57 protein-coding genes and 1 pseudogene (1 of these 58 cut by a window edge) are annotated in these 54,244 nt (G+C 70.6%); 19 read left to right on the forward strand and 39 right to left on the reverse strand.

What is annotated here, in order from left to right; genetic code table 11:
* Nucleotides 1-112 (reverse strand): annotated as a pseudogene (locus tag BMZ92_RS21165) (acetyl-coenzyme A synthetase N-terminal domain-containing protein); the annotation flags it as partial.
* Nucleotides 113-240: 128 nt separating this feature from the next.
* On the opposite strand from BMZ92_RS21165, the gene BMZ92_RS21170 reads away from it, so the two are divergent.
* The 7 genes from BMZ92_RS21170 (at nt 241) to mftM (ending at nt 8,369) form a co-directional block, all read left to right on the forward strand.
* The gene (locus BMZ92_RS21170) at nt 241-1,446 is read left to right on the forward strand and encodes a sigma-54-dependent transcriptional regulator family protein (protein ID WP_177228803.1); all 1,206 of its coding nucleotides are present in this window, start codon (nt 241-243) and stop codon (nt 1,444-1,446) included.
* A gap of 78 nt (nt 1,447-1,524) precedes the next feature.
* The gene (gene adh / locus BMZ92_RS21175; RefSeq protein WP_091510394.1) at nt 1,525-3,042 is read left to right on the forward strand and encodes an aldehyde dehydrogenase; all 1,518 of its coding nucleotides are present in this window, start codon (nt 1,525-1,527) and stop codon (nt 3,040-3,042) included.
* On the forward strand, nt 3,042-3,401 hold the full coding sequence (locus BMZ92_RS21180) for a DUF779 domain-containing protein (RefSeq protein ID WP_091510396.1): 360 nt from the start codon (nt 3,042-3,044) through the stop codon (nt 3,399-3,401). Before adh ends, BMZ92_RS21180 begins: the two co-directional genes overlap by 1 nt.
* 205 nt (nt 3,402-3,606) lie before the next feature.
* Nucleotides 3,607-4,899 carry an NDMA-dependent methanol dehydrogenase gene (mdo, locus tag BMZ92_RS21185; protein WP_091510399.1) on the forward strand — a complete coding sequence of 431 codons (1,293 nt, stop codon included), beginning with the start codon at nt 3,607-3,609 and terminating at the stop codon, nt 4,897-4,899.
* Between the two features lie 59 nt (nt 4,900-4,958).
* The gene (locus BMZ92_RS21190) at nt 4,959-5,972 is read left to right on the forward strand and encodes an AAA family ATPase (protein WP_091510401.1); all 1,014 of its coding nucleotides are present in this window, start codon (nt 4,959-4,961) and stop codon (nt 5,970-5,972) included.
* A 10-nt stretch (nt 5,973-5,982) separates the two neighbouring features.
* Nucleotides 5,983-7,473, forward strand: a complete 1,491-nt coding sequence (locus BMZ92_RS21195; protein WP_091510403.1) for a VWA domain-containing protein — start codon at nt 5,983-5,985, stop codon at nt 7,471-7,473.
* On the forward strand, nt 7,470-8,369 hold the full coding sequence (gene mftM / locus BMZ92_RS21200) for a mycofactocin oligosaccharide methyltransferase MftM (protein ID WP_091510406.1): 900 nt from the start codon (nt 7,470-7,472) through the stop codon (nt 8,367-8,369). The genes BMZ92_RS21195 and mftM overlap by 4 nt, the downstream gene beginning before the upstream one ends.
* Here the strand turns inward: mftM and BMZ92_RS21205 are convergent.
* From BMZ92_RS21205 to BMZ92_RS21215, 3 genes are read right to left on the reverse strand one after another with little or no spacing between them, the layout of a single operon-like run.
* On the reverse strand, nt 8,339-8,986 hold the full coding sequence (locus BMZ92_RS21205; RefSeq protein WP_091510407.1) for a MadR family response regulator transcription factor: 648 nt from the start codon (nt 8,984-8,986) through the stop codon (nt 8,339-8,341). The genes mftM and BMZ92_RS21205 overlap by 31 nt on opposite strands.
* Entirely contained in the window at nt 8,983-10,314 is a 1,332-nt protein-coding gene (locus BMZ92_RS21210; protein ID WP_091510410.1) for a MadS family sensor histidine kinase, read from the reverse strand. Before BMZ92_RS21210 ends, BMZ92_RS21205 begins: the two co-directional genes overlap by 4 nt.
* A gap of 4 nt (nt 10,315-10,318) precedes the next feature.
* A complete protein-coding gene (locus BMZ92_RS21215) occupies nt 10,319-11,668 on the reverse strand; it encodes an iron-containing alcohol dehydrogenase (RefSeq protein WP_091510413.1) in 1,350 nt (449 codons plus the stop codon).
* A 162-nt stretch (nt 11,669-11,830) separates the two neighbouring features.
* Here BMZ92_RS21215 and mftD point away from each other — a divergent pair, with 162 nt between their 5' ends.
* The gene (gene mftD, locus BMZ92_RS21220) at nt 11,831-13,003 is read left to right on the forward strand and encodes a pre-mycofactocin synthase MftD (protein WP_091510415.1); all 1,173 of its coding nucleotides are present in this window, start codon (nt 11,831-11,833) and stop codon (nt 13,001-13,003) included.
* Here mftD and BMZ92_RS38240 read toward each other — a convergent pair.
* From BMZ92_RS38240 to BMZ92_RS38250, 3 genes are read right to left on the reverse strand one after another with little or no spacing between them, the layout of a single operon-like run.
* Nucleotides 12,994-13,227 carry a zinc-binding dehydrogenase gene (locus tag BMZ92_RS38240; RefSeq protein WP_245783177.1) on the reverse strand — a complete coding sequence of 78 codons (234 nt, stop codon included), beginning with the start codon at nt 13,225-13,227 and terminating at the stop codon, nt 12,994-12,996. The genes mftD and BMZ92_RS38240 overlap by 10 nt on opposite strands.
* Entirely contained in the window at nt 13,218-13,517 is a 300-nt protein-coding gene (locus BMZ92_RS38245) for an MDR/zinc-dependent alcohol dehydrogenase-like family protein (RefSeq protein WP_245783178.1), read from the reverse strand. Before BMZ92_RS38245 ends, BMZ92_RS38240 begins: the two co-directional genes overlap by 10 nt.
* Nucleotides 13,517-13,759 (reverse strand): alcohol dehydrogenase catalytic domain-containing protein, encoded by a 243-nt coding sequence (locus BMZ92_RS38250; protein ID WP_245783179.1) that lies wholly within the window; start codon nt 13,757-13,759, stop codon nt 13,517-13,519. The genes BMZ92_RS38245 and BMZ92_RS38250 overlap by 1 nt, the downstream gene beginning before the upstream one ends.
* Before the next feature lie 199 nt (nt 13,760-13,958).
* On the opposite strand from BMZ92_RS38250, the gene BMZ92_RS21230 reads away from it, so the two are divergent.
* Both BMZ92_RS21230 and BMZ92_RS21235 read left to right on the forward strand, forming a co-directional pair.
* Nucleotides 13,959-14,390 (forward strand): helix-turn-helix domain-containing protein, encoded by a 432-nt coding sequence (locus BMZ92_RS21230; protein WP_091510418.1) that lies wholly within the window; start codon nt 13,959-13,961, stop codon nt 14,388-14,390.
* Nucleotides 14,391-14,469: 79 nt separating this feature from the next.
* Nucleotides 14,470-15,000 (forward strand): DUF4188 domain-containing protein, encoded by a 531-nt coding sequence (locus tag BMZ92_RS21235; RefSeq protein WP_091510419.1) that lies wholly within the window; start codon nt 14,470-14,472, stop codon nt 14,998-15,000.
* Between the two features lie 11 nt (nt 15,001-15,011).
* Here BMZ92_RS21235 and BMZ92_RS21240 read toward each other — a convergent pair whose 3' ends face one another.
* From BMZ92_RS21240 to BMZ92_RS21255, 4 genes are all read right to left on the reverse strand, one after another.
* The gene (locus BMZ92_RS21240; protein ID WP_091510422.1) at nt 15,012-15,560 is read right to left on the reverse strand and encodes an RNA 2'-phosphotransferase; all 549 of its coding nucleotides are present in this window, start codon (nt 15,558-15,560) and stop codon (nt 15,012-15,014) included.
* A 65-nt stretch (nt 15,561-15,625) separates the two neighbouring features.
* Nucleotides 15,626-16,615 (reverse strand): MerR family transcriptional regulator, encoded by a 990-nt coding sequence (locus tag BMZ92_RS21245; protein ID WP_091510797.1) that lies wholly within the window; start codon nt 16,613-16,615, stop codon nt 15,626-15,628.
* Between the two features lie 8 nt (nt 16,616-16,623).
* On the reverse strand, nt 16,624-16,833 hold the full coding sequence (locus tag BMZ92_RS21250; protein ID WP_091510423.1) for a hypothetical protein: 210 nt from the start codon (nt 16,831-16,833) through the stop codon (nt 16,624-16,626).
* Between the two features lie 25 nt (nt 16,834-16,858).
* On the reverse strand, nt 16,859-17,491 hold the full coding sequence (locus BMZ92_RS21255) for a TetR/AcrR family transcriptional regulator (protein WP_245783180.1): 633 nt from the start codon (nt 17,489-17,491) through the stop codon (nt 16,859-16,861).
* 90 nt (nt 17,492-17,581) lie between these two features.
* Between BMZ92_RS21255 and BMZ92_RS21260 the strand changes: the two genes are divergently transcribed.
* On the forward strand, nt 17,582-18,811 hold the full coding sequence (locus BMZ92_RS21260) for an alpha/beta hydrolase family protein (RefSeq protein WP_091510427.1): 1,230 nt from the start codon (nt 17,582-17,584) through the stop codon (nt 18,809-18,811).
* Here the strand turns inward: BMZ92_RS21260 and BMZ92_RS21265 are convergent.
* The gene (locus BMZ92_RS21265; RefSeq protein WP_091510430.1) at nt 18,795-19,880 is read right to left on the reverse strand and encodes a glycosyltransferase; all 1,086 of its coding nucleotides are present in this window, start codon (nt 19,878-19,880) and stop codon (nt 18,795-18,797) included. The genes BMZ92_RS21260 and BMZ92_RS21265 overlap by 17 nt on opposite strands.
* Before the next feature lie 64 nt (nt 19,881-19,944).
* On the opposite strand from BMZ92_RS21265, the gene BMZ92_RS21270 reads away from it, so the two are divergent.
* The gene (locus BMZ92_RS21270) at nt 19,945-20,379 is read left to right on the forward strand and encodes a MarR family winged helix-turn-helix transcriptional regulator (RefSeq protein ID WP_218153514.1); all 435 of its coding nucleotides are present in this window, start codon (nt 19,945-19,947) and stop codon (nt 20,377-20,379) included.
* Here BMZ92_RS21270 and BMZ92_RS21275 read toward each other — a convergent pair.
* From BMZ92_RS21275 to BMZ92_RS21290, 4 genes are all read right to left on the reverse strand, one after another.
* Nucleotides 20,376-21,944, reverse strand: a complete 1,569-nt coding sequence (locus BMZ92_RS21275) for a carboxylesterase/lipase family protein (protein ID WP_091510434.1) — start codon at nt 21,942-21,944, stop codon at nt 20,376-20,378. The two genes, BMZ92_RS21270 and BMZ92_RS21275, sit on opposite strands and share 4 nt — an antisense overlap.
* 16 nt (nt 21,945-21,960) lie before the next feature.
* Nucleotides 21,961-22,518, reverse strand: a complete 558-nt coding sequence (locus BMZ92_RS21280; RefSeq protein WP_091510437.1) for a TetR/AcrR family transcriptional regulator — start codon at nt 22,516-22,518, stop codon at nt 21,961-21,963.
* Nucleotides 22,519-22,668: 150 nt separating this feature from the next.
* Nucleotides 22,669-23,463 (reverse strand): IclR family transcriptional regulator domain-containing protein, encoded by a 795-nt coding sequence (locus tag BMZ92_RS21285; protein ID WP_218153515.1) that lies wholly within the window; start codon nt 23,461-23,463, stop codon nt 22,669-22,671.
* 45 nt (nt 23,464-23,508) lie between these two features.
* Complete coding sequence (locus BMZ92_RS21290) at nt 23,509-24,471, reverse strand: amidohydrolase family protein (RefSeq protein WP_091510443.1); 963 nt, start codon at nt 24,469-24,471, stop codon at nt 23,509-23,511.
* A 212-nt stretch (nt 24,472-24,683) separates the two neighbouring features.
* Between BMZ92_RS21290 and BMZ92_RS21295 the strand changes: the two genes are divergently transcribed.
* A complete protein-coding gene (locus BMZ92_RS21295; protein WP_091510445.1) occupies nt 24,684-25,892 on the forward strand; it encodes a bile acid:sodium symporter family protein in 1,209 nt (402 codons plus the stop codon).
* 10 nt (nt 25,893-25,902) lie between these two features.
* Here the strand turns inward: BMZ92_RS21295 and BMZ92_RS21300 are convergent, their stop codons facing one another.
* Nucleotides 25,903-26,829 (reverse strand): SDR family oxidoreductase, encoded by a 927-nt coding sequence (locus BMZ92_RS21300; protein ID WP_091510448.1) that lies wholly within the window; start codon nt 26,827-26,829, stop codon nt 25,903-25,905.
* Nucleotides 26,830-26,912: 83 nt separating this feature from the next.
* On the opposite strand from BMZ92_RS21300, the gene BMZ92_RS21305 reads away from it, so the two are divergent.
* Nucleotides 26,913-27,515 carry a TetR/AcrR family transcriptional regulator gene (locus BMZ92_RS21305; protein ID WP_245783181.1) on the forward strand — a complete coding sequence of 201 codons (603 nt, stop codon included), beginning with the start codon at nt 26,913-26,915 and terminating at the stop codon, nt 27,513-27,515.
* Between the two features lie 4 nt (nt 27,516-27,519).
* On the opposite strand, the gene BMZ92_RS21310 is transcribed toward BMZ92_RS21305, so the two are convergent.
* The 5 genes from BMZ92_RS21310 to BMZ92_RS21330 are packed head-to-tail and all read right to left on the reverse strand — an operon-like array spanning nt 27,520 to nt 31,887.
* Nucleotides 27,520-29,010: a carboxylesterase/lipase family protein gene (locus BMZ92_RS21310; RefSeq protein ID WP_091510450.1), complete on the reverse strand. Its 1,491-nt coding sequence runs from the start codon at nt 29,008-29,010 to the stop codon at nt 27,520-27,522.
* A gap of 9 nt (nt 29,011-29,019) precedes the next feature.
* Nucleotides 29,020-29,850: an SDR family NAD(P)-dependent oxidoreductase gene (locus BMZ92_RS21315; protein WP_091510452.1), complete on the reverse strand. Its 831-nt coding sequence runs from the start codon at nt 29,848-29,850 to the stop codon at nt 29,020-29,022.
* A gap of 20 nt (nt 29,851-29,870) precedes the next feature.
* Nucleotides 29,871-30,257 (reverse strand): MaoC/PaaZ C-terminal domain-containing protein, encoded by a 387-nt coding sequence (locus tag BMZ92_RS21320; RefSeq protein ID WP_218153516.1) that lies wholly within the window; start codon nt 30,255-30,257, stop codon nt 29,871-29,873.
* Nucleotides 30,254-30,712 carry a MaoC family dehydratase N-terminal domain-containing protein gene (locus BMZ92_RS21325; RefSeq protein ID WP_091510455.1) on the reverse strand — a complete coding sequence of 153 codons (459 nt, stop codon included), beginning with the start codon at nt 30,710-30,712 and terminating at the stop codon, nt 30,254-30,256. Before BMZ92_RS21325 ends, BMZ92_RS21320 begins: the two co-directional genes overlap by 4 nt.
* Nucleotides 30,712-31,887, reverse strand: coding sequence for a lipid-transfer protein (locus BMZ92_RS21330; RefSeq protein WP_091510456.1), 1,176 nt, complete (start codon nt 31,885-31,887; stop codon nt 30,712-30,714). Before BMZ92_RS21330 ends, BMZ92_RS21325 begins: the two co-directional genes overlap by 1 nt.
* 119 nt (nt 31,888-32,006) lie before the next feature.
* On the opposite strand from BMZ92_RS21330, the gene BMZ92_RS21335 reads away from it, so the two are divergent.
* Together BMZ92_RS21335 and BMZ92_RS21340 are read left to right on the forward strand one after the other, a co-directional pair.
* Nucleotides 32,007-33,554: a long-chain-fatty-acid--CoA ligase gene (locus BMZ92_RS21335; protein ID WP_091510459.1), complete on the forward strand. Its 1,548-nt coding sequence runs from the start codon at nt 32,007-32,009 to the stop codon at nt 33,552-33,554.
* Between the two features lie 44 nt (nt 33,555-33,598).
* Nucleotides 33,599-34,780: a TetR/AcrR family transcriptional regulator gene (locus BMZ92_RS21340; protein ID WP_177228804.1), complete on the forward strand. Its 1,182-nt coding sequence runs from the start codon at nt 33,599-33,601 to the stop codon at nt 34,778-34,780.
* On the opposite strand, the gene BMZ92_RS21345 is transcribed toward BMZ92_RS21340, so the two are convergent.
* Both BMZ92_RS21345 and BMZ92_RS21350 read right to left on the reverse strand, forming a co-directional pair.
* Nucleotides 34,777-35,628 carry a helix-turn-helix transcriptional regulator gene (locus tag BMZ92_RS21345; RefSeq protein ID WP_091510464.1) on the reverse strand — a complete coding sequence of 284 codons (852 nt, stop codon included), beginning with the start codon at nt 35,626-35,628 and terminating at the stop codon, nt 34,777-34,779. The two genes, BMZ92_RS21340 and BMZ92_RS21345, sit on opposite strands and share 4 nt — an antisense overlap.
* 7 nt (nt 35,629-35,635) lie before the next feature.
* A complete protein-coding gene (locus BMZ92_RS21350) occupies nt 35,636-36,583 on the reverse strand; it encodes an SDR family oxidoreductase (protein ID WP_091510466.1) in 948 nt (315 codons plus the stop codon).
* A 361-nt stretch (nt 36,584-36,944) separates the two neighbouring features.
* Here BMZ92_RS21350 and BMZ92_RS21355 point away from each other — a divergent pair, with 361 nt between their 5' ends.
* Nucleotides 36,945-38,354, forward strand: a complete 1,410-nt coding sequence (locus tag BMZ92_RS21355; protein ID WP_177228805.1) for a carboxylesterase/lipase family protein — start codon at nt 36,945-36,947, stop codon at nt 38,352-38,354.
* A gap of 180 nt (nt 38,355-38,534) precedes the next feature.
* Complete coding sequence (locus tag BMZ92_RS36935; protein ID WP_177228806.1) at nt 38,535-38,675, forward strand: hypothetical protein; 141 nt, start codon at nt 38,535-38,537, stop codon at nt 38,673-38,675.
* Nucleotides 38,676-38,687: 12 nt separating this feature from the next.
* On the opposite strand, the gene BMZ92_RS21360 is transcribed toward BMZ92_RS36935, so the two are convergent.
* The 3 genes from BMZ92_RS21360 to BMZ92_RS21370 all read right to left on the reverse strand — a co-directional run bounded on the left by BMZ92_RS21360 (nt 38,688) and on the right by BMZ92_RS21370 (nt 41,939).
* Nucleotides 38,688-39,734, reverse strand: a complete 1,047-nt coding sequence (locus BMZ92_RS21360; protein ID WP_091510469.1) for a phosphotransferase family protein — start codon at nt 39,732-39,734, stop codon at nt 38,688-38,690.
* 4 nt (nt 39,735-39,738) lie between these two features.
* Nucleotides 39,739-40,974: an acyl-CoA dehydrogenase family protein gene (locus tag BMZ92_RS21365; protein WP_091510472.1), complete on the reverse strand. Its 1,236-nt coding sequence runs from the start codon at nt 40,972-40,974 to the stop codon at nt 39,739-39,741.
* A gap of 155 nt (nt 40,975-41,129) precedes the next feature.
* Complete coding sequence (locus BMZ92_RS21370) at nt 41,130-41,939, reverse strand: SDR family oxidoreductase (protein WP_091510474.1); 810 nt, start codon at nt 41,937-41,939, stop codon at nt 41,130-41,132.
* A gap of 79 nt (nt 41,940-42,018) precedes the next feature.
* Between BMZ92_RS21370 and BMZ92_RS21375 the strand changes: the two genes are divergently transcribed.
* Entirely contained in the window at nt 42,019-43,005 is a 987-nt protein-coding gene (locus BMZ92_RS21375; RefSeq protein WP_245783182.1) for an NADPH:quinone oxidoreductase family protein, read from the forward strand.
* A 6-nt stretch (nt 43,006-43,011) separates the two neighbouring features.
* On the opposite strand, the gene BMZ92_RS21380 is transcribed toward BMZ92_RS21375, so the two are convergent.
* From BMZ92_RS21380 to BMZ92_RS21430, 12 genes are all read right to left on the reverse strand, one after another.
* Nucleotides 43,012-43,848: an enoyl-CoA hydratase/isomerase family protein gene (locus tag BMZ92_RS21380; protein WP_091510479.1), complete on the reverse strand. Its 837-nt coding sequence runs from the start codon at nt 43,846-43,848 to the stop codon at nt 43,012-43,014.
* Nucleotides 43,848-44,300: a MaoC family dehydratase gene (locus BMZ92_RS21385; RefSeq protein WP_091510481.1), complete on the reverse strand. Its 453-nt coding sequence runs from the start codon at nt 44,298-44,300 to the stop codon at nt 43,848-43,850. Before BMZ92_RS21385 ends, BMZ92_RS21380 begins: the two co-directional genes overlap by 1 nt.
* A gap of 15 nt (nt 44,301-44,315) precedes the next feature.
* Nucleotides 44,316-45,332, reverse strand: a complete 1,017-nt coding sequence (locus BMZ92_RS21390) for an alpha/beta hydrolase fold domain-containing protein (RefSeq protein ID WP_177228807.1) — start codon at nt 45,330-45,332, stop codon at nt 44,316-44,318.
* Between the two features lie 161 nt (nt 45,333-45,493).
* The gene (locus tag BMZ92_RS37470) at nt 45,494-46,069 is read right to left on the reverse strand and encodes a QsdR family transcriptional regulator (protein WP_177228808.1); all 576 of its coding nucleotides are present in this window, start codon (nt 46,067-46,069) and stop codon (nt 45,494-45,496) included.
* 9 nt (nt 46,070-46,078) lie between these two features.
* Nucleotides 46,079-46,825 (reverse strand): TetR/AcrR family transcriptional regulator, encoded by a 747-nt coding sequence (locus BMZ92_RS21395; RefSeq protein WP_091510486.1) that lies wholly within the window; start codon nt 46,823-46,825, stop codon nt 46,079-46,081.
* 64 nt (nt 46,826-46,889) lie between these two features.
* Complete coding sequence (locus tag BMZ92_RS21400) at nt 46,890-48,389, reverse strand: long-chain-fatty-acid--CoA ligase (protein WP_091510488.1); 1,500 nt, start codon at nt 48,387-48,389, stop codon at nt 46,890-46,892.
* A gap of 68 nt (nt 48,390-48,457) precedes the next feature.
* A complete protein-coding gene (locus BMZ92_RS21405) occupies nt 48,458-49,465 on the reverse strand; it encodes an ABC transporter permease (protein ID WP_091510489.1) in 1,008 nt (335 codons plus the stop codon).
* Nucleotides 49,462-50,976 carry a sugar ABC transporter ATP-binding protein gene (locus tag BMZ92_RS21410; RefSeq protein WP_425425843.1) on the reverse strand — a complete coding sequence of 505 codons (1,515 nt, stop codon included), beginning with the start codon at nt 50,974-50,976 and terminating at the stop codon, nt 49,462-49,464. Before BMZ92_RS21410 ends, BMZ92_RS21405 begins: the two co-directional genes overlap by 4 nt.
* 107 nt (nt 50,977-51,083) lie before the next feature.
* Nucleotides 51,084-52,082 (reverse strand): sugar ABC transporter substrate-binding protein, encoded by a 999-nt coding sequence (locus BMZ92_RS21415; RefSeq protein ID WP_177228809.1) that lies wholly within the window; start codon nt 52,080-52,082, stop codon nt 51,084-51,086.
* Nucleotides 52,083-52,390: 308 nt separating this feature from the next.
* Complete coding sequence (locus BMZ92_RS21420; RefSeq protein ID WP_091510493.1) at nt 52,391-53,161, reverse strand: SDR family oxidoreductase; 771 nt, start codon at nt 53,159-53,161, stop codon at nt 52,391-52,393.
* Nucleotides 53,162-53,254: 93 nt separating this feature from the next.
* The gene (locus BMZ92_RS38255) at nt 53,255-53,782 is read right to left on the reverse strand and encodes an amidase family protein (RefSeq protein WP_091510495.1); all 528 of its coding nucleotides are present in this window, start codon (nt 53,780-53,782) and stop codon (nt 53,255-53,257) included.
* Nucleotides 53,783-54,126: 344 nt separating this feature from the next.
* On the reverse strand, nt 54,127-54,244 hold the end of the coding sequence (locus BMZ92_RS21430; protein WP_091510808.1) for an aldo/keto reductase family oxidoreductase. The gene runs 752 nt beyond the window's last position; only the last 118 of its 870 coding nucleotides appear in the window; its start codon lies off the right edge, out of view; it ends in the stop codon at nt 54,127-54,129.

The raw sequence follows: 54,244 nt of genomic DNA on the forward strand, positions 1-54,244 counted from the left end.
CCACGAACCACTTCGCGAACGGGGCACCGGACCAGTCCAGCACCCGGGACCACTTCGTGTCCCACGTCAACCGCTCCGCCTGCTCCGCCCAGAACACTTCCCGGTCCGCCATGCCCGGCAGCTTCGCCCGCCGACGTTGGCGGCACGTTGGTACCCGTCCGGCCGGGTAGGTGCGCCGGGCCCGATCGTCCGGCACCATGAGGACGGTTGTGCGGGTGAACGAGACAACGGAGTCGGGACATGGCAGAGCGGAGTGCGCTCCACGAGCGCCGGGCGGTGCTGGAACGCGAATGGGCCCGCTGGGTGCCGGCCAGGGCACGCCCGGAGACCCGGGAGCTGCCCAGCGAGGTGGCCGCGTCCTGGGCCCGCTCACTGTCCCTTGTGGACCCGGCGCGGGACAGCGCGCCCGCGTCGGGTGACGAGGTGCGGGCCCGCTGGCGTGAGTCGCCGCTGCGCGGGCCGGTCACCGAACTGGCCGACGAGCTGCGCAGCATCGCCGACGACGCCGGGTTCGTCGCGGCCGTGACCGACGAGTCCGGCACGATCCTGTGGACCTGCGGCGGCCGGGTCATGCGGCGCCGCGCCGAGCAGGTGAACTTCGCGCCGGGCGGCCGCTGGGACGAACCTGACATGGGCACGAACGCGTTGTCGCTGGCCTTGCGCACCGGGCGGCCCAGCAAGGTGTTCTCCGCGGAACACCTGGTGGCCGCGCTGCACGGCTGGGTCTGCTACTGCGCGCCGATCCGGGACGCCAGCGGCCGTCAGCTGGGGGTGCTGGACCTCTCGACCACCTGGGACCGCTCGCACCCGCTGGCCATGTCCACGGTGCGTACGCTGGTGACCGCGATCGAGTCACGACTGCACTCCGCCCCGGCCGCCGCGCCGGGGCTGCGGCTGTCCTGCCTCGGCCCCGGCCACGCCACGCTCGACGGCTCCGCGTTGCGGCTTTCGCCGCGCCAGCTGGAGGTGCTCACCCTGCTGGCGCTGGAGCCCGCCGGGTTCTCACCGGAGGCGCTGCGCGAGGCTCTCTACGGCGATCTCCCCGTCACGATCACCACGATGCGGGCCGAGGCCTCGCACCTGCGGCGCCTGCTCAACGGGGCGCTCACCAGCCGCCGTTACACGCTCACGACACCGATCGACTGCGACGCCGCCGATGTGCTGACCGCGCTGAAATCCGGCGACACCGCGACGGCCGTGCACCGCTACACCGCACCCCTGCTGCCCGCCTCCGACGCACCGGGGATCACCCGGTGGCGTGACCATCTGGAGGTCGCCGTGCGGGAGGCGGTGCTGGCTTCGGGCAGCGCGGACCTCGCGCTGCGGTACGGCGAACGGCACCCGTTCGACCTGCAGGTCCACGAGTACGCCCACAACCTGCTCGCCCCCGGCGACGGGCGCCGGGGCATCGTCGCGGCGCGGGTGCGGGACGCGTTGCGGGACTGACGCCAACGTTCCGCCAACCTCCGCCGGGCACGGTGGCACCCATCACACCGACGTGATCGAGTGAAATGGAGTGCTTCCATGGCCTACGCCAAGCCCGGTGCCGACGGCAGTGTCGTCAGCTTCGCCGCGCGGTACGACAACTTCATCGGCGGTGACTGGGTCGCCCCGGCCGAGGGACGCTACTTCGGGAACCCGTCGCCGGTGGACGGCAAGGTGTTCTGCGAGGTGGCCCGTTCCTCGGCGGCCGACATCGACCGCGCGCTGGACGCCGCGCACGCGGCCGCCGCCAAGTGGGGTGCCACGTCGACGACCGAGCGCGCCAACATCCTCAACAAGATCGCCGACCGCATGGAGGAGCACCTCGAAGAGCTGGCGGTCGCCGAAACCTGGGAGAACGGCAAGCCGGTGCGGGAGACGCTGGCCGCCGACCTGCCGCTGGCGATCGACCACTTCCGCTACTTCGCCGGCGCGATCCGCGCGCAGGAAGGCAGCATCGCCGAGATCGACGCGGACACCGTCGCCTACCACTTCCACGAGCCGCTCGGCGTGGTCGGGCAGATCATCCCGTGGAACTTCCCGATCCTGATGGCGACGTGGAAGCTCGCACCCGCGCTGGCCGCGGGCAACTGCGTGGTGCTCAAGCCCGCCGAGCAGACCCCGGCGTCGATCCTCAAGGTCGTCGAGCTGATCGCCGACCTGCTGCCGCCGGGCGTGCTCAACGTGGTCAACGGGTTCGGCGTCGAGGCGGGCAAGCCGCTCGCGTCCAGCCCCCGGGTGGCGAAGGTCGCGTTCACCGGCGAGACCACCACCGGCAGGCTGATCATGCAGTACGCCAGCGAGAACATCATCCCGGTCACCCTGGAGCTGGGCGGCAAGAGCCCCAACATCTTCCTGCCCGACGTGACCGACGCCGACGACGACTACCTCGACAAGGCCGTCGAGGGGTTCGTGATGTTCGCGCTCAACCAGGGCGAGGTGTGCACGTGCCCGTCGCGGGCGCTGATCCACTCGGCGATCTACGACGAGTTCATCAGCCGGTGCCTCGAGCGCACCAAGGCGATCAGCGGCGGCAGCCCGCTCGACCCGGCGACCATGATCGGCGCGCAGGCGAGCAACGACCAGTACGAGAAGATCCTGTCCTACATCGACATCGGCAAGAAGGAGGGCGCCGAGGTCCTCACCGGCGGGGGTGCGCGCGAGGTGGCCGAGCACCCCGGCGGCTACTACATCGAGCCGACGATCTTCCGCGGCACCAACGACATGCGCATCTTCCAGGAGGAGATCTTCGGCCCCGTCGTGTCGGTGACGACGTTCGACTCGGTGGACGAGGCGCTCAAGATCGCCAACGACACGCTGTACGGGCTGGGCGCCGGGGTGTGGACGCGGGATGTCAACACCGCCTACCGGCTGGGCCGCGGCATCAAGGCCGGTCGCGTGTGGACGAACTGCTACCACGCCTACCCGGCGCACGCGGCCTTCGGTGGCTACAAGAAGTCCGGGATCGGGCGGGAGACCCACAAGATGATGCTGGAGCACTACCAGCAGACGAAGAACCTGCTCGTCAGCTACTCGGCCACCAAGCTCGGCTTCTTCTGATGGTGCGGCGGGTCTCGATGACCGGGGCCGCCGCGGCGCTGCTGCGCCGGCTCGTCGAGCAGCACGGGCCGGTGATGTTCCACCAGTCCGGCGGCTGCTGCGACGGCAGCGCGCCCATGTGCTACCCGGAGGGGGAGTTCCGGGTGGGCGACTCCGACGTGCTGCTCGGCCACGTCGGCGACGGCACGCCGTTCTGGATGAGCGCGGACCAGTACGCCTACTGGCGGCACACGCATCTGACGGTGGACGTCGTCGAGGGAAGGGGCAGCGGGTTTTCCCTGGAAGCGCCCGAAGGCGTGCGTTTCCTGATCCGTTCCCGCCTGCTCACCGACGAAGAGCTGGCACTGCTGGAAAAGTGAACACAACCGCGAAAAGGGCCCGGACGCTCGTCCGGGCCCTTTTTCTTTTCGTGCCACCACATCCCTGTCCGAAAGGACGGGCTTTCCCCCGCCACCAAGGCGTTCCTGCCCTCCCGTCGAACAGTTCCCGCCGTACCGGCCCCTGGTTAGCGTCGGGAGTGCGCGTCATCACAGTCGCTCTCGCGCAGGAAAGGACGGACCGGTCATGCAGGTCGACGAACTACTGAAACCGTTTCCCATCAAGGAGTTCCACCCGTTCCCGCGCGCGCTGCTCGGGCCGGGCGCACACGAGATGATCGGCCCGGAGGCGCTGAAACTGGGCTTCCGCAGGACGCTGGTGATGACGAGCGGGCTGCGGGGCTCGGACATCGTGCACAAGATCACCGAGTCGCTGAAGTACCACGGGCTGGAGGTCGTGGTCTACGACAAGGTGGAGTCCAACCCCAAGGACTACAACGTGATGGACGCGGTGAAGCTGTACCAGGAGCACAAGTGCGACAGCTTCGTGTCCATCGGCGGCGGCTCGTCGCACGACGCGTGCAAGGGTGCGCGGATCTCGCTGGCCCACGACGGGCGCAACATCAACGACTTCGAGGGGTTCAACAAGTCGGAGAACCAGAAGAACCCGCCGCACATCGCGGTCTCCACGACGGCGGGCACGGGTTCGGAGACCTCCTGGGCCTACGTCATCACCGACACCACCACCGACCCGGACAACCCGCACAAGTACGTGGCCTTCGACGACGCCTCGGTCGCCACCCTCGCGGTGGACGACCCGGTGCTGTACTACGACTGCCCGGTGGACTACACCGCGCAGTGCGGGTTCGACGTGCTCGCCCACGCCTCGGAGCCCTATGTGGCACGCCTGAACTTCGAGCCGTCGATGGGCAACGCGCTGTACGCCACCAAGCTGGTGGCCGAGCACCTGCGGACGGCGGCGTGGAACCCGCAGGACCTGTCCGGGCGGCAGGGCATGATGTACGCGCAGTACATCGCCGCGCAGGCGTTCAACTCCGGCGGCCTGGGCATCATCCACTCGATCTCGCACGCCGTCAGCGCGTTCTACGACACCCACCACGGGCTGAACAACGCGATCGCCCTGCCGCGGGTGTGGGCGTTCAACCTGCCCGTCGCCTACCGCCGCTACGCCGACCTCGCCGAGATGATGGGTGTGGACACCAGCGGCATGACGGTGGTCCAGGCCGCGGACGCGGCGGTGGCCGCCGCCATCCGGCTGCTGCGTGACGTCGGCATCCCCGAGCGGTTCACCGACATCCGCCAGGACACCTACTCGAAGAACCGGCTCGGGCAGGGCCCGACGAAGTTCTACCAGCGCGCGTCGGTCATCAAGGGCGACGACGGGGACATCGACCGCGTCACGCACCACGTCCTCGGCGACGCCTGCACCCCGGGCAACGCCAAGGAGTGCACCTTCGAAACGGTGCGCCCGGTCGTCGACCACTGCTTCAACGGCGACCTGGACGACCTGATCAGCTGAGGATCCGCCGGGGGCGGGCGCGGGCCCGCCCCCGGCACCGCGACGAAGGAGGGCGTGACGTGGGCGCACCGGCGTTCGATTCGGTCGATGAGGCCGCGAAAGCACTGGCGGCACAGGGTTATCTCACCGACCGGCGGCTGGCGACGATGGTCTTCCTGCTCACCCGGCTGGAACGGCCGGTGCTGCTGGAGGGGCCGGCCGGGGTGGGCAAGACCGAACTGGCGAAGACGCTGGCCGCCGCGACCGGTCGCCGGCTGCTGCGCCTGCAGTGCTACGAGGGGCAGGACGAGGCCAGCGCGCTCTACGAGTGGGACTACGGCAAGCAGCTGCTGTACACGCAGCTCCTGCGGGAGAAGATCGGCCAGCTCGTCGCCGACGCGCCGGACCTGCACGAGGCGGTGGACCGCATCGGCGCGCAGGAAAGCGTTTTCTTCTCCGAACGCTTCCTCGCCGCGCGCCCGTTGCTGGAGGCCGTGCGCTCGGAGGAACCCGTGGTGCTGCTGATCGACGAGATCGACCGCGCCGACGAGGCGCTCGAAGCCGTGCTGCTGGAAATGCTGGGGGAGTACCAGATCTCCGTACCGGAACTCGGCACGTTCACCGCTCGCAACCGCCCGTACGTCATCCTCACGTCGAACAACACGCGCGATCTGGCAGCGGCGTTGAAACGGCGCTGCCTGCACCTGTTCCTCGACTACCCCTCGGCCGAACGTGAACTGGAGATCGTCCGCAGCAAGGACACCGGGCTGCCCGACGCGCTGGCGCGTGAGCTCGTGGCCGTCGTGCGCGGGTTGCGGGAGCTGGAGCTGCGCAAGTCGCCCAGCATCTCCGAGACGATCGACTGGGCGCGCACGCTCGCCGTGCTGGGCGTCGGCGAGCTGACCGCGCCGGTGCTGGCGGACACGGTGTCGGTGGTGGTCAAGTACGACAAGGACCTGCGCAAGGCGCTGGAGGCGCTGCCACGTCTGCTCGGCGCGGAACTCGAAACTCCGGACGTGCCAACGGAACCCGCGTCGCCAAAGGTCAGCGCGGACCGGGGGAGCCGGTCGTTCGCGCGCCCGAAGTCGCGTTAGGAGCGGTGGGGTGGAAGCCAGTCTGCACCGGTTCGCGCGGTTGCTGCGCCTGCGGGACGTCCGGGTCTCGGTGTCGGAAGTGCTCGACGCGCTCCGCTGCGCGGCCGCGCCCGGGGTGCTGGCCGACCGGGGCGTGCTGAAGGAGGCGTTGCGGGGCGCGCTCGTCAAGGACCAGCGGGACGATCCGGTGTTCGAGGAGCTGTTCGACGCGTTCTTCGGGCTCATCCGCCTCGGCTCCGCCGAGCAGCGGCCGGGTGCGGAGCCGGGGGAGGGGCAGCCGGGCGACGGTGAGGTGACGTTGTCCGAGGGGGCGAGCCGGACGACGCAGCGGGGGCTGACGCCGGGCAAACCCGCGGACCTGCGGGACTTCTTCGACCCGGCGGACCTCGCCGAGCGGTACAACCTGCACGAGGAGGAGAACAAGATCGAGCTGGCGTCCGTCACCGACGAGATCGTGTTCGACAAGGACAACGTGGTGACCGGAGGGGACGGCTACCACGTGCAGGTCGACGCCGAGCGGCTGCACACCGCGGCTCCACCCGGGCAGCTGACGACGCAGCCGGGCGCACCGATGGACTCGACGCTGTCGCTGGCCGAGCACGACGCGCTGCTCGCGTGGCTCGACCGGGTGGAGGACGCGGGTGGCGACGAGGAGGACGCGGCGGCACTGCGCCGACGGCTGGCGGGGGTGCTTGCGAATCTGCCGGAGGCGCTGAAACAGCACGCCGAAGCGTTGCTGGAGCTGGAAAGGGAGAGCGCGGAGCCCAGCCGGGCGGCGGACGTGGCGCGGGCGGGGGAGAGCGAACGCGCCGAGCTGGAGGAAGCGTTGCGCAGGCTCGCCGCCAGGCTGGGCGGGGCGCTCACCTCCCGCAGACGGGTTTCCCGGGCCGGGCGGGTGGACGCGGGGCGGACGATGCGACGCAACATGCGGTTCGACGGCATCCCGTTCAGCCCGGTCACGGTCCGGCGGGCCGAGGACCGGCCGCGCCTGGTGGTGCTCGCCGACGTCAGCCTCTCGGTGCGGGCGACCGCGCGGTTCACGTTGCAGGTGGTGTACGGGCTGCAGGACCTGTTCGCGCAGGTGCGGTCGTTCGCGTTCGTCGACGGCATCGCCGAGACCACGGAGCTGTTCGCGGAGCACCCGCTGGAGCGCGCGCTCGGCCTGGTCTTCGGCGGGGACGTGCTGGACGTGGACGCCGGCTCCGACTACGGCAGGGCCTTCGGGGAGTTCCTCGCCGAGCACTCCTCCGCGGTCACCCGCCGCACCACGGTGCTCGTGCTGGGGGACGGCCGCGGCAACGGCAACGACCCCAACCTCACCGCGTTCGCCGAGATCACGCGCCGGGCGAAGGAGACCATCTGGCTCACCCCGGAGCCCCGCTACTCGTGGGGGCTCGGCGGCTGCGACCTGCCCGCCTACGCCGAGTACTGCCGCCGCGTGCGCGTGGTCCGTGATCTGTCCGGTTTGGACCGGGTGGCACTCGACCTGGTGGCGCGGTGACGGCCGTGCTGGACCCGCTCGGGTCGTACCCGGCGGGTCAGTACCTCGACGACGTCGTGCGAGTGGTGCGCGCCGAGGACGACGGCGGGCCGGCGGTGGTGCGGACCGAGCACTTCCGGCTGTCCCGCGCGGGACGCCGGATCGAGGTCGCGCACCGGCTTCGCCCGGAACAGCTCGACAACGGGCTGACCGGGCTGCTGATCGACGAGCTGTTCGCCCCGGGCTGGCTGTGCGGCCAGGACGTCTTCGAGCGGGTGTTCACCGGCGTCGTGCGCAGCACCCTGCCCGACCCGCGGCAGGCGTGGTGCACCTTCTACGCCAACACGCTCGCCCACCTGCGCGAACCACGCCACGCGCCACCGCTGATCGCCGGGATCGCGCCCGTCTACTCGCGTGTGCTGAGGCTGGTGCGGCCCGGCAGCGTCCTGGACCTCGGTTCCTGCTTCGGGTTCCTGCCGCTGCTGCTCGCGCAACGGCCGCGCACCACCGTGACCGCCTCGGACGTCGTGCCGGGGACGATGCGGGTGCTGGACACCGTGGCCGCTGACCGCGGTGTGCCGCTGCGCACCCTGGTGTGCGACGCCGCCCGCGTCCCGCTGCCGGATTCCACTGTGGACACCGTGACGATCGTGCACCTGCTGGAACACCTGCCACCTGTCGAGGGCGAGGCGGTGCTGGCCGAAGCGCTGCGGCTGGCCCGGTCCACCGTGGTCGTCGCGGTGCCGTTCGAGGACGTGCCGAACGCCGACTACGGGCACGTCCGCCGGTTCGACCTGGCGACGCTGACCGAACTCGGCGCGGGAACCGGCTGGCGCGCGCGGGTGTCAGCGTTCCACGGCGGCTGGCTGGTGCTGGACCGGCCGCGTCAGAGCAGTCCGCGCTTGCCCGCCTCGTAGACGGCCTCCGCGCGGCTGGACGCGCCGATCTTGCGCAGGACGTTGCGGACGTGGAACTTGACCGTGGTCTCCGAGATGTACAGGCGGGCCCCGATGTCGCGGTTGCTCAGCCCGCGGGCCAGCAGTTCCAGCACGTTCTGCTCGCGGGCGGTCAGCACAGGCTCCTCGCGCGGCGTGCGGATCGAGCGGACCATCGCCGAGGCGGAGCGGGAGTCGAAAGCGCTTTCCCCGCGTGCCACCGCGCGGATCGCCGACACCAGGCCCGTGGTCTCCACGTCCTTGATCACGTAGCCGCGCGCGCCGCGGTGGATCGCCTCCACCACGAGCGCGTCGTCGAGGAACGTGGTCAGCACCAGCACCCCGGTCTCCGGGTGCCCGGCGGCCAGCTCCGCACACAGGTCGAGGCCCTCGGTGTCGGAGCCGGTGGACAGCTTGAGGTCCAGCAGCACGATGTCCGGCCGCGTGCGGTCCACCACCGCCCGCGCCTCGGCCGCGCTCGCCGCCTCGCCGATCACGGTGAGGTCGTCCTCGCGGTCCAGTATCGTCCGCAGCCCCTGCCGCACGATGGCGTGGTCGTCCACCAGCACGATGCCCAGCGTCCGCTGCCCGGTGATCATCCGGCCTCCAGTGGCAGCGGGATCTCCAGCAGCACCTGGATCCCGCCGATCCGGGAACGCCGGATGGCCAGCGTTCCGCCCAGTTCCTCGGTCCGCGCGCGCATGTTCGCCAGCCCGCGGTGCGTGCCGGCCAGGTTCGTCGCCGACGCCAGGCGCAGTGTCCGGCGCAGCTGCCCGGGGTCGCCGTCCCCGTCGTCGGAGATCGACAGCCGGATCCGGTCGGGCAGGTACCGCAGGCGGATGCGCGCGCGGGTGGCGTTGGTGTGCATCACGGTGTTGAACAGCGCCTCGCCGGTGATCCGCAGCAGCGAGTGCTCGGCCTCGCCCGGCAGCGGCACCGGCTCGCCGAGCACGGTGACGCCCACCTCGAGGTCGGTCGGAAGGTGCACTGTGGACAGTCGTTCGAGGAGCACGGGCAGCGAGCCGGGCGGCTCGGATTCGTTGTGGTGCAACGCGTAGATCGCGGCCCGCAGCCGTTCCACCGCGTGCCGGGTCAGCGCCTTGGCCTCGGTGAGTTTCTCGCGCACGGCGGCGAGGTCGGCGTCTGGTTCCGTCAGGTCGCTGCGGCAGATCTCGATCATCATCCCGGCGGAGAGCACGTCCTGGGTGACGCTGTCGTGCAGCTCCCGCGCGATCCGGTGCCGCTCGTCGTCCAGCGCCTGCCGTTGCATCACCCCGATGAGGCGGCGCTGGGTCTCCTGGAGTTCGGCGTTGCGCGCCGCCAGGTCGCGCGCCTGCTGCTCGGCCGCCTCGGACAGCTGCTCGGTGCGGCCCCGCAGCCGCATCGTGGCGTGCACGAGGAACGAGTTGTGCAGCGCGACCGCCGCCTGGTTGGCCAGCACGCGCAGCACCGCGAGATCGGTGTCGGCCACCTCCATCCCGGCGGCGGGCCGGGCGGCGATCCCGCCCACCGGCTCGCAGTCGAGCGTCATCGGCACGCGCACTCCGCTTCCGGTGGGTTCACCGGCCTCCCACGGTCTCGTCCGCAGGATCCGCAGGTGCGCCAGCGCGTCCGGCGGGAACAGCCGCTCGTCCTCCACGAGGTTTTCCCCAGCCAGCAACAGGAACCGCGGCCGGGCCGCGCGCAAGGCGCCATCGGCGAGGGCGAACAGCAGCCAGTCGGCCTGCACGTGGTCCGCCGCCGCGCGCACGACCGCTTCGACGAGCGCCCGCGGTCCTTCCCCGGTGCGCACGAGGGCCCGCGAGATGCGGTCGAGGGCGCCCACGGCGCGCTCCAGCCGCTCCGCGGTTCGGACGTACTCGGGGTAGTAGGACCGTTTGCCGGATCGCACGCCGGTCAGCGCGCCGAGGTAGTCGTTGGCCGTCATCGGTCTACAGCGCCTGCCGGAACAGCGCGGCGATGTCGGCGGCGTTCGCCGTGCGCGGGTTGGTCGCCAGGCACGCGTCCTGCAGCGTGGTGCGGGTCAGGGTGCCGATGTCGGCTTCGGTGACGCCCAGCGCGGCGAGCCCGCGCGGCACCCCCACCGCGTCGGCCAGCTCACGCACCCGGCACGCGAACGACTCGGCGACCTCGGCCGCCGACCTGCCCGCGACGTCCACCCCGGTCGCCGCGGCCAGCGGCACGAACCGCTCCGGGTCCGTGGCCGCGTTGAACCGGATCGTGTGCGGCAGCAGCACCCCGTTGAGCACGCCGTGCGGCGCGTCGAGCAGGCCGCCGACCTGGTGGCTCATCGCGTGCGTGATACCGAGGATCGCGTTGGTGAAGGCCATCCCGGCCTCCAGCGCGCCCTGCGCCATCGCGATCCGCGGTTCGGCGGCGGCGGGGTGGACCATCGTGTGCAGCAGGTTGCGCGTGATCAGGGTGGCCGCGTGCAGGGCGTGCTGGTCGGTCAGCGGGTTGTGCGCCCGCGACACGAACGACTCGACGGCGTGGGTGAGCGCGTCCAGGCCGGTTGCGGCGTTCAGCTCGTCGGGCATGGTGGTCAGCAGGCGCGGGTCGACGATCGACACGTCCGGCACGAGCGTGCGGCTGATGATCGTGATCTTGGTGTGCTGGGTCGTGTCGGTGACGACCGCGAACTGCGAGACGTCGGCGCCGGTGCCGGACGTGGACGGCGCCATGACCAGCGGCGGGATCGGCTGCACGACGCGGTCCACGCCCGCGTAGCCGAGGATCGTGCCGCCGTTGCCGGACAGGATCGCCACGCCCTTCGCCGCGTCGATGCACGAGCCGCCGCCCACGGCGATGATCACGTCCGCGCCCGCCGCCGCGTACTGCTGGTAGGCGGCCTCGATCTCGTGGTCCTTCGGGTTGGGCGTGACGCCGGAGAACACCACCGGCCGCAGCCCGACCAGTTCGAGGTGGCCGCGGGCCTCCTCGACCCAGCCCGCCTCGATCAGCCCGGGATCGGTCACGAGGAACGGCCGCCGGGCGCCGACGCGGAGCGCGGCGTGCCCGAGCTCGGCCAGCGAGCCGGGGCCGAACACGATCTCGGGGACGTGGAACTTCGCCAGCTCCGCCGGTGCGCCCGCGGCGGCCCCGCACGGTCCGGTCAGCGGTTCGGCCTCGTCGAGGGCTCTGCGCGGCACGGCGACCTCCGGCGGTTCGCGGTCACCGCGTCCTCGCGGCGACCGGTCCCACCGTACGGCACGACGGCGGCCGTCGAGAACACCCGCGGCCCCGGTGCCGGGCGGTTTCGGCAGGTCGGACAGTCGTGGCATGACCTCGCTCCTCGTCGGGCCGACGCTACCGCCCCGGGGAGGGCGGGACACCTCTCCGCGCGGGCCGGCCGCCCTGTCCGATCGGACGGGCAGGTCTTCCCCCCGAGCCGGTTTTCCCTAATACTGACACCCGGTGCCAAAATAGGGAAGGACGGCCGGGACATGGCGAGCACGAAGGACTGGTTCGAGACGATCGCCGAGGCGCAACGGCGCGCGAAGAAGCGGCTGCCGCGCTCGGTCTACCTCGCGCTGGTCGCCGGTACGGGGAAGGGCCTGACGACCGCCGACAACGTCGCCGCGTTCGACGAGCTGGGGTTCCTGCCGAGGGTCGCGGACCTGCCGGCGAAACGCGACCAGGCGACCACCGTGCTGGGGCAGGACGTCTCGCTGCCGGTGGTCATCTCCCCGACGGGCGTGCAGGCGGTGCACCCGGAGGGCGAGGTCGCGGTGGCGCGGGCCGCGGCGGCGGCGGGCACGGCGATGGGGCTCAGCTCGTTCGCCAGCCGGTCGATCGAGGACGTGGCGGCGGTCAACGACAAGACGTTCTTCCAGATGTACTGGGTGGGCACGCGGGACCAGCTGCTCGCGCGGGCCGAGCGGGCGCGCAAGGCCGGGGCGAAGGCGCTGATCGTGACGCTGGACTGGTCGTTCGACTCGGCGCGGGACTGGGACGCGCCGATGATCCCGGAGAAGGTGGACCTCAAGGCGGCACTGCACTTCGCGCCGGAGGTGCTGCGCAAGCCGCGGTGGCTGTGGAGCTTCGCGAAGACCGGCAAGCTGCCGGACCTGACGACGCCGAACCTCGCCGCCGAAGGGGAGGCCGCGCCGACGTTCTTCGGCGCGTACGGGCAGTGGATGGGCACGCCGCCGGTGACGTGGGAGGACGTGGCGTGGCTGCGGGAGCAGTGGGGCGGCCCGTTCGCGGTGAAGGGGATCATGCACCCCGACGACGCCCGGCGCGCGGTGGACGCCGGCTGCACGGCGATCTCGGTGTCCAACCACGGCGGCAACAACCTCGACGGCACCCCCGCGTCGATCCGCGCCCTCCCGGCGATCGTCGACGCGGTCGGCGACCAGGTGGAGGTGCTGCAGGACGGCGGCATCCGGCGGGGCTCGGACGTGGTGAAGGCGCTCGCGCTGGGCGCCAGGGCGGTGCTGATCGGCCGCGCGTACCTGTGGGGCATGGCGGCCGCGGGCGAGCGGGGCGTGACCAACACCCTGGAGGTGCTGCGCCAGGGCATCGACTCCACCCTGCTCGCCCTCGGCAAGGCCAGCGTCCACGAGCTGAGCCGTGAGGACCTCGTCATCCCGGACGGGTTCGCGCTTCACGGGTAGCCCGGGGCCGGTGGTCGGTGCGTGATGACCACCTTGCCGAAGTGCGTTCGCTCCGGGAAGTAGGCGAACGCCGCGGGGGCCTCGTCGAACGGGAAGACCCGGTCGATGACCGGTCGCAGCTCGTGGCGGCTGATGACGCGGTTCATCCGCTCGAAGTCGCCGCGGCTGCCGACGGTGATGGTGCGCAGCGTCGCGCCGCGGTTCAGGAACTCGGTCAGGTCCATGCCCTCACCCGGGGCGAGGTTGCCGACGAGCGAGATGCGACCGCCGTGAGCTCGCGCACCCTGGCGCCCCACTCCGGCGTGCCGGTGTAGTCGATGACGTCCGACGCGCCGAGGGCGCGCAGGCAGGGGAGGGTGGCCGCCTCCTCGAACGACAGGCGCCCGGGTACCGGGACGAGGCTCTGTTCGCCCACCGTGCGGTACTCGGTCAGCCATCCGTCGAGCTGCACCCCGTAAAGCTCGCCCCACCCGCCCAGCGAGCCGTAGAGCCAGTTCGGGTGGAAGGTGCCCATCACGCGATCCCCGGCTGGAACCGGGTGACCCCGGCGCCGACTGCTTCGACGACGCCCGCACCGTCGGAGAGGGGCACACGCCCGGGTGGCACCGGCCGCGAATACCGTCCCTCGACGATCGGCAGATCACGGGCGTTGAGTGAGCTGGCCTGCACCCGCACCAGCACCTCACCCGCCGCCGGCGCGGGCACGGGACGTTCCTCCGCGACCACCGGGCGGCCGTCGCCCCGCACCTGGAACATCCGCGCCGTTCGCGCTGGCTCATCGGGTCCACTTTGGACCAACCGGAGCAGCTGTCCACGAACGACTGTTCCTGGTCCGGGCGGGCGTCGAGTTCGCGCTGCAGGACGAGCAGGGCCGCGCACTCGCCGACTGTGACTCGCCCAGGAGTCCGCGGCCAACGCGCTCGGCGCCGGGTTCGTCACGAGCCGCCTGTCCGACGTGCTGTTCGTCCAGGCGTTGCGCGCCGCCTGCAGCGACGTGGGCAGTGGGACGATCGGCTGGCTCGCGGCCCTGCGGGATCCTCAGCTGGCCACGGCGATCCACGAACTGCACGTGAACCTCGACCACCCCTGGGCCGTCGAGGCGCTGGCGCGTACGGCGGGCATGTCGCGCTCCGCGTTCGCCGCGCTGTTCAAGGAAAAGACCGGAGACGCGCCGCTGGGCTACCTCACGGCCTGGCGCCTGTACCGGACCAAGACCCTGCTGCGGGACACCTCCCTGAGCGTCCAGGAAATCGCCGTCCGGGTCGGTTACCAGACCGGCACCGCGCTGAGCCGTGTGTTCCTTCGCCGGGAGGGCGTCACCCCGGGCGCCTGGCGGAAGCGTGGTCAGGGCTCGCACTCCGCGGTCCCGACGCCCGCTTTGCCGTAGCGAGAACGAGCGCTCCTTGACAACCCGCTTGCGACGGCGTTTCATAACAGTGTCACAAAACCTTGTTCCGGAGGTAGCGATGTCCGAGATCTTCCCTGGCCGCTGGACCGCCCGGCTCGACTCCGGGAGTCCGGACGACACGGGCGTGGTGCTGTTCCTGATCGGCATGCGGGTCAACAAGTGGTGGCGCGTCGACCAGTACGTGTGGGTGTTCCTGGCGATGGCGCGGATGCTGCGCCACCTCGCGGAGCACCCCGAGGCGGGGATGATTCGCGCGCGCAACTGGCTGGGCCGCACCACGATGCAGGTGGGGTACTGGCGCAGCCTGGAGCACCTGGTCGCGTTCGCCGCCGACAACGACGCGCCGCACGCGCCCGCCTGGCGGCGCTACTACCGCCGTGCCAGCCAGTCCGGCGCGGTGGGCGTGTGGCACGAGACCTACCTGGTGGGCCCGGGCTCCTTCGAGGCGATCTACGCGAACATGCCGCTGTTCGGCCTGGCCGAGGCGGTGGGGCACGCCAAGGTCGACCGCACCACGTCCAGCTCCCGCCAGCGCGTGGCCCGCGGACGCGTGTCCCGGCAGACGGCGGAAGCCCACGCCGCCCGCTGAGGGTCCGCGCGTCAGCCGATCCTGCGCAGGAACTCCGGTGGCACGGCGGCGGTCAGCCACACCCCGTTGGCGCTGACGCGGAATTCGTGACCTTCCCGGCTCATCGCACCCGCGTCGACTTCCAGCACCACCGGTTTCCCCCGCCGCGAACCGACCCTGACGGCCGTCTCCCGGTCCGGGGAAAGGTGCACGTCGTGGCGGTTCATCGGGCGCAGGCCCTCGTGGAAGATCGCGGACAGGAAACGTTCGACGGTGCCGTGGTACAACACGGCCGGCGGCGTGGTGGCGGGCAGTCCGAGGTCGATTTCGACGCTGTGGCCCTGGTTCGCGCGGATCCGCTCACCGGTCGCGTCGAACGCGAACCGCTGTTTGTCGTTGCCCGCCACCACTTCTTCGAGATCGGCGCGCGTGATCCTGACCCCGTCCCCGCGCAGTGCGGCGAGCAGGGACCTCACCTCGACCCAGCCGCCGGGGCCGAGGGTGATGCCGAGGGCTGCGGGATCGTGGCGCAGGTGCCGCGCGAGGCGCTTGGAAAGCTTGACCATTTGCCGGTTGTCCATGACCGTTCCATTGGTTCATGGCCAAGCCTGCTCGCGCAAGCGGAATTGCGGCCGGCAGGCGGCGCCTACGGGGAATTGCCTTCGCGCAGGGCGGCGGCCAGCCATTCCTGGACCGCCGCCGTCCGGTCCGGGTCCGGCTTGGCGGTGCCGTTGATCGTCGCGACAAGCGTGCTGTACCGGACTACCAGGTGCATCCCGGTCATGCGGGATCGCAGCGCCGCCGCCCTGTTCCGGTCGAAGCCGATCATGCTGCGGCGGGCCTTGTCGAGGTCGTGCTCGCCGGTCATCGCGGCGAGGAAGTCGGCCGAGCTGGCCGCCATGCGCTCGGCGATCTCCCTGGCCCGCGCGGAGTCCGCGGGTGCGCCGCTCTCCCGTACCGCCTGTGCCTCCCGGTAGAGAGCCAGGTGCTGCCCGGCGCGGTCCAGCATTTCCGGCGTGGCCATCAGCTTTCCCTGTTCCGTGCCGAAAACGCGGTGGTAGTAACCGCGCACGGCAGTGCGGAACTCCTCGTCGCGCACGAGCTCGGCGAGTTCGATCCAGGCTTCGAGCTGCTCGGTCGACGGGTCCTCGGGCAGGTGCGGCCGCTGCTGGTACAACCGCTCGACGTAGCCGGGGTGGACGTCCAGCCCGTCGGTCACGAAGTCCCAGAACTCGGTGATGAGCCGCTCCCGCTCGTCGTCGGACATCGACACCAGCTTGTGCATCAGGCTCACCTGCTCCGCCGTGGTGTGCTGCCGCACGATGGTCCGCAGCACGGCGCGGCGCGCCCGGAACTGCCGCAGCTGGTCCTCCACCAGCCGCAGGTGGGTCACGGCCAGGTCGTGCAGGGTGGTCTCCGCCGCCAGCACCCCGCGGATCTCCTCCAGGCCGGCGCCCAGGTCGCGGAGGGTGCGCACGAGTTCGAGCCGGGCGATGGCGTGCACGTCGTACTGCCGGAAGCCGCCCTCGCTGAGCGCGGTGGGAGCGACGACGCCCTCGTCGGCGTAGAACCGGATCGCGCTCACGCTGAGCCCGGTGCGGCGGGCGACGTCCCCGATGGGGTAGAGCTCGTTCATGCCGGCCACTATGAGATCTCAAGCGGCTTGAGAGTCAAGGACCGACGTACGAGCCTGCCCGTTTCGTCCCAGTACAGCTCCGGCCAGTTCGGCGGGAGTTCCCACGCGGGCAGCAGATCCGGGGTCACCAGCAACTCGTCGATGACCAGTTGTCGCCTCGCCCGCTCGCTGACCGACGGGCGGCGCGCCTGCTCGGCGAAGGTCGCCACCTCGGGCATCGCACCTCCGAACCGGGGAAGGCGGTCACCGGTCGCCGGCGGGCTCCTGGGCCGAATAGTAGCGGGCGAGGGGCAGGAAGAGCTCGTCGACGATCGAGCGGATGCGGTCCGGCGGCACGGCTTCGAGGTCCACGAGCAGGTCGTGCCGCACCAGGTCGAACGGCAGGGCGAGCACCGCGGGCGGCACCCGCTCCAGGTCGATCTCGCCGCGGTCGTGCGCGCGCTGGTAGAGGGTCGCCACCCGGGACAGCCGTTGTTCGCCCAGGATCCGGTCGCGGACCTGGCCCGGGGTCAGTCCGGGACCGGTGAGGAGTCCCGAAAAGGCCGTGGCGATGGCGATGGCGAAGAAGGCGGCGCGAGCCCGGCCCATGCCGGTCAGCGCGGTGACGAGGTCGTCGCGCAGGCTGCCGGTGTCGGGCAGGTCGACCGGATGGCTGATCCGGTGGTGCTCGAGTGCCGCGAGCACGAGTTCGTCCTTGTTCGCCCAGCGGCGGTACAGCACGGCGATGCCGGTGCCCGCCCGGGTGGCGACGGACTCCATGGTCAGCTTCGCGTAACCGGCTTCGACCAGTTCCTCCCAGGCCGCGCCCAGCAGCGCGGCCTCGAGTGCGGGCCCGCGCCGCCGTTGGCGGGGAGACGGGCCGGGGGAGGAGCTCACGGCTCCCATTATAAGGAAGGGTTGCATCTCTTACCAGCCGGGCCTACTCTCGTAGGAGAGGGATCCAACTCTTATAAGGGGAACCAGGGGATGAGCACTGTGACGGAGACGGGAACACGCGGCGTTTTCTTCGCCAACGCGAGGATGAACGCGATGACCCGGGCGATGCTCGGGCGCGTGTACACCGGTGCGGCGGACACCGGCGAGACCTTGACGACGATCGACCGCATCACCGACGGCGACCTGGAGTCGTGGGTGAGGGAGTGGGAGGCGACCGCGGACCGCGTCGCGGCGATCGGCGACGACTGCGTGCGCCGGGGGCACCGGATCAGCGGCCGCAACGCGCTCCTGCGTGCCGCGACGTACTACGCGGTCTGCGTGATCGTGGCCGATGGGTGCGCGGAGCCCGAGGCCGTCCGGAAGCGGACCTTCGCCGCGTACCGCCGCCGCTGGGAGCAGTACCTGAGCCTCCTTGACAACCCGCCGCGGCCGCTGGAGATCCCCTACGAGGACACGACGATGCCCGGCTGGTTCTTCGCGGCGCCAGGGGAAGGACCGAAGCCGACGCTGGTGATGGTCAACGGAGCCGACGGTGCGGCGAGCTACCTGTGGCCCGGCTACGGTTCCGAGGCGACGCTGCGTGGCTACAACGTCGTGGTGTTCGACGGGCCGGGGCAGCAGCGCATGCTGTTCGAGCGGGGCGTGCCGTTCCGGCCCGACTGGGAGAACGTCCTCACCCCGGTCGTCGACCTGACACTGGGTCTTCCGGACGTGGACCCGGAGCGGCTCGTGCTGTACGCGGTCAGCCAGGGCGGGTACTGGGCCCCACGTGCGCTCGCGTTCGAGCACCGTTTCAAGGCCGCGGTCCTCGACGACGGCGTGGTCGACGTGTCGGCGGCCTGGCACGCCATGCTGTCGCCCGAGCAGCGGGAATCGCTGGCCGCCGGGGACCGGGACGGCTTCAACGCGGCGATCGAAGCTCTTCCGGCGCGAGTCAAGTGGAACCTCAGCTGGCGGGCTCACCCGTTCGGCTGCCCGACCTTCTACGACACGTTCGTGGAAGCGGCTCGCTACCGGATCACGCCCGAACTCGCCGCGCGGATCACGACACCGGTGCTCATCGCCGACCCCGACCAGGAGGGGTATTTCGCCGGGCAGCCCCAGCGGCTGTACGACATGATCCCGGGGGAGAAGGTGCACGTCCGCTTCACCGAAGCCGAGGGTGCCGCCGGCCACTGCGAGCCGATGGCCCGCTCCCTCGCCGCCCAGCGCTTCTTCGACTTCCTCGACGACCACGTCGGTCTCACCGGTTCGAAATGAGCCGGTCCAGCACTTCGGCGGGCGTGGGGCAGGCGCGGATCTGATCCCGCACCTGCTCGGCGGCCTGCCGGTAGCGGGGATCGGCGAGCACCTCCGTCGCGGCCGTCCCCGCGGCGCCGGTCTCGCTGATCACCCGCGCGGCTCCCACGTGCTCGGCGCGCGCGGCGTTGAACGGCTGGTCCGCCATGAACGGCTGGATGACCAGCGGCAGGCCGGCCGAGAGCGCACTGAGCACGGTTCCCGTGCCTCCGGCCGACACCACCACGTCCGCGGCGCCGAGCAACTCCGCGAGCGGGGTGAACCCGACGTGGTGGACGCGCGGGTGCGCGACGAGCTCCGCGGGGAGGTCATTGGTACAGACCACGTTGAACCCCGCTCCGGACAGCGCGGCGGCGAGCCCGGTCGCGACGCCGGGGTCCGGCAGGGTGGTGCCCAGGGTGAGCAGCGCGGTGGGTAAGCCGGGGTCGGCGAAGGAGGCCGGTCCGGGGGCCGAATCCGGGCGCTGGTAGGGCTGGAACCGCACCGGGTGGCGGTCGGCGGGCCAAGGGCCCGCGTGCAGCAGCTCCGGATAGGGGTCGAGGTAGGCGAGGCGCGGGGACGCCCGCAGGTCGTACTTCCGCAGCTCACTCGCCCACCGGTGGTCGAGCGCTTCGTGGAAGGGCGCCGGCAGCCCGCCGGAGATGCCGTGCGCGGCCCACGGGACCGCGAGTGCGGCGGCGATCATCGGTCCGACGAAGTCCAGGGGATCGCACAGCACCAGGTCCGGCGCGAACTGCCGGGCCCGCTCCAGGGCCGGGGGGAAGGTCATGTCCACCCGGGTGCCCGCGAACATCTCGGCGGCCTCGGGGCCGGGGGCGGTCCAGTCCCTGCCGAGGCGGCGGACGGTCGTCTCGCGCTGGACCCGGATCGACGGTCCCGCGACCAGCACGTCGAAAGGGGCCACCAGGTCGCGGAGGTCCATTGAGGACAGAACGGCGACGTCGTGGCCGGCGTCGCGGGCCGCGGTGGCCATCGGCAGCAGCGGTAGCAGGTGGCCGGCGACGGGCACGGCACTGATCAGCAGGCGCATGGGGGAGGACCGTAGCACCGATGCGTGCGAATCGCACGCATCGGTCGCGGCCTATGCTCGCCCGGTGGACGACGACCAGGCCGACCGGCTCCAGCGGGTGCTCAACCAGCTCATGCTGCCGCGGAACCGCAACCGGCTGTGCGCGCCGGTCATCGCCGCGGCGCCGGTCAGCCTCGATGCGCAGAGCTATTTCCTGCTGATCACCCTGGCGCGGCGCGGCCCGCTCTCCGCGGCGCAGGCGGCTGATGCGATCGGGATCGACCGCTCCGGCACCAGCCGCTACGCGGACCGGTTGAGCCGCGAAGGTCTGCTCTTTCGGGAACCCGATGCGGCCGATCGGCGGGCGAGCCTGCTCTCGCTGACTCCTGAGGGCCGCCGGCTGGCCGCCGAGTTGAACGAGGTGCTGGCCCGGAACGTGCGCTCGATGATCGGGTCCTGGCCGGAGGACCGGCTGAACGTGCTCATCGAGGGCATCGAACTCCTCCTTGGCGAGTCCTAGCCGCGGTCCCAGAACGCGCAGTCGTGCGTGGCGGCGAAATCGGTCTCGGTGCCGGGAGCGGGTGGCAGGAGTGATTGCACCCGCTGGCTGCCGTCGCCGAAGGACGGCCAGCGCGGGGTGCCCGCAGCGGTGGGCGACCCGGTCTTGGCGAAGTTCGTCCAGTACGTGCGCATGACCGTCGCCAGCTGCTGTTGCTGCGCCGACAGCGTCTTGGGGTAGGCGGCGTAGGGCAGGCCCAGCAGGTACTGGAGTTCGGACGCGTGCGGTGCGCCGTACGGGAAGCCCGCCGGGGGCAGGAAGTCCTCCGGTGCGTTCTCGTCGTTGAACTCGTAGGCGAAGGTCGGCACGAAGCGTGCGGCGGACCGGTCGATCGTCAGTGCGGGGCAGGCGAAGACCGCGTCCGTGCCGACCGCGCCGAGCGCGAGGGCCGGGCTGGGGTAGGCGGTCAGCGGGTACCGGGCGGCGACGGCCGCGGCGCGGGCCGGGGAGACCCCGAGGGCGGCGGAGATCATCGCCTGGTAGTCGGCCGCCGTGACGGGCCGGCCCGCGAGCGTGCTGCCCGCCACCATCAGCCGCCATTCGTCGTGGTTCGTGCCGTTGAGGATCGGGACGTGGTTGAACAGGCCGGTGGCCAGGGCGGTCCCCACCGGCCGCGGCAGCACCTCGGTGTCGAGGTTCGGGCGGTACTCGGTGGCCTCGTCGGCCAGGATCGTGGAGACGGGCAGGGCGCGCAGGCACGCCGCGCTCTGGTCGGCGCAGCCCGCCTTGGCGGCGAAATCCGTTCCCGCCGACTCGGCCGCCGCGAGCGTCGTCTGCGTGGTGTCGTAGGAGCCGCTCTCGGCGATCGCTCGCTCGAACAGCCCGGCCGCCTGGGGTGAGACGACCTGTGCCAGCGCGGACGCCCCGCCCGCGGACTCCCCGAAGATCGTGATGTTGTGCGCGTCCCCGTGGAAGCCGGAGATGCTGCCTCGCACCCAGCGCAGGGCGGCCTGCTGGTCCATGAGGCCGTAGTCGCCCGACTGGCCGCGTGCGTCGGCCAGTGCCGGGTGCGCCAGGAAACCGAGCGCGCCCACCCGGTAGTTGATCGTGACCACGGTGACGCCGTCGGCCACCAGTGCCGCGGGGTCGTAGAAGCTGCCCGCTCCACTGTGGAACCCGCCGCCGGGGATCCACACCATGACCGGGAAACCGGAGCGTGGCGGCTTGCGGTGGGGCGTGTAGATGTTCAGGTACAGGCAGTCTTCCGCCGTGCTGGGCCGGCCGAAGGGGCCCGTGGGTTGCGCGCAGTCGGGCGCGAACCGCGTCGCGTCCCGTACACCGGACCACTTCGAGGCCGGCTGCGGCGGCTGCCACCGCAATGCACCGACCGGCGGTGCGGCATACGGGATGCCGAGGAACTCGTCGACCGGCCCCGCGGCGAGGCCGCGGACCGGGCCGCCGCTGGTGTGGACCACCAGGTCGTCGGCGGCCGCGTGCCCGCTGGACGCGGACGTGAGCAGCGCGCCCAGGGCGGTGCCCAGGGTGACCAGCACGGCCGCCAGCCGGGCGGTCCGTCGTGCGAACATTTTCGGGCTCCCGTCTTCACAGGGTGGCGAAGAAGTTTTCGGCCGCGTCCTGCACGCGGTCCCGGTCGCCGGTGGCGAGCAGGTCGAGCAGCAGGCCGCGGATGGTCGCGATCACCAGGGTGGCCCTGCGCGTCGCCGTCGCCGGGTCGGTGCCGGGGCCTTGGGCACCGGTCAGTGCGTTCATCCAGTCCGCGACGACGTGCTCGAGGAAGTCCGGGAACTGGTGCGGCGCCTGCAAAGCGCGGCCGTAGACGGCGAAGAACAGTCTGAATTCCGCTGCCCGCCGGGGTGCGGAGGTCCGTGCCCACACCGCGCGAGCCGCGGTCGCGAGGTCGGGCTGCTGCCCGAGCGCGTCGCCGGTGGCGGCGAAGATGCGTTCCCGCAGGCGTTCGAGGACCTCCTCGAGCATCTGTTCCTTCGAGCCGAACCGGTGCACCAGCGTGGTGGGTGACACGCCGAGGGCGGTGGCCAGTGGCCGCCAGGACACTTCGGAGAACCCGTGCTCGACGGTGTAGTCGACCACCGCGTCCAGCAACTCCGCCCGCCGTTGGTGGTCGACCGGTCTGCCCGCCACGCCGCCTCCCGGTATTCTAGGCTTGAATTTCTAATACAGACGTTCAAAGAATAGGAGCAGACCGGTGCCCCCGTCAACCGTGGCGCAGGCCACCAGGCGTCACCCCGGCGGGAGGTCAGTCCACAGGGGACAATGGACGCTCGCGGAACGTCAGAGCAGGCGGCCGAGCGCCGAGGCCTGGGCGCGCAGGACCGGGAGGTAGCGGCGGCGCATCTCCTCCATGGTCACCCGCGCCACGAACACGCTGGTGCTCATGGCCGCGTGCACGCGCCCCGCCGAGTCGACGACCGGAACCGCCATCGACCGCATGCCCAGTTCCAGCTCCTCGTCGGTGACGGCGAACCCTTCCGCGGCGGCCGCCTCGATCCGGTCCCGGATCTCCGGGATCGTGGTCACCGAATGGGGAGTGGTCCTGCGTGGTTCGCAGGTGCGCAGGTACCGCTCCCGCTCCTCCTCCGGCAGCCCGGCGAGCAGGACGCGACCCGTGGCCGACGCGTACGCGGGCAGGCGCGCGCCCAGCCGCACGCCGGTGGACACGATGCGGTGCACCTCCGCCCGCGCGACGAACAGGGCGGTGCCCTCGTCGTAGACCGCGAGCGACATCGACTCGCCCAGCTCGTCGCGGCCGGCCTCCACGAAGGGCCTGGCGAGCGTCGGCAGCGTCGCGCCTTCCAGGTACGCCTCGCCCAGCCGCATCATGCGCGGGGTGGGGCGGAAGTAGCGGTCCTCCTGCACCAGGTAGCCGAGCTCGGTCAGGGTCAGCAGGCACCGGCGCGCGGCGGCGGGGGAGAGCGACACCGCGCGGGCGGCCTCCGTCACCGTCATCTGCGTCCGCTCCGCGCCGAACGCCTCGATGACGGCCAGCCCCTTGGCGAGCCCGGCCATGCCTTCGGACGGTGGGGACGGGCGGGTCCGGTCGTTCGCAGGCCTGGTGTCCGAACTCATGTGCGCAGTCTAGCCACTTCTTCGGTATCCGAAAACCGCCGGGTTTCAGAGCTTCAGCAGGGCCTCCGCGTTGCGGTGGCAGATCTTCGCCCGGTCCTCGTCGCTGATCGGCGCGTTGTCGATGAACTCCACCCCCTCGGAGTTGAGCTCGAACGGGTAGTCCACCGCGAACAGGACGCGGTCGATGCCCACCGTTTCCACGGCGCACAGCAGGGCCGGGTCCGAGAAGTGCCCGCTGGTGGTGATGTAGAAGTTCTCCCTGAGGTAGTCCAGCGGTTCCTTGCGCAGCGTGGTGCCGAAGCTGGCGCGCTTGAAGCTCCGGTTCAGCCGCCACGCCATGTACGGGATGTTCTCGCCCATGTGCCCGAGGATGAGGTTGAAGCGCGGGAACGCGTCGAAGACACCGCTGAACAACAGGCGCAACGCGTGGGTGCCGGCCTCGAACGCGAAGCCCCAGCTCGGCCCGAGCAGCTCCGGGTGACCTTCGAAGATGCGCAGCTCGTCCGCCTGCTGGGGGCGCACCGGGTGCAGGTAGAGCGGCACGCCGAGCGCCTGCGCCCGCTCGTAGACGGGCCAGAAGTCCTTGTGGTCCAGGTAGCGGCCGCACGAGTGACCGTTGATCATCGCGCCACGCAGGCCCAGTTCGCGCACGGCGCGTTCGAGCTCGTCGGCCGCGGCGGCCGGGTCCTGCAGGGGCAGGACGGCGAAACCGGCGAACCGGCCGGGGTGCGCGGCCACCCGGCCGGCGAGGTAGTCGTTGGTCGCCTGGGCGGCCTTCACCGCCGTGGCGGCGTCCGGCTCGGCCTGGATCCCCGGCTGGCGCAGGGACAGGACCTGCGTGGTGATGCCGTTCTCGTCCATGTCCCGCAACCGCTGCTCGCCGATGTCGAGCGTGTGCCCCAGTACGTACTCGACGTGGCTGGGGTCGATGACGAACTTCGAGCCGCGGGAGTAGCGGTCGTAGAGCTCCTCGGTGACGAAGTGCTCCTCGAGCGCGATGCGTTTCATCGAGACCTGCTTTCGGATAACGAACGAACCAACGAATATCGAAAAGTACAGCAGGCATCGGCAACAGGTGTCAAGGCGCGGGCTCTTGTGGTGCACCAGGCACTATCGACGCGCGGTGCCCTCTTGACACATCGGGTTAAGCTGAGGAATCCGTTCGGTGTTCGAAGAGAATTTCGCTATCCGAATACCGGCGATCCCGGAAGGACTGTCCCATGACACCACGGCGTCTCACCGCGAGTTCCCAGATCTTGTTGCTCCTCGGCTTCCTCGTGCCCTTCGTCGTGTCCGGGTTCCGGGGCATGCCGATGGGAGCCAGTCCGGTGGCGCTCGCGGCGAGCGTCGTCCTCTGGGTCGCCGGTCTCGTGGTGGGGTACCGGGCGTTCCAGGCCCGGCGGCCCGCCGCCGAGCGGGGCTGGCGCGGGGTCTGCGCGTACGTCGCCGGCACCTCGGCGACCTGGCTCATGCTCGGTATCGGAGTCGGGTTCGTCTACCACCCGACCGTCTCCCACACCTTCGTCGGCACGCACTTCAGCTCGATACTGGCGATCACCCTCGTGGTGATGGGGGTGCAGATCATGGGCCGGGAGTGGCTGGGGGTGGCCCGCAACCTCCGCGCCGTGTCGGTCGTGGTCGTGCTCAGGTGGCTCGTCATGCCCCTGGTCGGCTACTGCGTTTCCTTCGTCGCCTTCCGGTTGCTGCTGCCCGCGCACCTGGCGGACGACCTCGCGATCGGCATGATCCTGCTGTGCACCTCGCCGACCGGTGCGGCCTCGAACAGCCTCACCCTCATCGCGCGCGGCGATCTCGCGCTGTCGGTTTCGGCCACCACGGTCAACGTGCTGCTCGCGCCGTTCCTGCAGCCGCTGCTGGTGAAACTGTTCGTCGGCAGCAGCACTTCCGTGGACGCCCACGGGATGTTCGTCGACCTCGCCACGACGGTCCTGGTCCCCGTCGTGGTGGCGAGCATCTTCGGCACGCTGTTCCCGAGGGTCGTCGAGGCGGTCAAACCCGTGCTGGGGCCGCTCGCCGTGCTGTCGCTGGCCTGCGTGCTCACGGGAACCGTCTCCAAGGGCACCGCCACCATGCTCAACAACCTCTACGTGCTCGGTTACGTCGCCGCCGCGTGCGTGGTCCAGGGCCTTGCCGGGCTGTCGCTGGGCTACTTCATCCCGAAGTACCTGCGGTTCACCACCGAACAGCGCATCGCGTCGTGCTTCGAGGTCGGGGTGGAGAACGCCGCGATCGCGCCCGCGCTGGCGGCCAGCTACTTCGGTCCGCTCGCGATCGTGCCGGCCGTGGTGTACGGCAAGACCCAGAACCTGCTGGCGGTGATGGTCTTCGCCCGCCGGTTCCAGCGGCGCGACCAGCCGGGCCGGGAGGCTCCGACGCAGCGGGTGCCGGACTCGGCGGTGGCCGACTGACCTCGCCGACCTACCTGCCCGCTACCTGCTTCACCGCCTCGGTGAAGCTGAGGGGCTGACGCGGCAGGATGCGCTGGATGGGGCCGGGGTCGCCGACCGAATCGGTCTTGAGGCCGGCCAGGAAGGCACGCAGCGAGCCGCGGGGCATGCGGCTCACCCGCTCGATCAGCGGCGCGGCCATGGCGAGCGGCCACCGCGGGAGGTGGAGCTTCACGGTGCGGCCGCGCCCGAGCACGCCGGCGGCCAGGTCGACCATCTGGTTGTAGCTCAGGATTTCGCTGCCGCCGACGTCGAAGGCCTGGCCGAACGTTTCCGGCCGGGCCAGCGAGCCGACCAGGTAGTAGGCGAGGTCGGTCACGGCAATGTGCTGGAAGCGCTGTCTGCCGTTGCCCAGTATCACCGAGACCGGGTTCCTGGCCTGGCTCATCAGGACGCCGAACCCCCGCCCGCCGGTACCCACGATCATGCCGGGGCGGAAGACCGTCACGTCCAGGCCGCTGTCGAACAGGTACTGCTCGGCCTTCCAGCGGCCCCGCGTCCACGGGTTCTCGGCGTCGGGTCTGACGCCGAGGAACGTGACGTAGACGAGCCGTCCGACGTTGTTCGCCCGGCACCCGGCGACGATGTTCCGCAGGCCCTCGAGTTCGGTTTCGACGAAGTCGGCCGACGCGTCCGTCCCGCGCGCCCGGGGGAGCAGCGTGTGCACGCACACGACGACGGCGTCCATCGAATCCAGCGCCCGCCCCATGGACCCCGCGTCGGTGATGTCGCCCTTGACGACCTCGCAGCCACGGGCGGCGAGGTCCTCGATCGCCTCGGGCCTGCGGGCGACGCAGCGCACGCGGTAGCCCTTTTCGAGCAGTTCGCCGACCGCGTGACGGCCGACGAACCCGGACGCGCCGATCACGAGCACAGACGAGATGTCTCTGGCTTCCATGATGGCAGCGTAGGACTAATTGGCAGTCGCTGTCAAAATGAAGGTAGCGGTCATATTGACACCGGTCGGGTAAGCTCGGCGGCGTGGAGGACGAGGAACGCAGGCCGCTCACGCTGCGCGAACGGTCCCGGCAGATGGCCGGGCGGGAGATCAGCGACACCGCGCTGCGGCTGTTCACCGAGCAGGGCTTCGAGCAGACGACGATCGCGCAGATCGCCCGCGAGGCCGGCGTCTCCCAGCGGACGCTGTTCCGCTACTTCGGCACGAAGGAAGACCTCATCGGTGGCGACGAGGAGATGTTCGCGGCGGTCCTGGTGGACACCGTCCGGAGGCAGCCCGCCGACGTCTCCGCCTGGACCGCCCTGCGCGCGGGCTTCCTCGCCACGCTGTCGTCCGGCCGGCCGGACCAGCTGCTCGAACGGATGCGCGTCATCCTGGGCACCGCGTCCCTGCGCGCCCGCTTCATCGAGAAGCGGCTGCGCATGCAGGACGCGCTGTTGCCGGTCGTCGAGGCGAGAATGGGCATCGAGGACCCGGGCCCCGACCCGCGCGCGCGTGCGCTGATCGCCGCGGCCGCCGCCTGCGCGGACGCGGCGCTGGAAACCTGGGTCGCCGGCGACGGCCGCGCCGAGATCAGCACGCTCTTCGACCAGTGCGCCGCCGTGCTCCGCACCGAGTGCGGCTGAGTTCTCAGCGCAGGAAGCGCGTGGCAGGCATGGGCGGTTCGGCGGCAGCCGAACCGCCTGTCAGAGAGAACACCTGACGGTCGGCCCGGTCGAATTCAGGCCAGTCCGGACGTCCGGAGCGGGCGAACTCGATCCAGCGCCCGTGCACGGAGTCCGCCAGTTCCTGGGGGCGGGCCATCCCGAGGACGCCGTGGGCGCCCCGTGCGGCGTCCAGCGTGTCGAAGACGAACGGCAGCTCCACCGCGTGTGCGGCACCGAATTCGCCGCCCAGTGCCGGTGAGCGCCAGTCGAACTCGCACACCCAGGAGCGGCCGGTGTGCACCTCGGCCGTCCGGCGTGCCATGGACCGGAACATCAGGTCGGTCAACGCGCGGGCGAGCACGTGGCCGGGCTTGTGGCCCGGGTCGTCGAAGCCGTAGGCGGTGAGCGCCTCTCGCGCGCGTGCCAGCCCCCGTTCCAGGAACAGCACCGCCGTTTCCCGGTCGATGGTGTCCCGCAGGCCACCGGGCACGAGGAACAGGTTCGCCTCTTCCGCGTTGGTGCTGATGAGAAGGTCCACATCACGTCCCGCGCCCTGGCGGAGGGCGTCCAGCGGCGGCACCGGCAGGACATCGTCGCCGTGTACGGGCAGGAACCGCGTGAGACCGAAGCTGGGGTCCGTGCCGCTGGCGTCGCGCAGGTCGATCCTGGCTTCGGGGGTCATGATCCACGCCTGTGCTTCGAGCATCCTCTCGACGCTCACCGCCAGGAAACCGTCCCGGTCCGGGGCGACGCCGAGGTAGCGGGCGGTTTGCTCGGAAACCTGGCGCAGGAGCGCTTCGTCGCGGCTGGCGTACGCGTGCCCGCTCTGGCAGATCGCGCGGTGGAAGAGCCCTCGGGCGAGGGGAGAGGTCATCAGCGCGGCCACGCAGTAGGCGCCTCCTGATTCGCCGAACATCGTGACGTTGTGCGGGTCCCCGCCGAACTGGTGCGCGTTCCGCGCCACCCACCGCAGTGCCGCGATCATGTCCCGCAGCCCGAGGTTGGTGGGCACCCCGTCCAGTGGCAGGAACCCTTCGATGCCGAGACGGTAGTTGATCACCACGCAGACGACGCCGTCACGCGCGAAGGCGCGCCCGTCGGTGACCGGTGCGTCCTTGCTTCCCGCGACGAAGCTGCCCCCGTGGACGAACACCATCACAGGAAGTGCCGCCGAGGCTCGCACCGGAGCGAAAACGTTGAGGGTCAGGTAATCCGGGCCCGCAACCCCGGAAGTCGCGGCGAAGGGACCGAGGGCGATTTCGGACGGTGGGGGAGGGTTCTGCGGCGCTGACGGACCCGGCCGCGTGGCGTCCCGGATCCCGCTCCACGGTTCGACGGGAGCCGGTGTCCGGAAACGGCGCCCGTTCGTCAGCGGTGCGGCGTAGGGCAGGCTGTAGAAGCACTGCACGCCTTGCGCCACAACACCCTCGGCCGTCCCGTCGGACAGCCGGACGCGGATCCTGTCCGAGGTCATGGTGCTCCTTCAGATCGTGAAACCGCCGCCGCAGACGAGGGTCTGGGCGCTGATGTAGTCGGATTCGGGCAGGCACAGCAGGTACACCGCACCGGCGGCCTCCGCCGGGGTGCCCGCGCGGCCGAGCGGGATCTGCCGTTCCATCGTGGCGAGCAGGTCCGGGTTGACCCCGACCCGGATCTCGCGGCCCGCGACGTCGATGGTGCTGCCCTCGTCGGCGGTGGCGTCGGTCAAGCGCGTCCTGATCAGTCCGAACGCGACGGTGTTGACCGTGACGTTGTACCGGCCCCACTCCTTGGCGAGTGCCTTCGTCAGGCCGGTGACGCCCGCCTTCGCCGCGGAGTAGTTGACCTGCCCGGCGCTGCCCCCGAGCCCCGCGATCGAGGAGATGTTCACGACCTTCCGGCACGGCACCGGCTCGCCGTTCTCCTTCGCGGCCTTGACCAGGCGCGAGATGACCGGCTGCGCGGCGCGCAGGATGCGGAACGGGGCCTTGAGGTGGACGTCGAGGATCGCGTCCCACTGCTCGTCGGTCATCTTCTGCACGACCGAATCCCACGTGTAACCGGCGTTGTTGACGATGATGTCCAGCCCGCCGAAGGAGTCCGTGGCGGCGCGGACGAACCGGTCGGCGAAGCCGTCCTCCGTGACGCTGCCGGCGCACGCGACCGCCCTTCCCCCGGCCGCCTCGATCGCCGCGACGGTCTCCTTCGCCGGGGCCTCGTCGAGGTCGTTGACGACGACCGCGGCGCCCTCCGCGGCGAGCTTGCGGGCGAGCTCCGCGCCGATGCCCCGGCCCGAACCGGTGACGAGTGCCGTCTTACCGTCGAGTTTTCCCATGACTGTCCTGCCTTTTCCGGTCAGGCGAGCGCGATCGCGGCTTCGCCGGTGAGGGTGGTGGTGCCGTCGTCGAGGGTCACCGCGACCTCGACGGTGGCCACGCCGCCGGTGAGCGCGGTGACGCGCCCGGTGCAGGTCGGCCTGGTGTGCACGGGCGTGATCGCCGCGAACCGGACGCGGTAGGCGCGGATGCGCTCCTGCGGCACCCAGTCGGTGAGGAGGCGGCCGAGGTAGGCCATCGAGAGCATGCCGTGGGCGAACACGTCGTCGAGCCCGGCGCCGCGCGCGACGTCGAGGTCGAGGTGGATCGGGTTGTGGTCGCCCGAAGCACCCGCGAACAGGGCCAGTGTGGTGCGGGAGATGGGCTCAGCGGTGAACGCCGGGAGTTCGTCGCCGACCTGGATCACGGGGCCGCCTCCGGGTTCCGCACGACGAGGGTCGAAGTGGCGTCCGCGACCGGCTCGCCGCCGCGGGTGATCTCGGTCTTCTTCACGAGGAACTCGAGCGCGCCGCCCTTCTTGGCGAACACGTCGACGATGCGGGGCCGCAGGGTGAGGGTGTCCCCGGCGTGCGCGAGCGAATGGTAGGTGAAGGCCTGTTCGCCGTGCAGCACGTCCCGCAGGTCGACGCCGAGCGCGGTGAGGTAGGCGAACGGATCGGGGGATTCGAGTTCCAGGCTGAAGAAGAACGTGGGCGGCACCGGGAGGTCCGGATGACCGGCGGCCTCGGCGGCGTCGGGATCGGAGTACACGGGATCGTGCTGGCCGGTCGCCCGCGCGAAGAACGCCAGCCTGCCCCGCTCGACGGCCACCGTGATCGGGTCCAGCGCGAGCGCCTTCGCCCGGCCGGGATCGATCGCCATCAGCGGACCTTCTCGTAGAGGGTGACCACCGCGGCGCCGCCGAGCCCGATGTTGTGCTGCAGCGCGATGTTCGCGCCCTCGACCTGTCGCGGGCCGGCTTCGCCGCGCAGCTGCCACACCAGTTCGGCGCACTGCGCGAGACCCGTGGCACCGAGCGGGTGGCCCTTGGACAGCAACCCGCCCGAGGGGTTGGTGACCACGCGGCCGCCATAGGTGTTGTCACCGTCGGCGATGAACTTTTCGGCCGTGCCCTCCGGGGTCAGCCCGAGCGCCTCGTAGGACAGCAGTTCGTTCGTCGTGAAGCAGTCGTGCAACTCCACCACGGGAATGTCCTCTGGGGACACACCGGCGGTTTCGTAGACCTGGTGCGCGGCGGACTTCGTCATGTCGTACCCGACGAGCTTCATCAGGTCGCCGCCGAAGCTGGCCGGGGTGTCGGTGGTCATGGCCTGCGCCGTGATGACGACGCCGGTGCGCAGCCCGTGGCGGCGCGCGAACTCCTCGCTCACCACCACCGCCGCCGCGGCGCCGCACGTGGGCGGGCAGCACTGGAGCCGGGTGAGCGGCCCGGTGATGCGCGGTGACGCGAGCACCTCCTCGACCGTGACCTGCCCGGTGAACACCGCGTAGGGGTTGTTCGCGGCGTGGCGCCGCGCCTTGACCGCGATCCGCGCGAACACCCGCGGGTCCAGGCCGTAGCGCTCGCAGTACGCCGCACCGGCACCGCCGAAGTACCGCGGCGCCATCGGCACGTCCGCACCGTCGTCACCCAGCACCGCGTCGAACCGCGCGAACGGGCTGGGCCGGTCGTCCCAGTACCCTTTCAGCGCACCACGCCGCATCTGCTCGAACCCGAAGGCCAGTACGCAGTCCGCCGCCCCCGAGGTCACGGCCTGCCGCGCCAGGAACAGCGCCGAGGACCCCGTCGAGCAGTTGTTGCTGACGTTGATCACCGGCACGCCCGTCATGCCGACCCGGTACAGCGCGTTCTGCCCGCTGGTCGAGTCGCCGTACACGTAACCGGCGTAGGCCTGCTCCACCCGGTCCAAGCCGATCCCGGCGTCGGTCAGCGCGGCCCGCACCGCGGTCTCGGCCAGCACGTCATAGCTCTTGCTCCGGCTCGGCGTCGCGAAGGGCACCATCCCCACGCCCGCCACCGCCGCCCGTCGGCCCATTCGGGCACCTCCCGCGGTCGTCTGTATCGGATATTCACTTAGTACCACTATCAGCATTGACAGAGGAAGACTTTGATCCGATAGTTGCGATAACGGAGATTCACAACGGAGTGTGTCGCATGTACCTCACGCAGGGCCTGCACCGGGCCGTCCAGCAGAACCCGAACGGAGTCGCGACCGTCTACCGGGACCGGCAACGCACCTTCGCGGAGGTGGCGGAGCGGGTCGCGCGGCTGGCCGCCGCGCTGCGCGGGCTGGGCGTCGGCGGCGGCGACCGGGTGGCGATGCTGTCGCTGAACTCCGACCGGTACCACGAGTACCTGCTCGCGGTCCCGTGGGCGAACGCGGTGCTCAACCCGGTCAACGTCCGCTGGAGCGCGGCCGAGATCGCGTATTCACTCCGTGATTCCGGCACTCGCGTGCTGCTGGTCGACGACGCGTTCGCGCACCTGGTCCCGGCGCTGCGCGACGCACATCCCGGGCTGACCACAGTGATCCACGCCGGGGACGGCGCGGCACCGGACGGCACGCTGTCGTACGAAGAACTGGTCGCGGGCAGTGAGCCGGCCGAGGACGTCCGCCGTGGCGGGAACGAGATCGCCGGGCTGTTCTACACCGGCGGCACCACCGGCCACGGCAAGGGTGTCATGCTCTCCCACGACAACCTCATGGTCTCCGCGCTCGGGGTCGCCTCCAGCGGCCACCTCTTCGCCCCCGGGATGCGGTACCTGCACGCGGCACCGATGTTCCACCTCGCCGACTTCGTGGGCTGGAACGCCGCCACCACCAGCGGCAGCACGCAGGTGTTCGTGCCCGCGTTCGACCCGGCCGCCGTGCTGAGCGCGATCGCCGCCCACGGGGTCACCGACGTGCTGCTGATCCCGGTGATGATCCAGCTGCTGCTCGACAGCCCGGAGCTGGACCGCCACGACGTGAGCAGCCTGCGGACGATCGCCTACGGAGGTTCGCCCATCACGCAGCCGGTTCTCGAACGGGCCATGAAGGCGTTCCCCAACGCGTCGTTCACGCAGGCCTACGGGATGACCGAACTGGGCCCGGTGGCGACCCTGCTCGGCCCCGACGACCACCACCGAGCAGATCTCCTGCCGTCCGCGGGCCGGGCCGCTCCGCACGCGGAGGTCCGGATCGTCGACGCCGAAGACCGCGAGGTCCCGCGCGGCACCGTGGGGGAGATTGTCGTGAAGGGTGGGCACGTCATGCTCGGTTACTGGAACCAGCCCGAGCAGAGCGCGGAAGCGTTGCGCGGGGGGTGGATGCACACGGGCGACGGCGGCTACATGGACGACGCCGGCTACGTGTACATCGTGGACCGGATGAAGGACATGATCGTCACCGGTGGCGAGAACGTCTACTCCGCCGAGGTCGAAAACGCGCTGGCGGCCCATCCCGCCGTCGCCGCGTGTGCCGTGATCGGAGTGCCCGACGCCGAGTGGGGAGAACGCGTGCACGCCGTCGTCGTCCTGCACGAGGGCCGGCACGTCACCGCCGAGGAGTTGCGCGAACACGCCAAAACCCTGATCGCGGGGTACAAAGCCCCTCGCACCGCCGAGTTCGTCGACGCGCTGCCCCTGTCGGGCGCGGGCAAGATCCTCAAGCGGGAACTGCGCAGGCGGTACTGGGGCGAAGCCGCCAGGCAGGTGCATTGACCGCCGCCGGGGCGCGGGTCCCGCCGGAAGGGATAATCGCCTGCGTGGCCACGCCGAGTCGACAGCAGGCGGTCGCCCGGCGACGGCCGCGTGACCGGAAGCAGCAGATCCTCGACGCCGCCGCCCGTCAGTTCTGGCAGGTCGGTTACCACCAGGTCGCCATGGCCGACATCGCCGAGGCGGTCGACATCGGCGCCAGCGCGCTGTACCGCCACTTCCGCGGCAAGCAGGACCTCCTCGTCGCCGTCCTCGACCGCACCCTCGTCGAGCTCGACCGCCTGACCCGCGAGCCGCGGGACCTGGCCGCGACCGTCGAGGCGCTGGCCCGGCTCGCGCTGGAGCGGCGTGAGTTCGGCACGTTGTGGGGCCGGGACCTGGCGTCCCTGCCCGACGACGACAGGGCCGCGTTGCGCTCGCGGCTGAACGCGATCACAGTCCGGGTGACCAAGGCCGTGGCCGCCGAGTTCGCGCACCGCGCCGACGAGGCGCGGCTGCGGACGCACGCGCTGTACGCCGTGCTGTCGAGCCCCTCGCGGCACCACGTCGAGCTCGCGCCGGACGACTTCGTCCGGCTGCTCACCCAGGCCGCCGCCGCTGTGCTGCGCGCTCCTGTTCCCGCGCACGATGTCCTGCCCGGCGCCCCGAAGCCGGGCGCCGCGCCGCAGCTTCCCGCCTCGCGCCGGGAGGCGATTCTCGCCGCTGCCATCAGGTTGTTCGACCGGCGCGGCTACAGCGCGGTGGGGATCACCGACATCAGTGCCGCCGCCAGTCTCTCCGGGCCGGTGATCTACAGGCACTTCGGCGGCAAGACCGAGATCCTGGTCGCGGCGCTCACCCGCGGCAACGAGGCGATCTGGCTCGCCCTGCACCAGGCTCTCGCCGCGGCCGACAGTGTGGCCGACGCGCTCGACCGGGTGCTGGACAGCTACGCCACCCTCGCCGCCGAGCTGCCGGCCACGATTTCGGTGCTGCTGTCGGAGATCATCAGCCTCGAGGAAGCCGACCGCGAGCGGTTCCGCCGGTACCAGCAGGCCTACGTCCACGAGTGGGCCGTCCTGCTCGGACGGTCCAGGCCGGAGCTGGCGGAGACCGACGTGCGGGTCCTCGTGCACGCGGCGCTGAGCGTGGTCAACCACTTCGTCGGCGTCCACCGGCTCGCCACGCGCCCGCACCTCGCCAGCGAGGCGGCCGCTCTGGCCAGGGCCGTCCTCAGCACCGGCGCCTAGTGCCCCCGTTCCGGGGCGAACCGTTCGCTGCCGAGCACGGCGAGCAGGTCCAGCTTCTGCTGGCTGTCACTTCCCGGCAGGGCGGTGAACACGATCAGGGACTGCCCCTGCTGGTGGTCGTGGAGGATCTGGCAGTGCAGGCTCATCAGCCCGACTTCCGGGTGCTGGAGCCGTTTTTCGTAGGAATGCGGCGTCGTCACGTCGTGCTTCGCCCACAGGCCCGCGAACTCGGGGCTCTCCGCGAGCAGAGCGTCCACAACGGACCCCACGATCGACGAGGGCCCGTGGGTGCCGTATGCCGCGCGAAGGTCCGCCGTCAGGATCCCGGACTGCACAGCGTGATCCTCCGGCAGGTACGCGCTGCGGGACGAGGGATCGGTGAACCACCGGTACGCGGCGATCCGGGAGAGGCCGGTCAGCGTCCGTTCGTCGCCGAACAACGCTCTCGCGGGCGAGGTCTGCAGCAGCGTCTCACCGAGGCCGCTCATCACGACGACGGGGGTGTCGCTGAGCCTGTCGAGCAGCCGCATCAGCCCCGGCGCGACGTGCGAGTCGGCCGGTGTCCTCGTCGGCGGATTCTGCCCGGCGAGCCGGAAGAGGTGGTCGCGTTCGTCGACGGTGAGCCGCAGACCGCGGGCGATCGCCGCGAGCATCTGCTGCGATGGCTGCGAACTCCGCGCCTGCTCCAGCCGGCTGTAGTAGTCGACGGACATGTCGCAGAGCATCGCCACTTCCTCGCGGCGCAGCCCGGGAGCACGGCGCCGCGTGCCGCGGGTGAGCCCGACCTCCTCGGGTTCGAGTGCTTCGCGGCGCCGCCGCAGGAAGTCCGCGAGCTGTGATCGGTCCATAAGGGTTCTATTCTTTCGCGAGCGATGCGACACCGGCCAGTTCCGCCGAGATCTCCCAGACGCGCGAGGCTTCCTCAGCGCTCGACAGCCGGCTGTACAGCGGCTCCGCCGCGGGTGCGCCGCGCAGATGGCGATAGCCACCCGGACCGTAGAACCCGCCGCCGACCGCGGACGGATCGGTGGCGGCGTACACCGCGGGCAACGCCGCGGTCTCCGGAGTGCCGAGCAGCAAACCCAGCCGCGAGAGCAGCCGCGCGATGCGCACGTCGCGAGTGTCCTTCGGGCGGCCCATTCCCGGTTGCGCGGCGAGCAGGTTCGTCGGCGAGACACCCGGATGCGCCAGGTTGCTCGTGACGCCCCACCCGCCCCGGGTGCTGCGGCGGTCGAGTTCCAGCGCCCACAGCCCGAGTGCGATCTTCGACGAGCAGTAGGCGCGGAACGGGTGGTAGCCGCGCTCCCACTGCAGATCGTCCCAGTGCAGCTCGTGCTGATCGGCCGCGAGGGCGATCTGGGTGGTGACGCGGGCGCGGCCGGCCCGCAGCAGGGGGAGCAGCCGGGTGGTCAGCGCGACGGGGCCGAGGTGGTTGACGCCGAACTGCAGCTCGAAACCGTCGGCCGTGGTCTGGCGCGTGGGCGGCGACATGATCCCCGCGTTGTTGATGAGGATGTCGATCGGGCGTCCATCGCTGAGGAGCCCGTCCGCCAGCGCGGCGACGGACTCCAGCGAGGCGAGGTCGAGCGTGCGCAGCGAGAGCTTCGCGCCCGGGGTCTGCGCGCGGATCCGCTCGACCGCGGCTGTCCCTTTGGGCCGTGAGCGCACGGGGAGGACCACCTCGGCGCCGGCACGGGCGAGGCGCGCGACGATGTGCCAGCCGATGCCGTCGCTCGCGCCGGTCACCACCGCGAGTTTTCCGCTGAGGTCGGGAACGTCGATATCCGTGGAAGTTCGAGCCATGGCACCAGAATTGCCTGCGCGCTGCCGGACCAGAAGGGCTGTCTCGTCCGCGGTGCGATGCTCCCTGGACAGCTCGGACCGGTCGCCTTATCATCGCGCCGGCCGCCGGCCACGAGGAGCCCACGACCGGCTCGCCGAACAGCGGGACGCCGCTGCGGAGTTGTTCGCGGCAACTCGGCGCGGGTGCGCGCCTTCTTGCGCTCGCGCAGGGAACTCTGTTGGATTCCCGCGCCCGCGACGTTCTCGGCCGGGTGCGCGACCGACGACGTGCCGGGGATGATCATCGCGGCCTGGAACCTTGACGGCGGGGGTGACGCGAGCCACTATGCTACAAACCTACGAAATGTAGCTGGAGGCGGCCGTGGTCGACGTTGCGATTACCGGTGGGACCATCCGGGGCACGACCGAGTACGGGGTAGCGCGGTTCCTCGGGATTCCTTATGCCGCACCACCCTTCGGTCCGCACCGGATGAAGCCGCCGGCGCCGGTGCGCCCGTGGCACGGGGTGCGGGAGGCGACCTCGTACGGGCCGACCGCCCCCAAGGGCGAGTATCCGCCGCAGTACCGGACCATTTTTCCCGAGCCGGTGATCCCCGGCGAGGAGTGCCTCAACCTCAACGTGTGGACACCGGCCGATGCGCTCCCCGGTGGATCCCTGCCGGTCTTCGTGTGGGTGCACGGCGGCTCGTTCACGAACGGTTCCAACGCGGTCGCGGCCTACGACGGTTCCGCGTTCGCCAGGGACGGCGTGGTGTGCGTGGCTGTCAACTACCGCCTGGGCGCCGAAGGTTTCCTGTTCACCGCGGCCGATCGTGGTGCGGGAACGGCGAACCTCGGTCTGCTGGACCAGATCGCGGCGCTCCGCTGGGTCCAGGCGAACATCCGCGCCTTCGGCGGAGACCCGGCGCGGGTCACCGTCGGCGGGCAGTCGGCCGGAGCGATGGCGGTGACGACCCTGCTGTCGATGCCGTCGGCCGCTGGGCTCTTCAACCAGGTGATCGCCCAGTCCGGGGCGGCCGCGAACACCCTGACCGCGGAGACCGGCATCACCGTCGCCCGTACGCTGGCCGGAATGCTCGGCACCGAGCCCGAACGCGCGGCGATCGCGGACGTGGACCTGGGTTCGGTGGTGGAGGCCGTCACCGAGCTCGTCACCGAGATCCAGACGACCCGCGATGTGGCGAAATGGGGTGCGCTCGCGCTGAGCACGCTGCCGTTCGCCCCCGTCGTCGACGGCGCGAACCTGCCACGGCACCCGCTGGAGGCTTTCAGCAGTGGCGCGGGCAGTGACGTCGCGGTGCTGGCCGGTGCCAACCGCCAGGAGGCGCGGCTCTTCCTCGTCGCCCCCGGGATCATCGGCGACATCGACGAGACGGCTCTGGCCGAGCTCGCGGCGGCGTACGGCCTCCCGCGGGCCGGGCTCGAAACCTACCGCCGCCGTTTTCCCGGGCTGGCGCCCGGCGACCTGCTGGCACAGGTGGTGACCGACTGGTACTACACCGTGCCGGCCGTCCGGCTCGCGGAAGCACGCGCACAAGGCGGAGGGACAACGTGGCTTTACCGGTTCGACTGGCCGCGCCCCGAGGACAACCACGGCCTCGGTGCCGCCCACGCGGTCGAACTGCCTTACGTCTTCGACACCACCGGCCGGCCGGAGCTCGAGCCCTTGACCGGGCCGGTCCCCTCCCGTGCGGTCAATACCGCTAAGTTAGTACGTTTTACCTGGTCAGGGCGTTACCGGAGGCTCTGTTCAGTCGTTCCCGCCGGTTAGGCGGTTCTCCACTTAAGACAGTCGCCGTTGCGGTTGAGGGGAATCTTCAATTGAGGCAACTGTTCTGTCGGGGTGTGACCGCTCTGTGGGCGACGCCTCCAAACGCCTCTGAGCTGCGGAAACTCGCCTAAACTTAGCGGTATTGCCCGTGCGGTCGCCGCCTCGACGCACGACGTGTGGGTGCGGTTCATCACTGGCGGAGATCCCGGCTGGCCCGCCTACCGCGCCGAAACCCGCACGACGGCACTGCTCGGCGAGACCGTTTCCGTGGTCGACGATCCGGACGCCGCACTGCGCCGGGCGTGGGACGGGTGCCGGTAGGCGTTGCCTCGCTCAGGCGGTGAGACCGGCCCCCTCGGCGACCGCCCACGCGCGCTCGACCGCCATGCTGACCGCTTCCCGGGTGGCGGGCCCGCCCTCCGCGGCGTTGCGAGGCTCGTCGAGCGCGCGGCGCAACACGCCCTCGGCGATGATGGCGATCTTCCAGAGCCCGAAGGCGTGCCAGTAGTCCAGGTCCGCGCGGGCACGACCGGACGCCTCCAGGTACGCGTCCGCCAGTTCGGCGCGGGACGCGAATCCGGGCAGCGCCGAAGCGGCGAACAGCTGGGTGGGCCCGTCCCCGGCTTCCGGCCAGTACGCCAGGAAACTGCCCAGATCCGCCAGCGGGTCGCCGAGCGTGCCGAGTTCCCAGTCCAGCACCGCGCTGACCGCCCCGCCGTCCGGGGTCAGGATGACGTTGCGGAGGTGGAAGTCGCCGTGCACGAGGGTGACCTCGGTCTGCTCCGGCATCCGGCGGCGGAGCAGCTCGGTCAGCGCGTCGAGCCGGGGCAGGTCGCCGGTCCTGGACTCCGCCCACTGCCGCGACCACCGCTTGAGCTGCCGTGCCGCGTACGGCGCGCGGCTGGCGAGCTCGCCCAAGCCGACCGCGTCGATGTCGGCCCGGTGTACCTCGGCGAGTGTGCGCGCCAGCGACGGCCCGATCGCCGCGCGGGTGCCGTTGTCCAGCGACCACGCGACCTCCATCCGGTCGACGACCAGACCGCTCACGTACTCCATCACCACGACGGCGGTTTCCGCGAGCCGGTCGTCGCGGTATGCGGCCACCGTGCGCGGGACCGGTACCCCGGTGCCCGAAAGCGCTTCCAGGATGCGGTACTCACGCAGCACGTCGTGGGCCGAGGCCAGCAGGTGCCCGCGTGGTGGCCGCCGGACGATCCACCGGTCGCCCGCCCTGTCCTCGACCAGGTAGGTCAGGTTCGACTGGCCCAGACCGACACGCGTGGCCGTGAGCTCGCCGGCGACGTCGATCCCGTCCCGCCGGAGCAATCGCCCGAGAGTGCCCAGGTCGAGTGCGATGTCCGCCTTGGCCGTGTGCGCCACCCGCTCACCCCTGCCGTTCCGTCGCGGGCGCCAGTCGCCGCAGCTCCATCCGGGCGATCGTGCGCTTGTGGACCTCGTCGGGTCCGTCCGCGAGGCGGAGCGTGCGCGCGTAGGCGTAGAACTGGGCGAGCGGGAAGTCCTGGGTCAGGCCGCCGGCGCCGTGGACCTGGATCGCCCGGTCGATGACCTTCAGCGCGACCTGCGGGGCGGCGACCTTGATCGCGGCGATCTCGGTGCGGGCCGCCCGGTTTCCCACGGTGTCCATCAGCCAGGCCGTCTTCATCGTGAGCAGGCGGACCATCTCGATCTCGATGCGGGACTCGGCGATCCAGTCCTGGATGTTGGCGCGGCTGGCGACCGGCTCGCCGAACGTGACCCGGCTCTGCGCGCGGGTGATCAGCAGGTCGAGCGCGCGCTCGGCCATCCCGATCGCCCGCATGCAGTGGTGGATGCGGCCAGGGCCGAGCCGGGCCTGGCTGATCATGAACCCGTCGCCCTCGCCCGCCAGCAACGCCGTCTTCGGCACGCGGACGTCCTCGAAGACGATCTCGGCGTGCCCCTCGCGGTCCAGGTAGCCGAAGACCGGCAGGCCGCGGACGACCGTGACGCCCGGAGTGTCGAGCGGGACGACCATCATGGACTGCTGCCGGTGCACCGGGGCGCCGGCGTCGGTCTTGCCCATCACGATCAGCACGCGGCAGTGGGGGTGCAAGGTGTTGGACGCGAACCACTTGCGGCCGTTGAGCACGTAGTGGTCCCCGTCGGCCGTCATGCGCAGTCGCACGTTGGTGGCGTCCGAACTCGCGACCCCGGGCTCGGTCATCGCGAACGCCGACGAGACCTCACCGGCGAGCATCGGCTTGAGCCAGGTCTCCTTCTGCTCCGCCGTGCCGAAAAGCTGCAGCACCTCCATGTTGCCGGTGTCGGGTGCGTTGCAGTTCGTCGCCTCGGGCGCCAGCTGCGGGCTCCGGCCCATGATCTCGCACAGCGGCGCGTAATCGGTGTTGCTGAGCCCGGGCGAGCCCCACGCCTCGTCCCGGTGCGGGTGGAAGAGGTTCCACAGCCCGCGCTTCTTCGCTTCGGCCTTGAGCTCCTCGACGACGGGCGGGTGGAAGTTCGGGTTGCCCGATTCCGCCATCTGCGCGGCGTAGACCGGCTCCGCCGGGTACACGTGCTCGTCCATGAAGGCCAGCAGCTTCTCCTGGTACTCGCGTGCTCGCGGGCTGGGGGTGAAATCCATCGGCTCTCCTCGGTTGCCGGGCGGCCCTGACGGGGCCACCCTAAAATAAACGTGAATTCGGATTCAAGTCCGGTGTGGACGCCGGGTGGCGCGGGCCGTCGTCTCCGGGTTCGGCGCTCGACGTCACACACCTCCGAATTCGAGGAGGACCGCGGTCACGCGAGCGCCTCCTGGTAGCGGCGCATTCCGGCGAGCCACCGGTCGTAGTCGGCGGCCTTGTGCCGGAAGAAGCCGAGTACCTCCGGGTGGGGCAGGATCAGGAAGCGCTCGTCGCGAATGCCCTCCAGCACGGCGTCCGCGACGTCGAGTGGCTCCATGACCGCGCCTGAGTCCGCGACGGCCTTCGCGGCCAGCCGGGCCACGGCGTCAGCGGACTGCCTGCCGTCGTGGAGCATGGCGGTGTTCACGCCCATCGGGCACAGGCAGCTGACGGCGATCCCGCGGGAGCCGTAGGTGACCGACAGCCACTCGGCGAACGCCACGGCGGCGTGTTTGGTGACCGAGTAGGCGGCGGAACCGAGCTGCGTCAGCAGGCCGGCCGCGGAGGCGGTGCTGAGGAAGTAGCCGCGGCCGCGGTCGAGCCAGCCGGGTACCAGCAGGCGGGCCGCCCGGACGTGTGCCAGGAGGTTCACCTCGACCGACGCCGCCCAGTCGGTATCGGAGGCTTCGAGCCCGCTGCCGAGCGCCACCCCGGCGTTGGCGGCGAAGAGGCCGACCGGCCCGAACCGGGCCCGGGCCAGGTCGATGGCGGCTCGCAGGTCGTCCTCCGCGGAACAGTCACCGGCCAGTCCCGCGACCTGTCCCGGCGCGTGCCGGGACAGGCTGTCCACCGCGGCCTCGACAGTCCGGGCCGTGAGATCGAGGACGACGACCTGTGCGCCGTGTTCCAGCAATCGCCTCGCGATCGCGTATCCGATGCCTCCTGCCGCGCCGGTCACCACGGCGACCGTGCCTGCCACCTTCATGTCGCTCCTTACGAATCCGAATTCAAGTTCAGTTTCATGCTAGGGTAGGCGTGGGCCACGGATCAACGAGGAGTTCGGCATGCGAGCGATGAGGGCGTGGCAGGTCGTGCGCCTCGGGGAGCCCGAGGAAGCGCTTTCGCTGGGCGAGGTGCCCGAGCCCGAACCCGGGCCGGGACAGGTGCTCGTCCGCGTGCTGGGCGCCGCGGCCAACTTCTCCGACGTGCTGATGTGCCGCGGGCAGTACCAGGTCAAGCCGCCGCTGCCGTTCACGCCCGGCGTCGAGCTGTGCGGCGAGGTCGTGGCGCTGGGCGCTGCCGTGGAAGGCCTGGCGGTCGGCGAGCGGGTGGTGGGCGCTTCCGTGGCGGGAGCCTTCGGCGAACTCGCGTTGATGAACGCGGGCACCACGTTCCGTGCTCCCTCCACACTGGATGACGCGCAGGCCGCGGCCTTCTACATCGGCTACCAGACCGCGTGGTTCGCGCTCCACCGGCGGGCCCGCATCGCCGCCGGGGATGTCCTTCTGGTGCACGCGGCCGCGGGTGGGGTGGGGAGCGCCGCGGTCCAGCTGGGGAAGGCGGCGGGGGCAACGGTCGTCGGTGTGGTGGGCGGGCCTGGGAAGGCGGAGGCGGCGCGCGGGCTGGGCGCCGACGTCGTGGTCGACCGGCGTGAGGAGGACTTCGTGGCGGTGGTCAACGAACTGACCGGACGGCGAGGCGCCGACATCGTCTTCGATCCCGTGGGCGGCGAGACCTACCGGCGGTCGACCAAGTGCGTCGCGTTCGAGGGGCGCATCGTGGTCGTCGGCTTCGCCGGCGGCGAGATCCAGTCCGCGCCGCTGAACCACGCGCTGGTGAAGAACTACTCCGTGGACGGCCTCCACTGGGGGCTGTACCTCGAGCGCGATCCTGCGCTGGTGCGGAGCTGCCACGAGGCGCTGACCGGGCTCGCGGCGGCCGGGGCCGCCGTTCCCCTGGTCAGTGAGCGGATCGCGCTGGAGGAGGTGCCCGAAGGCCTCCGGCGGCTCGCGGCCGGTGAGACGACCGGCCGTGTGGTGGCCTTGCCCTGACGCGGGTCAGGGCAAGGGCTTGCAGCGGGGTGGGAACACGGGGGATCGCTTGGCGGTGAACGCGTGGACCGCGGCCACGTGGTCCGCCGTGGTGCCGGTTGCCTTGTGCAGTGCGACTTCGGCGTCCATCGAGTCTTCGAGCTCTGCCAGCGGGGCACGCAGGAGGTTGGCCTTCATCCCCGCCAGTGCCTGCGACGGACCGCGTGCCAGCCGCTTGGCGAGGTCCAGGGCGGCGGAGTCGAGTTCGTCGTCGGGCACGAGGCGGTGCACCAGGCCGAGTGCGAGGCATTCGTCGGCACCGAGCCGCGGACTGAGGTAGAGCAGTTCACGGGCCTTGGCGGGCCCGACGATCCGGTCGAGCAGCCAGGCGACGCCGAAGTCGCCGGACAGGCCGACGGTGGCGAACGCGGTGACGAGCACTGTGCCGGCGCATCCCACGCGGAAGTCGGCGGCGAACGCGAGTCCGATCCCCGCACCGGCCACCGCGCCGGGAAGCGCCGCGACCACGGGCTTCGGCGAGCGGTAGATCGTCCCCACGGTGGCGCGCTGGGCCTGGCGTTGCAGCTCGATCGCGGCCGGGTCGGGCACCGCCGCCCCGCCCCCCTCGCCGCCCTGCTCCGCGAAGGCCTTGACATCGCCTCCCGAACAGAACGCCCGGCCCGCGCCGGTGATCAGCAACGCGGCGACGGTGTCGAGCTCGGTGAGCTCCGACAGCGCCCGGGCGAGTTCGCTGATCATCTCGGGGGACAGCGCGTTGCGGCGCTCGGGCCGGTTCAACGTTATGCGGCCGACACCGTCCACAACAGAGACCAGCACCGGTGCGCCGGAGTCGTTCTCGTCCATCACGGGACCAGCAGAGTGAGGGTGTCGGCCACGCAGACGGGTTTTCCGGAACCTTCGCGTTCGACGGTGACCCGCGTCGTGGACAGCGCCCCCGCGGTGGTGCTGTCCACCGAGACGAGGTCGACGCCCGCGCGGATGCGGGAGCCGACGGGCAAGGGAGCGGGAAAACGTACCTTGCCGCAGCCGTAGTTGACGGCCGCCGCAAGACCCGCCACCCGCACGATCCCCTCCGTCAGCGCCGGGATCAGCGAGAGCGTGAGGAAGCCGTGGGCGATCGTGGTGCCGAACGGCCCCGCCTCCGCCCGCCGCGGGTCGACGTGGATCCACTGGCGGTCACCGGTGGCGTCGGCGAACCGGTCGATGCGGTCCTGGGCCACTTCGAACCACTCGCCGTGCCCCAGCCGGGTGCCGGCGGCACGCTCGAACTCCCGCAGGCTCTGGAAAACCCTCATCTGCGACTCCCGCGTTCAGAGTGAGTGGGCGAAGCGGTGGATGTCGGCGGTGGTCGCGTCGAAATATCCGGCCGCCGCCTCCCGGAAGATCGATTCGGCGGCGTGCGTGATGCCGAGGTTGACCCGGCCGACGACCGGCACCCCGGCGTCCTGGAGCTTGCGGAAGTAGGCGATCCCTTCGTCGCGGAGGGGATCCAGCTCGTCGACCGAGATCACGTGCGGCGGAAGACCTTTGACGTCCTCTGCCGTCGCGAAATACGGCCACGCCAGCGGATCGGTGGTGTGCGTCGCTGTCGGGTCGTAGCTGTGCACGAGGAGGTCCATTTCCGCGCAGTTCACGAAGTACCCGTCGTTCTCCACGAGCGAGGGCAGCTCCCGCAGCTTGCGCTCCCTCGGCCAGCCGTAGGCCCCGCTGATGTAGGGGACCAGGGCGTAGACCCCGGCGATCCGGTCACTCCACCCACCGCGGTTCGCCGCCAGTGCCACGGCGAGGGCCAAGTTGGCGCCCCCGGACTCGCCCTGCAGGACGATGTTCGAGACCCCGAGGTCGGCGCGGTGCTCGTCGAGCCACCGCACGGCCGCGACGCAGTCGTTCAGCCCGGCGGGGAACGGGTTCGGGCCGCCGTGGTGTGCGTTGCGGAAGTCCACGCCGACGACGACCAGTCCGAGGTTCGCGAGTTCGCGGCACCAGGTGCTCGTCCCGCGGTTGTCCGCCGAAACGATCGTCATACCGCCGCCGTGGAAGTAGACGACCGCGGGAAGGGTGCCACTCCGGTCCGCGGGTGCGTAGACGTAGAGGTCGATCGGGTTGCCGTCGGCGCCGCGGATCGTCAGGACGTCCCGCGTGACCCGCTCCAGCGTGCGACGGGGATCCGAGTTCGGCAGGGACTCGAGGAGGAGTTCGGTGCCGGCGTGCGAGCTTTCCAGGACGGCGTGGATGTCGGCGGGAGCGCCCGAGCGGTCCACCGGGGGATCGGCGGCGGCCGCATCGAGCCCGAACCGCGCCAGGGTGTCCAGCAGTTCGCCGTTCATGCGCGGATCGGTCGCGGGGGTGCGAGCCGGGTCGCCGAGGCGTCCTGGCGCCTCGGCGGGAAGAAGCGGGGGATGAGCGGATGCCACTGCCATGCTCCTTTGCATCGCGGGCCGAAGCCGAGGCATGCAACATATTTCGATTTTGTAGTCGGTGTCAACCGTCAGGAGTGGCCGCCCAGGAACGCGTCCAGCACCCGCTCGGCCCCGGCCGGATCGGGGTTCTGCCCGGTGATCGTCGGGAGGTAGGCGTAGGACTCCGCGATGCGGACGGTCGCGTAGGCGAGCTCGTCCAGCGAGAGCCGCGACGTGATCCGGCCGGTACGGACGTCGTCCTCGAGGTAGCCGCGGACGGCGGCGACCAGGCGGGGCTGGTAGCCGTAGGAGGCGAGCGTGAAGATCTTCATCGCCCGCTCGTTCTCCTCCAGCAGGAACCGCTGAGCGGGCCCGCGGAACAGGTTGGCCCGCAGGTAACCGCCGACGAGAGGAGGCACCCGTGGCCCGGGCAGAGACTCGACCTTCGCCCATTCCCGGTCGAGCGTGGCCTGCGTGAGGGGCCAGACGACCTCGACGATCAACGCGTCGCGCGTGCCCACCCAGCGCTGGAGGGTGACCCGGTTGACCCCCAGTTCCTGTGCGAGGCGCCCGATGTCCAGCCGCTCGCCGGCGAGGTACTTCCGCTTGGCCAGCTCCAGGGCTTTGGCCCGGCCACTGCCCGTGGACTCTCGGTCGGCGCCCATGGCGTGATCCTAGGACCGGGTACGGCCGGCCCGCTGGCGAGGCCGGTCCGGCCGCCGCGCGGGGGAGCGCTTCTTCGCCCCGGAGCCGGACTGCTCCTCGTCCTGGTCGAGCCTCAGCGCATTGGCCCACAGCCTCGTCGCCGTGGCGACGAGGTCGTCGAGCGGGACCTCCTCGCCGAGGCAGTACACGACGTACGCCATGCGGCTCACCATGCCGGAAAGCGCGCGTGCGGCGAGGTAGGGATCGAGCCCGGGGTCGGCGAGGCCCCGGTCCTGCAGATCCTTGATGCTCCGCGCGTTGCGCTGCCCGAAGGCGACGTTGCGCCGCGCGCGCAGGACCCGGAAGGCCGGATCGCTGGCCGCCAGCTGGTCCAGGATCAGCATCAACTTGGCGTTGCGCTCGTAGGCCACGAAGTAGGCCCGGTTGCTCGCCTCGATGACGGCGAGGGGCGAGGAGTCGTCGGGGCCCAGCCGTGGCAGGCCGGGGTGGAGCATGTCGTGCTCCGCGGCTTCGATCACCGCCTGCAGGACTTCGTCCTTGCTCGCGAAGTAGGTGTAGAACGTGCCGATCGAGCACCGCGCTTCAGCGGTGATGTCGACGAGCCGCGTGTCGAAGTAGCCGTCCCGCTCGAAAACCCTGCGGGCGGCGGCGATCAGCGCCGACCTCGTGCGGTTGCCCTTCGCCGTCGGCGGCTCGCGCAGTGCCGTGGTGTCGGCGAGGCTCGGGACGTCCGTGGACGCGTCGTCGGCCGCCATCGCTGCTCCTTCCTGCCGGCCCGTGGGCTCCCGGCCGTACCATCCTGCCAGACGGTGTCCTCCGCTACCCGCGCACGGCGACGCTCAGGAGCGCGCTCCTGTCGAGGCCGCGCTTGAGGATCTTCCCGGTGGACCCTTTGGGCAGCGCGTCCACGAAGTGGTACAGGCGGGGAACCTTGTACGCCGCGAGGCGGTCCTTGGCCCAGGCTTTCAGTTCCCGCGCCGGGACAGCGGAACCGGGCCGCAGCGCCAGAACGGCGGCGACCTCCTCCCCGTAGTAGCTGTCGGGGACGCCGAGCACGGCGACCTCCACGACGTCCGGATGGGTGATCAGCACCTCCTCCACCTCGCGGGGGTAGACGTTGTAGCCGCCACGGATGATGAGGTCCTTGATCCGGTCCACAATGGTCAGGTACCCCTCGGCGTCCAGGACGCCGAGATCGCCGGTCCGCAGCCAGCCGCCGGTCATCGTCTCGGCCGTCGCCTCCGGGCGGTTCCAGTAGCCCTTCATCACGGTGGGCCCTGACACGTGCACTTCGCCGACGGCACCGGGCTCTGCCGGCCGGTTCGCCTCGTCGCGGATCTCGATCGAGACGCCCGGTGCCGGCCGGCCGACGGTCCCGGGTTTCCTGGTCGTCCTGGCGTCGTTCGTCGTGGCGATGGCGCAGGTTTCCGTGAGTCCGTAACCCTCCAGGATCTGGCAGCCGAACCGCTCCTCGAACTCCCGCAGCACTTCCAGGGGCAGCGCGGCGCCACCGGAAGTGGCGTAGCGCAGGGTGCCGAAGTCGGCGGGTGCCCCCTCGCGGGCTGCTTGGAGCAGGGCGGTCCACATCGTCGGCACACCGGACACGAGCGTGATCGCGTCCCTGCGGATGACGTCGAGCAGCGCGGCGGCGTCGAAGGGGGCCAGCAAGGAGATCGACGCTCCGTTGGCGAGTGCGCTGTTCAGCACGGCGGCCTGCCCGAAGACGTGGAACAGCGGCAGGGCCGTCGCGAAGCGGTCTTCGACGCGGAAGTCGAAGCCGTCGAGCAGCATCGTCGCGGCCGTGTCGAGGTTCCGTGCCGTCAGCTCCGCGCCCTTCGGCCGCCCGGTCGTGCCACTCGTGTACAGGATCACCTGCGTGTCGTCCTGGGCGAACTCGTGGACCTCCGCGAGCGGGGCGGCGTCGGACCGCGCGCCGTCACCCAGTTCCCGGAAGGGCACGCCCGCGGCCCCGGCGGCGGACCGGGCCGCGCCTGCGTTTTCGTGCCAGGCGAGGACGAGGGACGCGCCCGAGTCGGCGAGGACGTATTCGATCTCGGGCACCGTCGACATCGTGTTCATCGTGATGACGGTGGTGCCCGCGGCGGCCAGGCCGTAGTAGGCCACCGGGAATTCGGGCACGGTCGGGCAGATCAGGACGACCCGGTCGGCGGGCTCCAGGCCCGCCGCGCGGACGGCCCCGGCCAGGCGGCTGCTCCGCTCCCGCAGGTCCGCGTACGACAGGTCGAGGCGTGCCGAGCGCACAGCCACCTTCGAACCTCGGAGGTCGGCCTGCCGCCACACCTTGGCTGCGATGTTCACCTTGGACTGCTCTCCTGGACGTGAGTGCGTGTTTGATCGATCGAACCTGAATGAACATGTACTCGGATTCAATATTTTGCTGCGAGAGCCTGCTGCGTGGCCGCGGCCGTGCGGCGTCTCCGCAAGCGAGGTCGTGCGCCCGGTCGTCGCGCAACCGCCAGCGCCACCGCCGCGATGACCGCGATGCCGTTGAACATGTCGTTGATCCAGGAAATGCTGGTCAGCAGCTGGAGTCCGAGCACGCCGGTGGCGAGTACGAAGATCGCCAGCACGGTGCCCAGGATGTTGAAGCGGCCGGGCTTGAGCTGGGTGGAGCCGAGGAACACCGCGGCGAAGGCCGGCAGCACCAGCGAGTTGCCGAAGGAGACCGACGGCCCGGTGAGCGAGACGTAGAGGACGCCAGCGACGGCGGAGATCCCACCAGCCGCCACGAAGGAAGTCCAGGACCAGACATCGGTGCGTACCCCGGACAGTCGCGCTGCCTCGACGTTGCTGCCCGTGGCCATCATGTAACGGCCAACGGGGGTGTATTCCAGTACCCACCAGGCGATGCCGACGGCCACGACCAGATAGAGGAACACGACCTGGAAACCGAAAACCTCCTTCTGGGTGATGGCCGACCACAGCGACGATTCAGGCACCGGGGGAAGCTCGGACTTGGTCACCATGGTTTGGAAGGCGGTCAACACGGAGGCCATTCCCAGCGTGGCGATGAAGGAGCTCACGCCGAGCTTGACCACGATGAAGCCGTTCGCGATGCCGATCGCGATCCCGAGCACGACGGCGACGGCGACGGCGGGCACCACGGATATCCCCTTCTCGACCTGCAGTTGCACGGCCACCATGGCGACCAGGTTGGCGTTGGCGCCAACGGAGAGATCGAACTGCCCGCAGATCGTCGGGATCAGGACGGCGATCGCCACCAGGCCGTTGAGAGCCTGACCGGAGGCGAGCAGGTGGACGGTGTCCATGGTCAGGAAGGTGTCCGGCCGCAGCGCACCGAAGACGACGATGAAGACCACGAGGAGGTAGACGCCGCTGAGCCGATCGAACTTGAGGTTCAGGCGCTTGGTCATGGGCGGGTCCTTTCGGTAGTGGGCGACTGCCCGTGTCCCGAGTGGTTCAGCCGCCTGTTGAGTTCCGCCTCGGTGATCTCGTCAGCCACCAGCGTGTCGACGATGCGACCCCGTTGGAAGACATGGACCTTAGAGCAGAGGGCCGCGAGCTCTTCGTGGTCGCTGGAGGCGATGGCCACGGCCAGCCCGTTCGCGGCAGCATCCAGTACCGTGCGGTGGATGGCCGCCTTCGCGCCGACGTCGACGCCCTGGGTCGGCTCATCGAGCAGGAGTACCCGGGGGCCTTTCCTGAGCCATTTGGCGAGGACGACTTTCTGCTGGTTGCCGCCGCTGAGACTGGACAGGGGCAGGTCGGCGCTGCTGGGCGGGCGCACGTCCAAGCGCCTGAGCCACGTCCTCGTCTCGGTCAGCTCGGCGGTCGCATCGAGCCGTCCCCGCCGCCAGAAGGCGCCGAGGCCCGGCAGGGTGAGGTTCTCCTTGACTTTCAGGTCGAGGTGTCCGCCACGCGCCTTGCGGTCGGCGGGGACGAACCCGATGCCGTTCGCGATCGCGAGGTCAGGCCGATCGGGTACGAGTTCGGTTTCCGCTGTCCGTACTGATCCCGCGACTCGGTGCTCGGCGCCGAATACGGCGCCCAGGACCGAATCCCGGCCTGACCCGCTCACCCCGTGGAAACCGACGATCTCTCCCGGCGCGATCGAGAAGGAAACGCCATGAATCCTGGCCGCCGTGAGCCCCTCGACGACGAGCGCGGGGTCCTCGTCGCGGGCTGCGCCATCGGAGTGTGCGGCACCGGTGGGGCGGTGCAGCTCCTCGAGCTCACTGCCGACGAGGTGGTGGATGATCTCCTCGCGGCTGAACTCGGTGACGGGACCCGACGCCACCGTTCGCCCGTCCCGCAGGACCGTGACGCGCTCCGCGATCGAAAAGACCTCATCGAGGTGGTGGGTGATGTACAAGACCGCGACTCCAGCGTCGGCTACACCCCTCAGCATGCCCAGGAGCCTGTCGACCTCGGGCGCGGGCAGAGTGGCGGTGGGCTCATCGAGGACGAGAACGCTGGGCACGCTGTCGCTGTCGGTGGCGAGCGCTCTCGCGATCGCCACGCCCGTTCTTTCCGCGGGACCCAGTGTGCCCAGGCGAGCGTCCGGATCCACCGACGCGAGGCCAACCCCCGCCAACGCCTCTCGAGCATTCGCTCGTGCGCTGCGGGTGCTCACGGTGAGGCCACGGGTCGGATAAGCGCGCCCGAGGTAGAGGTTGTCCACGATCGACATCGCCGGGACGATGCCGAGGTCTTGGTGCACGAAGCGGAGCCCGGCTCGCCGGGCCATGTCGCCCGCGTTCGGGGAGATGTCCACTCCCGACACCCTGACCGTCATACCCGGTTGTGGATCGGGATCGTGGTATCCGGACAGGATCTTGATCAGCGTCGATTTTCCCGATCCGTTCTGGCCGAGCAGGGCGTGGACCTCGCCCGCTCTGATGTCGAGCGCCTCGACGTCGAGCACCGTCCGGCTGCCGAACGATTTGACGACATGGTGTAGCTCCAAGGCGGGCGCCGGAACCCCGGCCGTCTTGGGTGATGGCACGGTTGAGCTGGCCACGTCGGCGTCCGTCACGAGCCCGAAACCAGCCACAGCTTCTTGAACTGCTGCAGACCGTCGGCCGGCTCGCGGAAGATGGCGTTCGCGGGCAACTGGTTCGCGGTCGCACTCGTGATCAGCTGCGAGGGCTGCACGGACTTCGGGTTCGCGACCGGGTCTCCGACCGACTTGCGCGCGGCGATGTCCGTCGCCGCCCAGCCCGAGTACCGGAAGTTGTACGCGATGAACGCCTTGGCCTGGCCCGATTCCAAGCTCTTCAGGGTGACCGGGTCGATGCCGTGGCCGATGACCTTCACGTCCGTGCGCCCGGCGGTCTTCAGTTGCGCATCGAGACCGGCGATCTCGCCGGAGTTGTCGAACACCGCGTACTTGATCGACCGGTCAGCACGGAGCTTGGCGATGACCTGCGCGGTCAACGTGCCCTTGAGTGCATCACCGATGGTCGACTTGATCGTGTCGGTCCTGCACGACGGGCAGATTTTCGCCACCTCGGCTGAGAAGCTGTCCGTGAACAACGTGAGCGACGGGTAGGTCGTGAGGTTCACGACCAGCGCGGTCCCCTGCCCGTCGGCGTCGGTCACGAACCAGTCGGCGAGCTGCTTGCCGGCGAGGACGTAGTGGTTCTGATCGCTGTAGTCGCCGAGCAACGTATCGGTCTCGGGCACGGGAGTGGTGCCGACGACGATGATCGGGACGCCCGCTGCCTTGAACTTGGCGACGGTCGACGTGCTCAGCTGACTCTCGGGAAAGCCCGAATCGACGACGTAGTCCGCGCCGGTCGTGAGTGCTTGCAGCAGGCCCGCGTTGAGTGTGGACAGGTCGGCCGGATCGAACTTGATGGACCTCGCGGTCCATCCGAGAGCCTCGGCGGCCTCTTGGATTCCACCGTAGATCTCCACGCTGGGCTGGGTCCCGTCCTGGAGGAAGACGATGGACTTGCCCGTTGGCGGTCGCTTCGTCAGCGGCGTCGTGGCGGAGATCGTCGTAGGGACTTTCTCCGCTTCCCTCACGGTCGCCTGTGCACCCTCGATTGCCGCCGACGACGGGCGTTCACCGGTCTGCGTCGTGGAGCCGCACGCCGTGACCAAGGTCCCGACGGCGAGAAGTGCCGGTACCAGTACCGTCGCCGACCGGGCCGACGGGATGCCTCTTGTGAACGACCTCATGATTCTCCTGACTCGTAGCGGTTCCCCCGGGTCGTGTTACATCTTCGAAAAATGTAGCTTCCGCCACAGCGGCGGTCAACGACTTTCTGAAACCTAACTCAGGTTCATGTTTGGGGGAATGGGCTTCGAGTGCCAAGCCGGGCGGGAGGCTCTCAACGGGTCAGCAAGACCCCGCCGTCGACGGGGACCGTCGAGCCGACGACGTAGTCACCGGCCCGGGACGCCAGGTAGATCGCCACTCCCGCCATGTCCTCGGGTTCACCGATCCGGGCGGCGGGGATGTGCCCGAGGATCTTCCCGGGGGTGTCGCGGGCATCGGTGTTCATCGCCGAGGGGAACGCCCCGGGGGCGATCGCGCTGACGGCGATCCGGTCCTGGATGAGGCGCAACGCCATCCGCTTGGTGAGGTGGAGGACTGCCGCCTTGCTCGCGTGGTACGAGTAGGTCTCGTAGGGGTGCATCGAGAGCCCGTCGATCGAGGCGACGTTGATGACCTTCGCGAGGTGATCGGTCGCCGCCGCCGCCAGATCGGGTTTCAGTGCCTGGGTGAGGAAGAAGACGCTCTTGACGTTGAGGTCCATCACCTTGTCCCAGCCGGACTCCGGGAACTCGTCGAACGGGGCCGACCAGGCGGTGCCCGCGTTGTTGACGAGGATGTCCAGCGACGGCTCGCGTGCTCGGTAGCGGGCGGCCAGCTCGTCGATCCCTTCGCGGGTCGAGACGTCGGCGGGCAACGACACGCACGTGCCCAGCTCCGACAGTTCCGCCGCGGCCTGGTCACACGCTTCGGCCTTGCGTGCCGAGAGGTACACGCGGGCGCCCTGGGCGAGGAAACCCGCCGCGATCATCCGGCCGATCCCCCGGGAACCACCGGTGATCAACGCCGACCGCCCGGCGAGGGAGAAGAGCTTGGAGGTGTCCATCGGCGTCCTTCGGCGGCTTGGATCCAGTGGGATGCGCACGATTGTGGACAGAAACTGAATCTGAAGTCAATCTCAACTTTGCCGCGGGGAGGGCTACGCGACGACAGGCCGCCGGTGCCCGGCGCACCCGGCGCGCGCCCCGCGCTCGATGGCCGCGGCCACCCGGAAAGCCGTGGTGTCGGCCCACCTTCCGGCGACGACCTGCACCCCGGTGGGCACGCCGTGCCAAGCCCGGCCCGAGGGGACGGCCACCACCGGATGCGCCGAGCAGATGTTGAACGCCGGCGTGAGCGACGCGTCGGAGAAGTGGTCCAGTTCCCCGCCGTCCACGACCAGCTTCGTGCCGACGTAGCCCTCCCCGGCTGCGAAGGAGGTCGCACCCACGGTCGGCAGCACCAGTGCGTCGTAGCGGGCCAGCACGCGATCCAGCTGCTCCTGGACGGCGAGTTCGAGGGCACGGCCGGTCGCGGCGTCCACCCGGGCCGCGGCCTCCGCACCGTGCTGCGCGTAGTCCAAAGTGTACGGAGTGATCAGCCCCGGTCGTCGCCGGTGCAGCTCCAGGATCTCGGCGGACCGGCCGACGCCGAAGTGCGCCCACAGCGCCCGTTTGATGTCGTCCAAGCGCCAGGTGAGGTCGACGCCGGCCCGGAACCCACCGCTGCCGTGCCGCGCGCCTTTCCCACCCTTGCTGACGAATCGCCGGGACCGTCTTGTCGGAAACACCTGTTCGGCAAGACCACTGCCCTCTTGTGCGCTGTCGCCGCGCTGACGGTCGCGGCCGCCGGTCCGGCTTTCGCCGCGCCCAAGGGTGACGCGACCGCCGCCGCGGACGGCAACTTCCGGTACCAGAACCAGGCGCCGCCCTACCTGTGCATGTCGGGCACCGACCGCGGGTTCCGGGCGGGCAGTAGGGCCACTACGGGCGCACGCGGTGGTCTCGTCGACCGCGTGCGCCCGGTCCCGGATCACCCGGCGACGTGCTCCGTCGCGCCGATCTTGTCCAGTTCGGCGAGGTCGTCCTCGGAGAGCCGGATTCCGGCGCCCGCGACGTTCTCGGTCAGGTGCGCGACCGACGACGTGCCC

This window comes from Amycolatopsis sacchari (assembly GCF_900114035.1).
GTDB classification, from domain to species: domain Bacteria; phylum Actinomycetota; class Actinomycetes; order Mycobacteriales; family Pseudonocardiaceae; genus Amycolatopsis_E; species Amycolatopsis_E sacchari.

Bases quoted from the DNA above. Each gene is read 5' to 3' on its own strand.
- BMZ92_RS21310 (WP_091510450.1), bottom strand. From the start codon at position 29,010: ATGACCTCGGACAGGATCCGCGTCCGGCTGTCCGACGGGACGGCCGAG.
- BMZ92_RS21345 (WP_091510464.1), bottom strand. From the start codon at position 35,628: ATGGACCGATCACAGCTCGCGGACTTCCTGCGGCGGCGCCGCGAAGCA.
- BMZ92_RS21265 (WP_091510430.1), bottom strand. From the start codon at position 19,880: ATGCGCCTGCTGATCAGTGCCGTGCCCGTCGCCGGCCACCTGCTACCG.
- BMZ92_RS21180 (WP_091510396.1), top strand. From the start codon at position 3,042: ATGGTGCGGCGGGTCTCGATGACCGGGGCCGCCGCGGCGCTGCTGCGC.
- BMZ92_RS21210 (WP_091510410.1), bottom strand. From the start codon at position 10,314: ATGACGGCCAACGACTACCTCGGCGCGCTGACCGGCGTGCGATCCGGC.
- BMZ92_RS21370 (WP_091510474.1), bottom strand. From the start codon at position 41,939: ATGAAGGTGGCAGGCACGGTCGCCGTGGTGACCGGCGCGGCAGGAGGC.
- BMZ92_RS21350 (WP_091510466.1), bottom strand. From the start codon at position 36,583: ATGGCTCGAACTTCCACGGATATCGACGTTCCCGACCTCAGCGGAAAA.
- BMZ92_RS21330 (WP_091510456.1), bottom strand. From the start codon at position 31,887: ATGGGCCGACGGGCGGCGGTGGCGGGCGTGGGGATGGTGCCCTTCGCG.
- mdo (WP_091510399.1), top strand. From the start codon at position 3,607: ATGCAGGTCGACGAACTACTGAAACCGTTTCCCATCAAGGAGTTCCAC.
- BMZ92_RS21250 (WP_091510423.1), bottom strand. From the start codon at position 16,833: ATGCCCGAGGTGGCGACCTTCGCCGAGCAGGCGCGCCGCCCGTCGGTC.
- BMZ92_RS21295 (WP_091510445.1), top strand. From the start codon at position 24,684: ATGACACCACGGCGTCTCACCGCGAGTTCCCAGATCTTGTTGCTCCTC.
- BMZ92_RS21380 (WP_091510479.1), bottom strand. From the start codon at position 43,848: ATGGACGAGAACGACTCCGGCGCACCGGTGCTGGTCTCTGTTGTGGAC.
- BMZ92_RS21205 (WP_091510407.1), bottom strand. From the start codon at position 8,986: ATGATCACCGGGCAGCGGACGCTGGGCATCGTGCTGGTGGACGACCAC.
- mftD (WP_091510415.1), top strand. From the start codon at position 11,831: ATGGCGAGCACGAAGGACTGGTTCGAGACGATCGCCGAGGCGCAACGG.
- BMZ92_RS21420 (WP_091510493.1), bottom strand. From the start codon at position 53,161: ATGGACACCTCCAAGCTCTTCTCCCTCGCCGGGCGGTCGGCGTTGATC.
- BMZ92_RS21240 (WP_091510422.1), bottom strand. From the start codon at position 15,560: ATGGACAACCGGCAAATGGTCAAGCTTTCCAAGCGCCTCGCGCGGCAC.
- BMZ92_RS21290 (WP_091510443.1), bottom strand. From the start codon at position 24,471: ATGAAACGCATCGCGCTCGAGGAGCACTTCGTCACCGAGGAGCTCTAC.
- BMZ92_RS38245 (WP_245783178.1), bottom strand. From the start codon at position 13,517: ATGGGCACCTTCCACCCGAACTGGCTCTACGGCTCGCTGGGCGGGTGG.
- BMZ92_RS21385 (WP_091510481.1), bottom strand. From the start codon at position 44,300: ATGAGGGTTTTCCAGAGCCTGCGGGAGTTCGAGCGTGCCGCCGGCACC.
- BMZ92_RS21285 (WP_218153515.1), bottom strand. From the start codon at position 23,463: ATGAGTTCGGACACCAGGCCTGCGAACGACCGGACCCGCCCGTCCCCA.
- BMZ92_RS38250 (WP_245783179.1), bottom strand. From the start codon at position 13,759: ATGTTCCAGGTGCGGGGCGACGGCCGCCCGGTGGTCGCGGAGGAACGT.
- BMZ92_RS21260 (WP_091510427.1), top strand. From the start codon at position 17,582: ATGAGCACTGTGACGGAGACGGGAACACGCGGCGTTTTCTTCGCCAAC.
- BMZ92_RS21325 (WP_091510455.1), bottom strand. From the start codon at position 30,712: ATGGCGATCGATCCCGGCCGGGCGAAGGCGCTCGCGCTGGACCCGATC.
- BMZ92_RS21170 (WP_177228803.1), top strand. From the start codon at position 241: ATGGCAGAGCGGAGTGCGCTCCACGAGCGCCGGGCGGTGCTGGAACGC.
- BMZ92_RS21405 (WP_091510489.1), bottom strand. From the start codon at position 49,465: ATGACCAAGCGCCTGAACCTCAAGTTCGATCGGCTCAGCGGCGTCTAC.
- BMZ92_RS21375 (WP_245783182.1), top strand. From the start codon at position 42,019: ATGCGAGCGATGAGGGCGTGGCAGGTCGTGCGCCTCGGGGAGCCCGAG.
- BMZ92_RS21275 (WP_091510434.1), bottom strand. From the start codon at position 21,944: ATGTTCGCACGACGGACCGCCCGGCTGGCGGCCGTGCTGGTCACCCTG.
- adh (WP_091510394.1), top strand. From the start codon at position 1,525: ATGGCCTACGCCAAGCCCGGTGCCGACGGCAGTGTCGTCAGCTTCGCC.
- BMZ92_RS21335 (WP_091510459.1), top strand. From the start codon at position 32,007: ATGTACCTCACGCAGGGCCTGCACCGGGCCGTCCAGCAGAACCCGAAC.
- BMZ92_RS21315 (WP_091510452.1), bottom strand. From the start codon at position 29,850: ATGGGAAAACTCGACGGTAAGACGGCACTCGTCACCGGTTCGGGCCGG.
- BMZ92_RS21390 (WP_177228807.1), bottom strand. From the start codon at position 45,332: ATGAACGGCGAACTGCTGGACACCCTGGCGCGGTTCGGGCTCGATGCG.
- BMZ92_RS21300 (WP_091510448.1), bottom strand. From the start codon at position 26,829: ATGGAAGCCAGAGACATCTCGTCTGTGCTCGTGATCGGCGCGTCCGGG.
- BMZ92_RS21245 (WP_091510797.1), bottom strand. From the start codon at position 16,615: ATGAACGAGCTCTACCCCATCGGGGACGTCGCCCGCCGCACCGGGCTC.
- BMZ92_RS21395 (WP_091510486.1), bottom strand. From the start codon at position 46,825: ATGGCGGCCGACGACGCGTCCACGGACGTCCCGAGCCTCGCCGACACC.
- BMZ92_RS21235 (WP_091510419.1), top strand. From the start codon at position 14,470: ATGTCCGAGATCTTCCCTGGCCGCTGGACCGCCCGGCTCGACTCCGGG.
- BMZ92_RS38240 (WP_245783177.1), bottom strand. From the start codon at position 13,227: ATGGACCTGACCGAGTTCCTGAACCGCGGCGCGACGCTGCGCACCATC.
- BMZ92_RS21215 (WP_091510413.1), bottom strand. From the start codon at position 11,668: ATGCCACGACTGTCCGACCTGCCGAAACCGCCCGGCACCGGGGCCGCG.
- BMZ92_RS21365 (WP_091510472.1), bottom strand. From the start codon at position 40,974: ATGGATTTCACCCCCAGCCCGCGAGCACGCGAGTACCAGGAGAAGCTG.
- BMZ92_RS37470 (WP_177228808.1), bottom strand. From the start codon at position 46,069: ATGGGCGCCGACCGAGAGTCCACGGGCAGTGGCCGGGCCAAAGCCCTG.